The organism is Streptomyces sp. NPDC015127, from assembly GCF_043080095.1.
GTDB lineage: Bacteria > Actinomycetota > Actinomycetes > Streptomycetales > Streptomycetaceae > Streptomyces.
On record NZ_JBIBVE010000004.1, the window covers coordinates 454697 to 503552 of the forward strand.

Sequence of the window (48856 nt, forward strand, 5' to 3'; positions counted from 1 at the left end):
CCTGGCCCTGCTCGACGGGCTGCGAGCCGGCGTTGTCGGTGTCGGTTCCGTCACCGTCGATCACGCCGCCGTTCGGGTCGGTGTCGTTGCCACCGTCGCCGCCGCCGTTCTCGTTGCCGCCGTCGGTGCCACCGTTCTGGTTACCGCCGTCGGCACCGCCGTTCTGGTTACCGCCGTCAGCGCCACCGTCGGCGCCACCGTCAGCGCCGCCGTCAGCACCACCATCAGCACCACCATCGGCGCCACCATCGGCACCGCCGTCAGCGCCACCATCGGCGCCACCATCGGCACCGCCGTCAGCACCACCATCGGCACCGCCGTCAGCACCGCCATCAGCGCCACCGTCCGTGCCGCCGATCAGGCCACCGATGACACCGCCGTCGGCACCGCCGTCAGCGCCACCATCGGCACCGCCGTCAGCACCACCGTCAGCGCCACCGTCGGCACCGCCGTCAGCACCGCCATCGGCGCCACCGTCGGCACCGCCGTCAGCACCGCCATCGGCGCCACCGTCGGCACCGCCGTCAGCGCCACCGTCCCCTCCGCCGCTCTGGCAGAGCGTCGGGTCGATCTCGCACTCGTCGCTAATGCCGGCCTGGACCTCGACACCGCCGACCTCGACCGAGGCGCCCAGGTCGAAGGCCTGTGCCGCACCTGCGGCGGTGAGCGACGCGCCGGCGGCGATCACCGCACCCGCGGCTATGCGCGCGACACGAACCCGCGTCTTGTTCGTCATATGTTTGCTACCCCCAGTAGCTCATCGTCATCAGGACAGCGCCCGGGGCAGCCGGACCAGGGGTTCGTACCGCTCCCCCGTTCAACACGCGCCCCGCGAAACACGCATGCCGCGCGTCAGCTTTCCCAGTTTTTGCAACACCGTCAAGGTCGTTGCGGGCGCGATGTCCGAAATACTGTCAGTTGACTGACCTGCGGGGATGCAACTGTGACATAAAAGGGAACTGCCGCCCCGTGGGCGGCAGTTCCCTTGTCGACAAAGCGAGGATTTACTTCTCCCGCTGCTTGCGCCAGCGAATTCCGGCCTCCAGGAAGCCGTCGATCTCGCCGTCGAGCACCGACTGCGGATTGCCCACCTCGAACTCGGTACGCAGGTCCTTGACCATCTGGTAGGGGTGCAGGACGTACGAACGCATCTGGTTTCCCCAGGAGTTGCCGCCGTCACCCTTGAGGGCGTCCATCTTGGCCTGCTCCTCCTGGCGGCGGCGCTCGAGCAGCTTCGCCTGGAGGACGTTCATCGCGCTCGCCTTGTTCTGGATCTGCGAGCGCTCGTTCTGGCAGGAGACCACGATGCCGGTCGGGATGTGCGTGATGCGCACCGCCGAGTCGGTGGTGTTGACGCCCTGGCCGCCGGGGCCGGACGCGCGGTACACGTCGATGCGCAGCTCGGACTCGTCGATCTCGACGTGGTCGGACTGCTCGACGACCGGCAGCACCTCGACGCCCGCGAAGGACGTCTGGCGGCGGCCCTGGTTGTCGAAGGGCGAGATGCGCACCAGACGGTGGGTGCCCTGCTCGACGGAGAGGGTGCCGTACGCGTACGGAGCCTTGACGACGAAGGTGGTCGACTTGATGCCGGCCTCTTCCGCGAACGACGTCTCGTAGACCTCGGTGCCATAACCGTGCCGCTCGGCCCAGCGCAGGTACATGCGCTGGAGCTGCTCGGCGAAGTCGGCGGCGTCGACGCCTCCGGCCTCGGCGCGGATGTTGACCAGCGCCTCGCGCTCGTCGTACTCGCCGGACAGGAGGGTGCGGACCTCCATCTCGTCCAGCGCCTTGCGCACGGCCTCCAGCTCGACCTCGGCCTCGGCCCGGGTGTCCGGGTCGTCCTCGGCCTCGGCGAGCTCGAAGAGCACCTCGAGGTCGTCGATACGGCCGCGGAGCGCCTCGGTCTTGCGGACCTCCGCCTGGAGGTGCGAAAGCTTGCTCGTGATCTTCTGCGCCGCCTCGGGGTCGTCCCACAGGGACGGTGCCGCCGCCTGCTCCTCGAGCGCGGCGATGTCTGCCCTCATCCTGTCGAGGTCCAGAACGGCCTCGATCGACCCCATGGTCGAGGATAGGGACTTCAGCTCTTCGGAAACATCGACGACTGCCACGGGTCCAGCGTAACGGCTGAGCGGCCGAACCAGCGCTGGCCCCGGTCCGGCCCTCGTGGTACGGCCCCGGGAACGGGGCCGGGCCGGCCGGAATCTACGGCTCCGAGGGGGCCGACTGCTGCGTCTCCCCCGGCGCCGGCCCGGTCTCGTCGCCGCTCGTGGCCAGCCAGCCGCCGACCCCCACGGCCGCCGCCAGCACCACGGCGGCGACACCCAGAGTGATGCGGCGCTTGCGCACCGAGGCCGATCGGTTGCGGGCGGAGCCGGGACGGCGCTGGCCGGGGGCGCGGGGCGCGCGGGCGGTGCCGTGCGCGCCGCCCGCGAGCTCGTCCGGGGCGGGCACCCGCATCGAGGTGTGGGTGTCGCGATTGGAGTCGGCAGGGGCCGAGCCGGGGACGAGCGGGACCGCGCCACGGCGGCGGTGCTCGCCCCGGCCAGGAGGCGCGACGTCCTCGTACGGCTCGGGGGCGGGTTCCGCGTCGGGCTCGTCGACGTCCAGCGGCGGCATGCCGGCGAGCATCGGCAGCAGGTCGTGCAGCCGGTGCGCCAGCTCGGAGGCGCGCAGCCGGGAGGCGGGTGCCTTGGCCAGGCACTGGACGATCAGCTGCCACAGCTCGTCGGGGATACCGGGCAGCGGGACCACTGTCTCGGTGACGTGGCGGCGCAGGACGGCGCCCGGGTGGCCGCCGCCGAAGGGCGTGAAACCGGCCAGGAGCTCGTACAGCACGGTGGCCAGCGCGTAGATGTCGACGGCCGCGCGGGGCGGCAGGCCCTCGACGATCTCGGGCGCGATGTAGTCCGGGGTACCGATGATCCCCGAGGGGTTGGGGGTGCCGCCGCCCGTGGCGCGCAGGGCCTTGGTGCGGCGCGGGGTGTCGATCAGCTTGGCGACGCCGAAGTCGGTCAGCAGCGCCGGGTGCGACCCGGCGGGGCCGAGCGGGCCCTCCATGTCGAGCAGGATGTTCTCCGGCTTGACGTCCCGGTGCACGACCCCGGCCGCGTGGGCGGCGGCGAGGCCGTCGGCGACGTCCGCGATGATCGCGACCGCGGCCTCGGGCGCGAGCCGGCGCTCGCGGTCGAGCCGGGTGCGCAGATCGGTGCCGCGTACGAGGTCCATGACCAGCGCGAGGTCGTTGCCGTCGACGACGAGGTCGCGGACGCCGACGACCCGGGGATGGTCGAGTCCGAGGAGGGCCGTGCGCTCCTGGACGAAGCGGCCGACCAGTTCCTGGTCGCAGGCCAGGTCCTCGCGCAACAGCTTGACGGCGACGGGCCCTTCGGGTCCCTCGCCGAGCCACACCGTGCCGGCGCTTCCCCGCCCCAGGATCTGATGGGCCGTGTACCGGCTGCCGATATTCCGTGCCAAGACTGCTCCCTCAGCGGCTGGCGTTGCCCCATAACGTACGCGGGCGTCGGGGACCTGTGTGCCCCGGATGACACCAACCTCCACTTCTGCGGGACAAATCAGCCCGCAGAAGTCGACAAAACGACAGAGTTACCGCTGTTACTGCTGGTTCTGGATCTGATCGGCGGTGTCCTTCGCCTCGCCGATCGTCGAGATCCAGTCGGTGACGGTGGAGATCGCGTCACCGATCGCGGTCCAGTAGCTCTTGCCCTCCGCGATCCAGCCCTGGAGCGGCGTGAGTTCCCAGATCAACCAGCCGCCGATGAAGAACAGCACGACCATGACCAGGCAGCCCTTGAGACAGCCCAGCCCGGGGATGCGGACCGGGTTGGCGCTGCGCCGACGCGGCTCGCGCGGCGGCCGCGGCTGCTGGGGCGGCGCCTGCCGGGGCGCGTACGGCTGTTGCTGCGGCGCGTACGGCTGGGGCTGGGGGCGCTGGGGCTGCGGCGGGTACGGCTGCGGCTGGGGCCGCTGCTGACGCTGCGGCGGCTGCGGCTGCGGTGCCTGCCGCTGGGGGCGGCGGCGCAGGGGGTCCTGGCTCGGGTCCAGGTACTGCACCTGCGTCTGCTCGTTGCGGTCGCGGGCCGCGCGCAGCTGCGACTGCCAGGGGTGCGGCTCCTCGGGACGCGGAGCGTCGCCCGGCGGGACGGGAGGCATCACGGAGGTCGGGTCGGCCCCGCCGCCCGGCCGCCCGGTCTGCGGCATGACGCTCGTCGCTGCCGACGGGTCGTACGCGGCGCCGCCGCCGGTGTTCGGCAGGACCTGCGTCGGGTCCGCGGCGCCGGGCGCCTCGGGGACGGGCGCCGGGGCCGGGTCGGGCGCGAGCAGCGCGGCAACACCGAGGGCGGCGTCGACCTGGGCGGCGTTGGAGTGCACACCGATGCCGGCCGCGACCGTGCGCAGGCCGCGGGCGAGGTTCTCGGCGCTGGGCCGCTCGCCGGGCTCCTTGCGCAGGCAGCGCTCTATGACCGTCCACAGCGGCTCGGGGACGGTGGTGGGGCGGCGGGGCTCCTCGCTGAGGTGCCGGTGCAGCACTTCGAGTGCCGTACCGCCCGCGAACGGGGGCCGGCCGGTGACCAGCTCGTACAGCAGGATGCCCGCGCCGTAGATGTCGACGGCGGAGGTCTGCGGGCGGCCCTCGGCGGACTCGGGTGCGACATACGCCGGGGTGCCGACGAACTCGTGCGTGCGCGTCAGGCCCGGAGAGTCGGCGAGACGCGCGATGCCGAAGTCCGTCAGCATCGGGTGCATCTGGCCGTCGGCGTCGGTCTTCAGCAGGACGTTCGCCGGCTTGAGGTCGCGGTGGACGACGCCGTCGGCGTGGCTGGCCGCGAGCGCGTCGGCGATCTGGGCCGTCATCAGGGAGGCGGCGACCGGGGACAGCGGGCCGTTGTCGCGCAGGTAGTGGTGGAGGTCGGGGCCGTCGACCAGGTCCATGACGAGGGCGAGGAGGTCGCCCTCGACCACCAGGTCGCGGGTGCGCACGATGTTCGGATGGGTGAGCCGCAGGAGGACGGAGCGCTCCCGCAGGAAGCGCATCACCACGTCCGCGTCGTTCGCGAGCTCCTCCTTGAGGACCTTGATCGCGACGGTCTCGCCGGGCTGTCCCGCCACGGCGGCCTCGGCGCCCGCGGTCTCCCTCTGACGGGCTCGCCAGACGGTGCCCGTGGCGCCGCGCCCGAGCGGCTCCTCGAGCAGGTACTTGCTGCCTACCGGCCGCACGTCATGCGCTCCCTGCTGGTCGGTCCTCTGGAACCCGGGCTGCCGTTGATCCTTTGATCCTGCGGGCCGCCGGGTGTCCGACCCACTGTAATGGTGCCGAACGGATCACCGGCGGCGCTCGGCCCGGTGCCCCTGTTCGAAGAACAGACGCGGGCATCGTACGGATGGTTGCCGCGCGGGCGTGCAGCGAACCTCACGATCGGCGGGTGCGGGCCTTCCGGTTCCTTTCCAACCAGGCACTTTTGCGCCCAGAGCCGATCATTCAAGATCACTTACGGGTGGGGCCCGGGCGTGTTGTCGGCGGCAGGTGCGAGGATGCCCTCAGCACATGGCCGTGGGAGGGAGCCCATGGCTCGTGCCGACCTGCCGGGCGGGGGGCGATCAGGGCGGCTCCCCTGCCGGGTACCCCGCGCAGAAGGGATTGCTGACGGCGATGCAGATCCGGCTGACTGTGCTCGCGCCGCGCGGGGGGTCGTCCGCGACCGCGGGGCGCCCTTGCGACGTGCTGGTCACCGCGCCCACCGGGACCGCGCTGGCCGCGGTGGCCTCCGGTCTGGCCGCCGCCGTCTCCGGCCCCGAGGCCTCGGGCACCGTCGTGCTCTACGCGGGACAGGAGCGTCTCGACCCCCAGCGGCGCACGCTCGGCGAGCCGCCGCTGGTGGACGGCGCCGTCCTCTCCCTCCAGTCCCCCGTCGACGACGACTCGCACGCCGCGGACGCTGCGGCGCAGCTCCATGTCGTGGCCGGTCCGGACGCGGGCGGGGTCCATCTGCTGCACGGCGGACGGATCAGCGTCGGCCGCTCGGCCGACGCCGATGTGCCGCTGGACGATCCTGACGTCTCCCGGCTGCACTGCGCGGTGACGGTCGCGGACGACGGCCGGGTGACGGTCGCGGACCTGGGCTCGACGAACGGCACGACGGTCGACGGCGCGTCCGTCGACACCCGCCCGGTCCGCCTCCCGGCGGGCGCGCTGCTGCGCCTTGGCGAGTCGACGCTGCGCCTGACGGCCACGCCGCCGCCGGAGCCGCTGCGAACGGCCCCGGACGGCGAGGGCCACCTGCGGGTGCCCCCCGCGCCGCAGGCCCACCCGTCCGGTGCCGAAGCACCCGGCGGCACGGACGGCCGCAGGCCCCGGTGGGCGGGGCAGCCGGACGCGTACGGACAGCCCGGCGCAGGCGCGTGGGCCGAGTCGGCGGAGTCGTACGGGCGGGGCAGCACGCCGCAGGACCCGGGCGCGGGCGGGCGTCGTGGGCAGTGGTCCGGGACGACGGACGCGTACCGGCACGGCGGCGAAGGCGGCGACGGGCCGTCCCTCGGGGCACGCGGCTCGCAGACCTACCGGACCGACTCCGCGAGCCCGCGCGTGCCCGCGCAGTACGACCCCGCCGGCGGCGAAACGCACGGGCGGGCGCTCGACGTGTCCGGCGAGGAGCCGGCCCGCAGCCGTGCCCCCGAGGGGGCCACCGCCCGGCGCCGCGGCATCGGAGCCTGGGCGCGGCGGCTCGCCGGCGGCCGTGACGCGCGCGTGCCCGAGTCGTACGAGGCCGCCGGGCCCGAGGCCGCCTCGGGGCCGCCCGCCGTCCAGGCGTGGCCCGACCCCGCCGCCGTGCTGCTCACCGCGCTCGGTCCCGGCCCCCGGCTGTGGGAGCGCGGCCCCGACCACCCCGAGTCCCTCGTGATCCGGCTCGGTACGACCGACCGGGCCGAGCTGCCCTCCGTGCCGGTGACCGTCGCGCTGCGCGAGGCGGGCTCGCTCGGGCTGGCCGGTCCCCGGGCGCGCCTGGCCGGACTCGCCCGCTCCGCCGTGGCCCAGCTCGCCGCGCTGCACGCGCCCTCCGACCTGGAGATCGTGCTGATCAGCACCGACCGCTCCCGGAGTCTGGAGGAGCGCCGGAGCGAATGGGCATGGCTGGGCTGGCTGCCGCATCTGCGCCCCGCGCACGGCCAGGACTGCCGGCTTCTCCTCGCCTACGACCGCGACCAGGCCACCGCCCGCGCCGCCGAGCTGACGCGCAGACTCGACGAGGGGCCGCTCGGCCAGGGCTGGCCGAGCGCGGACCGCAGGGCCGTCTCGGACGCGGCCGACCGGCACACAGGCCCGCGTACTGTCGTGATCCTCGACGGCGACCCCGGGTCCGCCGCACTGCGCGAGAGCACCGCGCGGCTCGCGGGCGCGGGCCCGGCCGCCGGGATCCACCTGATCTGCCTGGCCGAGACCGCGGCCGCCTCCCCTCTCTCCCCCGTTGCGGCGACCTACGAGTCCGCGTGCGCGGCGTCGCTGCCTTTCCGTGAGTGCGGTGCGGTCGCGATGCTCAGCGGTGACGTGGCGACGGCGCTGCGGCTGCTGCGGGTCGCCGGAGGGCGGCCCGCGGGTCATGGCACGGTCGGCGCGGTGGACGCGGTGTCACCGGCGTGGGCGGAGCGTTTCGGGCGCGCGCTCGCGCCCCTGCGCGCCGAGGGCGCTCCTACACACCCGGGCCGGGTCGCGGCGCTGCCGCAGTCGGCCCGGCTGCTGGACGAGCTGGAGCTCGCCCGGGCCACGCCCGCCTCGCTGATGGCCCGCTGGGCATCGGCGGCCGACGGCACGGTGGTCCTCGGCTCCGGGCCACGCGGCCCGCTCGTCGTCGACCTCGCCCAAGAGGGCCCGCACCTGCTGATCGAGGGCCCCGCGGGCAGCGGCCGCACCGAGCTGCTGCGCGCGGTCGCCGCCTCCCTGGCCGCCGCCGGCCGCCCCGACCGGCTCGGCCTGCTGCTGGTGGACGGCGCGGGCGGCGAGCGCGGTGAGGGCCTGGCGGCGTGCACGGAGCTGCCACACGTCACCGAGCACCTGGTGGCGAGCGACCCGGTCCGGATGCGGGTGTTCGCGCAGGCCCTGGGCGCCGAGCTCACGCGCCGCGCGGAGCTGCTCGACGGAGCCGCCTTCGCCGAGTGGCAGGCGCGGCGCGAGGTCACGGGCCGCATGGTCGGCCAGCGCGGGCCGAGTCCCGCCGAGCAGCGCGGCGATCTGGACTCGCCCGCGTCGGGGACGCTGCGGCTGCGCCCCGGCGGGCGTACGCAGAGCCAGGAGCCGGACCCGCTGCCGCGTCTGGTGGTGCTGGTCGACGACTTCGACGCGCTGGTGGCCCCGGCGCTCGGCAGTCCGGGCCGCCCGGCGGCCGGCTCGGTCGTACGGGCTCTGGAGGCGGTCGCCAGGGATGGCGAGCGGCTGGGTGTGCATCTGGTGGCGACGTCGTCACGTCCGGACCGGACCGCCGACACGCGGCTGGCGGAGGGAGCCCGGCTGCGCGTGGTGCTGGAGGCGCCGCCCGTGGCCCCCGGTCCTGACGACCCGGCGCCCGGCCGGGGCCGGTTGGGGCATCCGGACGGCCGGGTGACACCGTTCCAGAGCGGCCGCGTCACGGGCCGCATACCGAGGACGGCCACGCTGCGTCCCACGGTCGTGCCGCTGGAGTGGGAGCGCATGGGCGATCCGCCGGCCCGCCGCCCCGTCCGGGAGCTGGGCAACGGGCCGACGGACCTGGCGCTGCTCGCGAGCGCGCTCCAGCGGGCCGCGCAGTCGGTCAACGCCGGTCCGGTTCCGCCCCTCATTCCGGCGCACCCCTGACCCGGGTCCGCCGGGCCGCGGGCGCGGCGGACCGTCACCGTGGCGGACCGTCAACGCGGCGAGAGAATGAGCGCGGCGGACCGTGAGCCATACGCCTGACATAGCGTCACAAGCCCATCACGAAAGGCCGATAGACGCCGGGGGCGGTATTGCGACACCCGCAGCTCGGGCGTAGACCTGGCTGTCACGGGACAGCAGCGCACAGGAGAGACGGGGCAGCAATGCGCACAACTCTTCGTACGAGCAGGGCCGCGGTGGCGTTCGCCGCCATCGGCGCGCTCGCCATCACCGGTTGTGGTGGCGACAGCGGCGCCGACAAGCCGAAGGAAGCCCAGACCACCAAGCCGACGACGACCGTTCAGCTGCCCAAGCTGGACGGCGAGACCGTCCAGGTCGCGGCCGTCTGGAGCGGCCCGGAGCAGGAGAACTTCACCAAGGTCCTGGACGAGTTCGAGAAACGCACAGGCGCGAACGTCACCTTCGTCCCCGCCCAGGACCCGATCGTCAACTTCCTCGGCACGAAGATCGCGGGTGGCAGCCCGCCGGACGTGGCGATGCTGCCGCAGGTCGGCGCCATCCAGCAGGCCGTGCAGCGCAAGTGGGCCAAGCCGGTCGGCCCCGAGGCCAAGGCACAGCTGGCGAAGAACTACTCGCAGGGCTGGCAGGACCTCGGCGCGGTGGACGGCACCCAGTACGGCGTCTACTACAAGGCCGCCAACAAGTCCCTGATCTGGTACAACAACGCGGTCTTCGAGAACGCGGGCGCGACCGCGCCGAAGACGTGGAAGGACTTCCTGTCGACGGCGGAGACGATCTCCGCGTCCGGTGTCACGCCGGTGTCGGTCGCGGGCGCGGACGGCTGGACACTCACCGACTGGTTCGAGAACGTGTATCTCTCGCAGGCGGGCCCGGAGAAGTACGACCAGCTCGCCAAGCACGAGATCCCGTGGACCGACCCGTCGGTGAAGGATGCGCTCACCACGCTCGCCGAGCTGTGGGGCAAACCGTCGCTGATCGCGGGAGGCGCGGACGGCGCGCTGCAGACCGAGTTCCCGGCCTCCGTCACGCAGACGTTCAGCGGCGGTGACCAGCCCAAGGCCGCGATGGTGTTCGAGGGCGACTTCGTGACGGTCAACATCGCCCAGACGGACGCCGGGATCGGCACGGACGCCAAGGTGTTCCCGTTCCCCGCGGTCGGCGCGGAGGCCCCCGTGGTGACCGGTGGCGACGCGGCCGTGGCGCTGAAGGACAGCAAGGGCGCGCAGGCGCTGCTGACGTTCCTCGCCTCGCCCGACGCGGCGGCGATCTCGGCGGCGGCGGGCGGCTTCATCTCGCCCAACAAGTCCCTCGACGTGGCCGCGTACCCGAACGATGTGCAGCGCGGCATCGCCAAGGCGCTGATCGCCGCCGGCGACAACTTCCGCTTCGACATGTCGGACCAGATGCCGCAGTCGTTCGGCGGCACGCCGGGCAAGGGCGAGTGGAAGGCGCTCCAGGACTTCCTCAAGAACCCGAAGGACGTCGCGGGCATCCAGCAGCGGCTGGAGGCCGACGCGGCCAAGGCGTACAAGAGCTGAAGCCGTGGCGGCCGCGACCGCGGGGGGGCCGGCCCGTCCGGTGCCCCCCGCCGACAAACGCAAGAGCGTGACAGGCACACGTAAAGTCGTGGCGGCGGGGTTCCTGCTGCCCGCTCTCGTGCTGCTGGGCGCGCTCGTGGTCTACCCGATCGGGTACTCGCTCTACCGGTCCTTCTTCGACCAGCCCGGCACCGGTTTCGCCGGGCTGGACAACTATGTCGAGATCTTCACCGACGACACCATCCTGACCGCGGTCAAGAACAACGCGATCTGGGTGGTCGTCGCACCGACGGTCTCCACCGCGCTGGGGCTGATCTTCGCGGTGCTGACGGAACGGGTCCGCTGGGGCACGGCGTTCAAGCTGATCGTCTTCATGCCGATGGCGATCTCGATGCTCGCCGCGGGCATCATCTTCCGGCTGGTGTACGAACAGGACCCGGAGCGCGGGGTCGCCAACGCGGTCTGGGTCGGCGTGCACGACACGTTCAGCGAGTCCGCCGGTTTCCCCAAGGCGCATCCGCTGCCGGTGCATCCGCTGAGGGCGGGCGGCGGCGGTTCGTTCGTCACGAAGGAGCCGGTCTCGGCCGGGACTCCCGTCCATTTGCCGCTGGTCGGGGTGGCGCCGGCGAAGATGCCGTCGGACGCGGAGCCCGCGAAGGCGCCGGAGGCCGCCGGCGACGGGATCACCGGCACGGCCTGGCTGGACTTCACCCGGGGCGGCGGCGGGAAGCCGAACGTCGTCGACGCCAAGGAACTCGGGCTCAAGGGCATCAGGGTGGAGGCGGTCAAGGACGGCAAGGTCGTCGCGGAGGCGCGGGCCGGAGCGGACGGGCGGTTCACGCTGCCCGCCTCGGCGGACGGTGCGCTGCTGCGGCTGCCCGCGGAGAACTTCCGCGAGCCGTACAACGGCGTGAACTGGCTCGGCCCGAACCTCGTCACACCCGCCATCATCGGCAGCTACGTGTGGATGTGGGCCGGTTTCGCGATGGTGCTGATCGCGGCGGGGCTCGCGAGCGTGCCGCGCGAACTGCTGGAGGCGGCACGCGTGGACGGCGCGAACGAGTGGCAGGTCTTCCGCAGGGTGACCGTGCCGCTGCTGGCGCCCGTGCTCGCGGTGGTGCTGGTGACGCTGATGATCAACGTGCTGAAGATCTTCGACCTGGTGTTCATCATCGCGCCGGGCTCGTCCCAGGACGACGCGAACGTACTGGCGCTCCAGCTGTACCGCTCGTCGTTCGGCACCGACGCGCACCTCGGACTCGGCAGCGCGATCGCGGTGCTGCTGCTTCTGCTGGTGCTGCCGGTGATGTTCTTCAACATCAGGCGCATGCGGAAGGAGGCGGGGCGATGAGAGCTCGCCGCACCGCGCCCGCCCCCTGCCGGGGGTCCGGGGGTCGCCCCCCGGGCAGACACAGCAACATCAGGCGCATGCGGAAGGAGGCGGGGCGATGACCACCATAAGCAGCACGGCGGGCACCGGCGATGCGCCCGTCAAGGCGAAGCAGTCGCTCGCCACCCGCGTCGCCGCCCGCACCGGCGGCGGCGCGTTGCGCGTCTTTCTCGTCCTCGCCGCCCTGTTCTGGCTGATGCCGACCATCGGTCTGCTGCTCTCCTCCCTCCGCAGCCCCGGCGACATCGCCGCGAGCGGCTGGTGGGAGGTCCTGACCGCGCCCGCCCAGCTCACCACCGAGAACTACGCCGACCTCCTGAAGAACGAGGCGATCACCGACTCCCTCGTCTCCACCGTCCTGATCACCGTCCCGGCGACCGTGCTCGTCGTGGTGATCGGCGCGCTCGCCGGATACGCCTTCGCGTGGATGGAGTTCCCGGGGCGCGACTGGTGGTTCATGGTGGTCGTCGGCCTGCTCGTCGTGCCCGTGCAGGTCGCGCTCGTGCCGGTGTCCGAGCTGTTCGGTGTGATCGGCATCTTCGAGACGACGATCGGCGTGATCCTCTTCCACGTCGCCTTCGGCCTGCCCTTCGCGATCTTCCTGCTGCGCAACTTCTTCGCGGAGATCCCCAGAGAGCTGCTGGAGGCGGCCCGGCTCGACGGCGCGGGCGAGATCCGCCTGTTCACCCGGGTCGTGATGCCGCTGGGCGGACCGGCGATCGCTTCGCTGGGCATCTTCCAGTTCCTGTGGGTGTGGAACGACATGCTGGTCGCGCTGATCTTCGCGGACTCCGAGTCCGCGCCCATCACGGTCGCGCTCCAGCGCCAGGTACGGCAGTTCGGCAACAACATCGACGTGCTCGCGCCCGGCGCGTTCGTGTCGATGATCATTCCGCTGATCGTGTTCTTCGCCTTCCAGCGGCAGTTCGTCTCCGGCGTCATGGCAGGCGCCGTCAAGTGACGGTACGTGCGCGGGGGCGGCCCGGTTCTCCGGAACCGGGCCGCCTCAGCGTCCGGAGGAACCGCTGCCGGGTCGGAGCCGAGAGGCGCGGCCGCCCCTCAGCTCTGCTGGCCCGCCATCACCGTGACCAGCCCGGCCACCACCATCAGCGATCCGCCCCAGGTCCACAGGGACGTCCGCTCGTCCAGCACCGTGGAGCTCGCGAGCACGATCAGCAGGTACCCCAGGGCGTTGAAGGGGTACGCGAAGTTCAGCGGCAGGCGCGCCAGGGTCGACATCCACGCCACGGCGGAGACCGCGAAGACGAGCAGCCCGATGACGACCCACGGGGTCGTCGCGGCCCGCATCACGAGCGAGCCGCCGCCGTGCTGGACGGCCGCGGCGGCGGACCGCATGCCGTGCTTGAGCATGATCTGGCCGCCCGCCGACGAGAACACCGCGAAGAGCAGCAGCAACAGGCTGGACAGCGTCACGATCTTCCTCCTGCGCGGGGGCCGGGGCTCCGGCTCAGGTCGAGGCACCCACGCGGTCGGCCGGCTCGGCGGGGACATACTGGCGGTTGAGAATGTCTTGGACATCGACGTGCTCCCCGGCGATGATCGTCTGCGCCGCATGCGGGGTGAGCACTGCGACGTACTGGTAGCCGAAGAGTGTCGGCCGCACACGGGTCAGCAGCCGGGAGGCTCCGCCCAGGACCTTGGCCGTGAGCCCGCCGCCGAGCACGGACCAGAACGGCGCACCGGTGGAGGTGAGCCGCAGTTCGTCGTAGCCGGCCGCCCGTACCGTGCGGCGCAGGCTGGCGCGGGTGAAGAAGCGCAGGTGCGTCTCGTCGAGGATGCCGCGCCGGTCGTACCCGAAGACCCCGAGGGCGACGCGCAGCCGTGCGTACCAGTGGCTGAAGTTCGGTACGGACAGCAGCAGTTGGCCGCCGGGGCGCAGGACCTCCCGCAGCTCGCACAGCACGCGTTCGGGCCGGGAGAGGTGCTCGATGACGTCGCCGGCGATCACGTAGTCGTAGCCGGTGGCGATGTCCGGGGGCAGGCCCTCCTCCAGGTCGGCGAGGACGAAGTCGGTGCAGCGCTCCCGCACGCCCGGCACCTCGACGAAGTCCAGGCCGGTGACGGTGTGGCCGAGGGCTTCGAGGCGCTCGGCGAACAGGCCGCCGGAGCAGCCGACGTCGAGGACACGGCCGGGCGGCATGGTGCGCATGAGGCGCAGGATCGCCGCGTGCGAGGAGCCGTCGCCCTCCTTGAAGGCGTACTCGACGGGCTTGGGGATCCAGGGGCAGGTGCCGAAGCCCTTGAGCGCGAGCCGGTATTCGAGGACGTCCTTGACGACGTCCTTGGCGTAGCGCATGCCGTTGACGTAGCAGATCTCGTCGCCGTAGTACGTGGGGACGGGGATCTCGTGGATCCGCATGCCCGCGTCGATCATCTGGACGATGATCTGGGTGTCGAAGTCGAAGGCGTCGGTGTTGCGGTCGATGGGGAGCCGGCGCAGCGCGGCGACGCTGTAGGCGCGGTAGCCGGAGTGGAACTCGCTGAGCCGGGAGCCGAGCAGCCCGTTCTCGAAGCGGGTGAGGACGCGGTTGCCGAGCCATTTGTAGAACGGCATGCCGCCTCGCAGGGCGCTGCCCGGGTTCATCATCCGGGAGCCGAACACCGCCTCGCACTCGCCGCGTTCGATGGGGGCGACCATCTCGGGCAGCAGCTCGGGGGCGTACTGGCCGTCGCCGTGCAGCAGGACGACGATGTCGAGGCCGCGTTCGGCGGCCAGCGCATAGCCCGCTTTCTGGTTGCCCCCGTAGCCGAGGTTCTTGGTGTGCCGCATCACGACGGTCGGCGGCATGCCCGCCAGTTGGGACCAGCGACAGCCCGCCGTGAACGTCTCGTCGCTGCTCGCGTCGTCGAGGATGAGGATCTCGGCGATGCGGGACCGGAAGTCCTTCGGGATGCGGTCGAGCGTCTTCTCCAGTGTGGCCTCGGCGTTGTACGCCACCACGAGGATGCCGATCCGCGGCCCCGGGCCGGCCGGCGGGCCGTCCGCGGGGACGGCCTGCGGGCTCTCCAGCGTGCTCTCCATCACCAGCGCTTCTACTCTTTCGTCGGTTCGCTTCAGTTGACAGGGGATGCGGGGGTGGCCCGGCTCCTCGCCCTTGGGCCCACGACGGGCAGCGTCCGGTCCGGGGGCATCAGGGGCGGCTCGGCGAGCACGCGGCGCAGGCCGGTCACGATCCCGGCGGCGAGCAGCAGCCAGCCGACGACGGCGAGGTGGAGGACCCACTCGTACCAGCGGACGGCGCTGGCGCCGGAGTAGACGCATACGGCGACCGTGCCGACGACCACGCCGTACGCGGCGCCCTCCCAGAGGCCGAACAGGCACAGGCCGACCACGGGCCAGGCGAGGTACTGGACGGCCGAGCCGGTGCTGAGCAGGAGCAGCAGGGTGAGCGACAGGGCGACCGCGTAGGCGGGGGCGGTGGGCCGTACCCAGGCGAGCCAGGCGCCGGCCGCCATGCACAGGAGCACGAAGACGATGTGGAAGTCGTTGTGGAGGGCGGCGATGAACTCGTCGGAGGCGCCCGCCCAGTCGGCGAACCGCACGAAGCCCCACAGCCTGGCCCGCCCGCCCTTGTATTCCAGGACCTTTTCACGCAGGGGCTCCGGCACGGTCGCGAGCACCGGGCCCCACAGCGCCAGCAGGACGGCGGCGAGGCCGGCTCCGAAGCGTACGAAGGCGGGGCGCCCGGCACGGAAGGCGGCCACGATCAGGGCGGGGATCGCGACGATCGGGATGAGCTTGATGCTCACGGCGACGGCAGCGGAGATCCCGGCGGCGAGCGGAGCGCCTCGGTCGACGAGGAGGTAGGCGGCGAGGACGGCGAACATGACGGCGACTGAATCGGTGTTGCCGTGATATCCGGACGTGGCGAACAGCACGGGGCTCAGGGCGCAGACGAGGGCGCACGCCACGGCCGTTGCGGTGGACCTGCGGCGGCGCAGAATCTCGAATACGAGAACGGCGGAGACGAAATCGGCGAGGCAGGCGGGGGTGCGGATCAAAGCACCGAACGGAATTCCTCGCTCGTCCAGTTCGTCGAACCCGAGAAGCATCCAGCTCGCGAGCGGCGGATGGTTGTAGACGGGCAGGCCCGGCATCGGGTGTTCGTAGATGCGAACGGGTCCGACCTGGGCGATCGCCCGGGCGAACGCGTCGAAGATCCGGACGTCGGCGGGTCCGCGCGACAGAGCGGCCAGAACCATTTTCGCGACGAAGGCGAGTGCCGACACGGCGATGACGACGGCTCGCGCCCGGCGCACGTCGAGCGTTCCCGTTTTCGTTCGCATTCGCAGGTCCATGGCCGCCGAACGTAGCAATCGTCAACGTCAACAGCTCGCACCGATAAACACACTTAAATGCTGGACAGTTGACTGCGCTGCGATCTTTGGCAATGTTCCGGCACGCGAATCACCCGGAAGGTCCATTCGGTGGGGCGCGGCCCTCTTCAGGGCGGCCCCTGACCCGGCATTCTCCGGAGGACGCAACCGGGCCACCGTCAGCGGGGCACCGCATCCTCAGCCGAACGGGTGACACCGGGGGGCGCGCACCGGGTACACGCGCCGAGGACAGCCCCCGCAATGCGCCCGGCGCGGGGGCAAACCGTGAGCGCCGCCACCACCCCCGCACTCCGGCCGCGGGGGCGTCACGCCTTCAGCGCCGCCACCGCTGCCTTCGCCAGGCCGTCCAGGTATCCCTTCGGCAGCCCGCCCCGCACCACCACCAGCCGCCAGTACAGCGGCCCGACGATCAGGTCCAGTGCCCTGTCCGCGTCCGCGCCCTCGGGGAGTTCCCCCCGGGCGACGGCCTCGCGGACGACCACCGCCGCCACGCCCTGCTGGCTGTCCAGCAGCGCGGCCTTGATCGCGTCCGAGATCTCGGGGTTGCGCGCCGACTCCACCAGCAGGTCGGGGATGACCTGCGACGCCAAGGGGTGACGCAGCGCGTGCGCCGCGACCTCCAGCAGTGCCCGTACGTCCCCGTACAGCGATCCCGTCGACGGCGCGGGCAGGCCCTGGACGGCGACGGCCGAGACCAGGTCCAGCACCAGCGACAGCTTCGACTTCCAGCGGCGGTAGACGGCCGTCTTGCCGACACCCGCCCGCCGCGCGATCCCTTCGATCGACATACGTGCGAACCCGACCGCCGCCAGTTCCTCGAAGACGGCTGTGCGGATCGCGTCGGTCACGTCCTCGCGGAGCACGGCGGCTCCGGCGGGGGCGCGGGGGGCGCGGCGCGGGGTTCCGGAGTCCGTAGGCATGGCCGGAATCATACTCGTGACGACGAAACGGTTGCGTTCCGACGCGGGGCCGTCCTACCCTCGCCGTAGCGACGATACGGTCCCGTTCCGTCGAAGACTGCTTTCCGCCGTCACACGAAAGCGACCCCGCGTGACCACAGCCACCCCTGCCCGGCCTTCCGCGGCCGCCCCCGCGCCGCCCACCGACCTCGCCGCGCTCGCGGCCCGCCACGGCCTCACCGTCAGCGGCGCCCGACCGTCCCTCGGCGCGTACGTCCGCCGGCTCTGGTCGCGGCGGCACTTCATCACCGCGTTCGCCACCGCCAAGCTCACCGCCCAGTACAGCCAGGCTCGGCTCGGACAGGTCTGGCAGCTCGCGACCCCGCTGCTCAACGCCGCCGTCTACTACCTGATCTTCGGCAAGCTGCTCGGCACCGGCGACGACGTCCCCGACTTCGTGCCGTTCCTCGTCACGGGCGTCTTCATCTGGACGTTCACGGCGAACTCGATCATGGCCGGCACTCGCGCGATCTCCGGCAACATCGGGCTGGTGCGCGCACTGCACTTCCCGCGCGCCTCCCTGCCGATCGCGCTCGCCCTCCAGCAGCTGCAACAACTGCTCTTCTCGCTCGGCGCGCTCGTCGCCATCCTGTTCTGCTTCGGCGAGTTCCCGAGGGCCTCCTGGCTGCTCGCCGTCCCCGCGCTCGTCCTCCAGGCCCTGTTCAACACCGGCCTGTCGATGGTCATGGCCCGCGTCGCCGCCCGCGCCCCGGACGTCTCCCAGCTGATGCCGTTCGTCCTGCGCACCTGGATGTACGCGTCCGGTGTGATGTGGTCCATCGACAAGGTCCTCGGCAGCGACCGGGTGCCCCACCTCGTGGCCGCCCTGATCCGGTACAACCCGGCCGCGCTCTACATCGACCTGGTGCGCTTCGCGTTCATCGAGTCCTTCACCGCCGACCGGCTGCCCCCGCACGTGTGGGCCGCCGCCCTGATGTGGGCCGTACTCTTCGGCGCCGGCGGTTTCGTGTACTTCTGGAAGGCAGAGGAGCAGTACGGCCGTGGCTGACCCCGCAGAGCCCGTCCCCACCGTCGTCGTCGACGGCGTCCACATCACCTACAAGGTCAACGGCGCGCGCACCGGCCGGGGCAGCGCCACCTCCGCCCTCAGCCGGATCGTCTCCCGGCGCGGCACCCCGGGCGTGCGCGAGGTGCACGCGGTCAAGGGCGTCAGCTTCGCCGCGTACAAGGGCGAGGCGATCGGCCTCATCGGCTCCAACGGGTCGGGAAAATCCACCCTGCTGAAGGCCATCGCGGGTCTGCTGCCCACCGCCAGGGGCAAGGTCTGGACCCACGGACAGCCGTCGCTCCTCGGTGTCAACGCGGCCCTGATGTCCGATCTCACCGGCGAACGCAACGTCGTCCTCGGCGGCCTCGCGATGGGCATGACCCGCGAGCAGATCCGCGAACGGTACGACGACATCGTCGACTTCTCCGGCATCAACGAGAAGGGCGACTTCATCTCGCTGCCGATGCGCACGTACTCGTCCGGCATGGGCGCCCGGCTGCGTTTCTCCATCGCCGCCGCCAAGAGCCACGACGTCCTGCTCATCGACGAGGCCCTGTCGACGGGGGACGCCCGCTTCCGCCGCCGCAGCCAACAGCGCATCGACGAGTTGCGCAAGGAGGCGGGCACGGTCTTCCTGGTCAGCCACAGCAACTCCACGATCACCGAGACCTGCGACCGCGCGATCTGGCTGGAGGCGGGGGTCCTGCGGATGGACGGGCCCGCGAAAGACGTCGTGGCGGCGTACGAGGAGTTCACCGGCGGGAAGAAGTGACGCCGGCGGGGTAGGCTCCCCTGCCGTCGGCGAGGGGGGTCGGGATGAGGGGCACGCGGGGGCCGGAACCGTTGCGGGACGAGGACCCGCGGGAGATCGCGGGGTACGTCCTCAGGGCGCGGATCGGCGAAGGCGGCATGGGGACGGTCTTCCTCACGCGCGGCCGCCAAGACGGCCTGCCCGTCGCGCTGAAGCTGATCCGCCGCGAGCACGCCGAGAACGACAAGTTCCGGCGCCGTTTCGCCCGCGAGGTGGAGGCAGCTCGTAGGGTCCAGGGCCGCCATCTGGTGCCCGTCGTGGACCACGACGCGGAGGCGGAACGGCCCTGGCTCGCCACGCGCTACGTGCCGGGGCTGCCGCTCGACGAGGCCCTCGGCCAGTTCGGCCCGCTGCCGCTCGACTGCGTCCTGCGCCTCGCCGCCTGCGCGGCGCGGGCGCTGAGCGCAGTGCACGCGGCCGGGCTGATCCACCGGGACGTGAAGCCCGCCAACCTGCTGCTGACGGCGCAGGGGCCGTGGCTGCTCGACTTCGGCATCGCGCGCGCGGCCGACAGCACGTCCGCGCTGACCACGGTGGGGCGGATGGTCGGCACACCGAAGTACATGTCCCCGGAGCATGCGCTCGGCCGTGCGCTGACGCCGGCGTCGGACATGTTCACGCTCGGCCTCGTCGCCGCGGAGGCGGCGACGGGACGCCACCCGTACGGCGAGGGCGGCGGCCTGGTCGTCGCGACCCGCATCGCGGGCACGTCCCACGAACCCCCGGACCTGAGCGCCCACCCCGAACCCCTGCGCCGGCTCCTGACGGCGACGCTCTCCTCCCGCCCGGAGGACCGCCCGTCGGCGAGCGACGTGGCATCCCTGTGCATGGCGCCCCACGACGCCCAGGACTGGCTCCCCCCGGCCGTCTCAACGGCGATCACTTCACTCCACCACACCACCCTCCCCCCGGACCCCCGCACGTCCCGTTGGTCCTGACCGCCCCTGGGCGCGCCCCCGAGGAGCCGGCCCTCCACACAAAGCCTGCGGCGCGAAGCTGCCGCTCCTGAAGGCGGTGGTGCGTGCCCCGACACGCCCCCAGGTGCGCCGGCCCTACGGGTGAAAGCCCACCAGCGCCCCGGGCTCCGAAAGCCGAGGCGCGCGGGACCGCGAAGAACTTCGACGGCACGCCGGCGGGTCCCCAGCACACGGGAGCGTCCCAGCGCGGGCGGCGCGAAGCCGCCGCTCCTGGAGGCATGGGGGCGTGCCCGGGCGAGCCGGCCCTCCAGCCCAAGCCCCCCTCGCGGCCCGCAGGGCAAGCCGGCACTCCAGCGGGGCGACGCCACCCACAGGGCTGTGGGAACGCCAGCCCCACCGGCCCACACCAGGGCACGCGGCGCGAAGCTGCCGCTCGCGTGCCCCGGCGAGCCGGGCGCGCGAAGCTGCCGCTCGCGTGCCCCGGCGAGCCGGCCGTCCGCACAAAGCCACCAGCGGCACGAGCCCGAGCCCCGCCTCGCGGCCCGCAGGGCAAGCCGGCACTCCAGCGAGGCGGCGTCGCTCACAGGGGTGCGGGAACACCAGCCCCACCGGCCCACACCAGGGCACGCGGCGCGAAGCTGCCGCTTGAGGGGGCGTGGGGGCGTCAGCCCCCACGCCCACGTCCTCGTCAGAGGGTCTGGGGCGCAGCCCCAGTTACGGGAAGGGGCAGGGTGGGGGAAAGTCCCCACCCCGCCCCAAAACGCACCGCACCCGTCAGCTATGCGCCCGCAGCAGCTGCCGCATCGTCCGCATCGCCACCGACAGGTTCGCCAGGTCGAACGTGTCCGAGCTCTGGATCTCGTCCAGCGTCGACCGCGCCCGTCCCAGCAGCGCCGCGTTCTTCTGCTCCCAGGCCTTGAACCGCTCCTCCGGCGTCGCGCTGCCGTTGCCCACCGACAGGACGTCCGCCGTCAGCGACGCGTGCGCCGCGTACAGGTCCTCGCGGATCGAGGCGCGGGCCATCGACTGCCAGCGGTCCGCCCGCGGCAGCTCGATGATCCGGTCCATCAGCTGCGTGATCGAGAGCCGGTCCGCGAGGTCGTAGTACACCTCGGCCACCGCCAGCGGCTCCTGCGCCGTACGGTCCGCGATCGCGACGATGTCCAGCGTCGGGAACGCCGACGAGAACCCGGCCACCCGCAGCGCGAGGCCCTCCGGAACGCCCGCCCCGGTGAGCTCGTCCAGGATGCCCTGGTACCACTCGAGGTCCGCGCCGCGCAGCATCTTCGGCAGCGAGGCCCACACCTCCTCCACGCGCGAGGCGAAGAACTCGATCGTCTCCGCGAGCTCCAGCGGCTGCGGCCGGTTGCCCAGCAGCCAGCGGGTGCCGCGCTCGACGAGCCGGCGCGAGTGCAGCCGGACACGCGTCTGGACATCGGCCGCGACCGTGTTGTCCAGCGCCTCCACCGCGTCCCACACCCCGCCGAGTCCGAAGATCTCGCGGGCCGCGGTCTGCGCCCGCACGATCTCCTCGATCGACGCGCCGGTCTCCTCCCGCAGGCGGTGCAGGAAGGTCGAACCACCGGTGTTCACCGTGTCGTTGACCAGCACGGTCGTGACGATCTCGCGGCGCAGCGCGTGCGCGTCGATCGCGTCGGCGTACTGCTCGCGCAGCGGCTTCGGGAAGTACGCGTGCAGCAGCCGGCGCAGGTACGGGTCGTCCGGCAGCGACGTACGGATCAGCTCGTCTGCCACCGTGATCTTGGTGTAGGCGAGCAGCACGGCGAGATCGGGCTGGCTGAGCCCCTTGCCGGCGTTCAGCAGCTCACGGATCTGGCGGTCGTTGGGCAGGAACTCCAGCGCCCGGTCCAGGTGCCCGTCCCGCCCGAGGCGCCGCATGAAGCGCTGGTGGGCGTGGAGCAGGGACGGCGACTGGGCGACCGCGTTGGCGAGGGCGGTGTTCTGCGCGTAGTTGTTGCGCAGGACGAGCGCGCCGACCTCGTCGGTCATCTTCGCCAGCAGCTGGTTGCGCTGCTTGACGGTCAGGTCGCCGTCCGAGACGAGCCCGTTGAGCAGGATCTTGATGTTCACCTCGTGGTCGGAGGTGTCCACACCGGCGCTGTTGTCGATCGCGTCCGTGTTGACCTTGCCGCCGTGGCGGTCGAACTCGATACGGCCCAGCTGGGTCAGACCCAGGTTGCCGCCCTCGCCGACGACGCGGACGCGCAGGTCCTCGCCATTGACGCGGATCGCGTCGTTGGCCTTGTCGCCGACATCGGCGTGCGACTCGGTCGACGCCTTGACGTATGTGCCGATGCCGCCGTTCCACAGCAGATCGACCGGCGCCTTGAGGATCGCCTGCATCAGGTCGGCCGGCGTCAACTTGGCGACACCCGGCTCGATGCCGAGCGCCTCGCGCATCGCCGCGTTGACCGGGATCGACTTGGCGCTGCGCGGGTGGATGCCGCCGCCCGGGGACAGCAGGTGCTTGTCGTAGTCGGCCCACGACGAGCGCGGCAGCTCGAAGAGCCGGCGCCGCTCGGCGTACGACACGGCCGCGTCCGGCGTCGGGTCGATGAAGATGTGCCGGTGGTCGAAGGCCGCGACGAGCCGGATGTGCTCGCTCAGCAGCATGCCGTTGCCGAACACGTCGCCGGACATGTCGCCGACGCCGACGACCGTGAAGTCCTGGGTCTGCGTGTCGTGACCCAGCTCGCGGAAGTGCCGCTTGACCGACTCCCAGGCGCCGCGGGCCGTGATGCCCATGCCCTTGTGGTCGTATCCGGCCGAGCCGCCGGAGGCGAAGGCGTCGCCGAGCCAGAAGTTGTAGGCGACGGCGACCTCGTTGGCGATGTCGGAGAACGACGCGGTGCCCTTGTCGGCGGCGACGACGAGGTAGGTGTCGTCCTCGTCGTGCCGGACGACCTGCGCCGGCGGAACGACCTCGCCCGCGACCAGGTTGTCGGTGATGTCGAGCAGCGCCGAGATGAAGGTCCGGTAGCAGGCGATGCCCTCGGCGAGCCAGGCGTCGCGGTCCACGGACGGGTCCGGGAGCTGCTTGGCGACGAAGCCGCCCTTGGCGCCGACCGGCACGATCACGGTGTTCTTGACCATCTGTGCCTTGACCAGGCCGAGGATCTCCGTACGGAAGTCCTCGCGCCGGTCGGACCAGCGCAGACCGCCTCGCGCGACCTTGCCGAAGCGCAGGTGCACGCCCTCGACGCGCGGCGAGTAGACCCAGATCTCGAACGCGGGACGCGGGGCCGGCAGGTCCGGGATGGCCTGCGGGTCGAACTTCATCGACACGTAGCCGTGCGGGCCGCCGTCTTCCGCCTTCTGGAAGAAGTTGGTGCGCAGCGTCGCCTTGATGACGGTGAGGAACGAGCGCAGGATGCGGTCCTCGTCGAGCGAGGCGACCTGGTCGAGCGCGCCGTCCAGCTCCTCCAGCAGACCGTCGATCAGCTCGGTGCCCGCACGCTGGCGCTCCGGCGCCATCCGGGCCTCGAAGAGGGAGACCAGCAGCCGGGTGGTGTGGACGTTGTTGCGGAGGGTGTCCTCCATGTAGTCCTGGCTGAAGGTCGAGCCGGCCTGGCGCATGTACTTCGCGTACGCGCGCAGCACCATCGCCTGGCGCCAGCTCAGCCCGGCGCCCAGCACCAGGGAGTTGAAGCCGTCGTTCTCGGCCAGGCCGGTCCACACCGCGGCGAACGCGTCCTGGAACCGCTCGCGGGCGTCGTCGGCAAGGTAGTCGCCGTTGCTGCCGGAGCGCGGCATGCGCAGGCCGAAGTCGTAGACCCACGCGTGCGCACGGTCGGCGCAGCGCAGCTCGTACGGACGCTCGTCGATCACCTCGACGCCGAGCCGGTTGAGGACCGGCAGCACGGCGGAGAGGGAGACCTGCTCGCCGATCCGGTAGATCTTGAAGCGGCGCTCGCCCGGCGCGGCACCCACGGGCTCGTAGAGCGAGAGCGCGAAGTCGCGGCCGGAGCTCGTGAGCTGCTCCAGATTGACCAGGTCGGCGACGGCGGCGCGCGGCGAGTGGTCGGCCTTGTACCCCTCGGGGAAGGCGCCCGCGTAGCTGCGCAGCAGCTCGGCGGCACGCTCCTCGCCCGTCTCCGCGTTGAGCGCCTCGGCGAAGCCGTCGGCCCAGGAGCGGGCGGCCTCGACGAGCCGGGCCTCGATGCGCTCGGTGTCGGCGTCGGTGAGGTGGCCCAGCTCGTTGCCGGGCGCGATGCGGATGACGAAGTGGAGCCGGGTGAGCACGGACTCGGTGCTCATGAGGGTGAAGTCGGCGCTGATGCCGCCGAGCTCCTCCTTGAGGATGTTGGTCAGACGCTCGCGGACGGTGGTGTTGAAGCGGTCACGCGGCAGGTAGACCAGGGCCGAGTAGTAGCGGCCGTACTCCTCCTGGCGCAGGTACAGCCGCAGTCGGCGGCGCTCCTGGAGGTAGAGCACGCTGGTGACGATCGAACGGAGCTCGTCGACGGGCGTCTGGAAAAGCTCGTCGCGCGGGTACGTCTCCAGGATCTGCAGCAGGTCGCGGCCGTCGTGGCTGTTGGGCGAGAAGCCGGCCCCCTCCAGGACCTCTTCGACCTTGCGGCGGATGACGGGGACGCGGCGCACGGACTCGGTGTACGCGGCGGAGGAGAACAGGCCGAGGAAGCGGCGCTCGCCGACGACGTTGCCCTCGGTGTCGAACTTCTTGACGCCGATGTAGTCCAGGTACGAGGGCCGGTGCACGGTGGCGCGGCTGTTGGCCTTCGTCAGGACGAGCAGCTTGTGCTCGCGGGCCTTGGCGCGCGCGTCGGCGGGCAGCCTGCTGAAGGAGGGGCTGACCGGGTGCGCCTCGTCCTCGCTGTGGTGCGGGTCGGAGCGCAGTATGCCGAGGCCGGTGCCGGGGACGGCGGTGAGCGCGTCGGAGTCGGTGAGCTCGTACTCGCGGAAGCCGAGGAAGGTGAAGTGGTCGGCGGAGAGCCAGCGCAGCAGCTCGCGGGCCTCCTCGACCTCCTGCTCGCGCAGGTCGTCGGCGGTCGGCTCGTTCGGCAGCTCGTCGGCGATGCGCAGCGCGCTGTCGCGCATCTTCTCCCAGTCCTCGACGGCCTCGCGGACGTCGGACAGGACGCGCAGCAGGTCGGCGGTGATCTGCTTGAGGTCGGCGCGGTCGGTCTCGCGGTCGATCTCGACGTGGATCCAGGACTCGAGGAGCGCGTCGTGCGGCTGGCCCTTGGGGCTCGGCTCGGCGGGGAGGACCTCGATGAGCTTGCCGGTCACGTCGCGGCGGACGACGACCTGCGGGTGGATCACGACGTGGATGCCGCGGCCCTGCCGGGAGAGCTCATTGGTCACCGAGTCGACGAGGAAGGGCATGTCGTCGGTGACGACCTCGACGACGGAGTGGCTGCAGGTCCACCCGTTCTCTTCCACGGTGGGGGTGTGGACCCGGACGTTCGCCGTGCCCTGCGGGCGGTTTTCGGCGAGCCGGTAGTGGGAAAGTGCCGCACCGAAGACATCGACCGGGTCACGGTCGGTGAGGTCCTCCGGAGCAGTGTGCAGGTAGTAGCGCTGGAGGAACGTGAGCACGGTGTCCCGGTCGGGACGCTTCCCCTGCTCGGCCCCAGTCGGAAGGTGCCCCCCGACCGGGCTGTTCTCAGCTACCCGGGCGGCCCGTGCGAGCAGCTCGGCCTTGGCTTCGTCCAGCTTGGTCTGCATGTCCTCTGGCTCCTGTCGCGCGCCGTTGCGTGACGTAGGTGAAAGATGCTGCGACGCAACGCCACGACGCGGGGTGTCCGGTCACAGTCGACGTTATGCCGCGATGAGAGATGTCCGGTCCGTTTTCAGCCGATTCAGGCGGGAAGGCCGGACAGAGAAGATCAGGTATCGCCCGGGCGCGGTGGCGCTCCGGGCGCAGGCCGGGGGCTTCGCTGCCCCCACGGCGTATCGCGCTGATCACGCCCCCAGGCTATCGCCCTTGCCCCCCGAACCGTCATGAGCCGTATGTGTACAAAAGAGTGCCGCGAAGTTTGACACTCTGGACAGCGACACAGGCCCTTCTGGCAACCACTCACCGGGAGCAGCCATGACCACGAAGATCCTCATCGTCACCGGGGACGCCGCCGAATCGCTGGAAGTCCTCTACCCCTACCAGCGGCTGCTGGAGGAGGGGTACGAGGTGCACATCGCGGCACCCACCCGCAAGAAGCTCCAGTTCGTCGTGCACGACTTCGAGCCGGGCTTCGACACCTACACCGAGAAGCCGGGCTACACCTGGCCCGCCGATCTGGCCTTCTCCGAGGTCGACACCGGGGCGTACGCCGCCGTCGTCATCCCCGGCGGGCGCGCCCCGGAGTATCTGCGCAACGACGCCGAGCTGCGCAAGATCCTCAAGGCCTTCTTCGACGCGGACAAGCCCGTGGCACAGATCTGCCACGGTCCCCTGCTCACAGCGGCGATCGGCGGCGTGGAGGGCCGCCGGGTGACCGCATACCCCGCTCTGGAGCTCGACATGCAGGCGGCCGGAGCGTCGTTCAAGGACTCGGCGGCCGTCGTCGACGGCACCCTCGTCTCGTCGCGGGCATGGCCGGACCACCCGGCCTGGATGCGCGCGTTCCTCGAGGTACTGCGCGAGAAGGCGCCCGTGACCCGGGACTGACGGGCGGACGCCGCCGCCCGGCCCTGATCCCGGCCGGGCGGCTAGCCCGCGGTCACCAGCTCCTCCGCCACGGTCACGGCCTCCTCCAGCGTGTCCACCACCGGCACCCCCGCCTTCGCCAGACTCCCCCTGCTGTGCGATCCGCCCGTGTAGAGCACGGCCTTCGCCCCGACGTGGTCCGCCGCCACGGCGTCGTCCACCGCGTCACCGATGATCACGATCCGGTCCGGCGTCACGCCCTCCAGCGCGGACAGATGGCGCACCATGTGCTCCGCCTTGCCCGTGGTCGACGCACCGACCCGCCCGTCCACCCGGACGAACCGCTCCTCGATGCCGTGCCGGCGCACGATCGGTATCAGATGCTCGTGCGGGGCCAGGGACAGCAACGACTGGGTCAGTCCGGCCTCCTGCCGACGCACGAGCAGCTCGGCCGCGCCCGCCGCCAGACCGCACGCGTCGGCCCTCGCCCAGTAGTGCTTGTGGAAGGCGGCGTCCATGACGAGCCACTCCGCGTCGGTGGGCAGCCGGCCCATCAGCCGCTCGTAGAAGCGGGGAACGGGCACGCAGTACAGCTCGCGGTAGCGCTCGAGCGTGATCTGCTCGAGCCCTATCTCCGCGAAGGCGGCATTGGTCGCCTCGATGACCGCGCCGATGTCGTCGAGCAGTGTGCCGTTCCAGTCCCACACCAGGTGGGCGCTGTGGTGCCCTGAAATCCCCATGCCGAGAAACGGTACCGGCCGGCTACGACAACGGGCCCCGTGGCCTCCTCGGCCCCAGCGGTCCTCAGCCCACGATGTTGGGGATCTCCTGCACGCCGTACCAGAGCAGCTCGTGGTCCTCGGCGCCGTCGACCGTGAACCGGGCGTCGTCGTCCCCGTGGTCGGCCGCGCCGAGCGCGTCCACCGCCGCGGTGACATCGGCCACGGCGTCGTCCGCGTCGACGTGGACGGCCGCGGCCTTGGACAGGGGCACGGCGGCCGCGATACGGACCTCACCGAGCGCGCTCGCGTCGAGCACCTGGTCGGGGTCGGCGACCGCGTCCTGGTCGCGTACGTCGACGGCGACGACGACACGGCGGCGGGCCGCGTCGGGAGCGCCGGCCAGCAGGCGCAGGGAGGCGGCGGCGGCGCGGCTGAGCGCGGCGTACTCCAGCTCCTCGATGTCGTCGGAGACGTACCACTCGCGCAGCCCCGGCGTGACGGCGTACGCGGAGAGCGGGCCCGGGCCGAGCTCGCCCGTCTTGTGCGCCTCTGCGAGACCGGGAAGGGTCAGGGGGACGTAGACGCGCATGGCTGGCCGCCTTCGTAGTCGGAAATGCGCCCTCAGGATACGTGCGGTGCACCCCCTTCGGGGGTGCACCTGCCCCCTCCCGCACCGTCCACTTCACTCCCCGACGACACCGTGTGCACCCAGTCCCGGCCGGGGTGCGGTCATCCGGATAGGTGATTCCCACCAGGGCCTTTGCGAACGACCGGGGCCTGTTGCAGCCGGTGGACCCGCGCCGTAGAAGTTCCCCGTCGAAGCTACTTCCCGGTACTGATCCGGGACAGGCACATCGGGGGCGATCCGCATGGACAGGACCAGGCCCGCAGGTCGACACGACCAGCGAAGGCCCGCCACGGCGGCGGCCGCGGCGCTGGCACGCGCACGGGGCAGGCAGCACAAACCGCACTACTGGTTCGCCGACCGCCTCCTGGCGGTGCTGAGCGGCCAGCGCCCGGTGCACTGGATGCTCGGGCACACGATCGGCGAGGCGTACGAGCAACTGATCCACCTGGCCCCGGGGGCGCCCCTGCGCCCGGCGGACCGGGTGATGCCGGTCGTCCGCCACTGCGGGGAGTTCCACCCGGGCCCGGGCGTGATCGAGGCGTTCGCCCGCATCGGCTCGGGCGACCGGGTCAGCGCGATGGCGTTCCGCCTCGAACAGGGCCCGGACCGCCGCTGGCGCTGCGCAGCGGTGGAACTGGGCGGCGAACGCAACGCGGCGGACAGGGGCGCGTGACGGGGGCGGCGGGGCCGGCGTGAGCCAACCTGGCCCCGCCCGGCCTCGGCGGGCCGAGGGTGGCTGCGGAGACCGGCCGAGGTGCGGGGCCCACCGGGCCGGTTGACGGCGCGGCCGCGCGCAGCACGGCGCCGCCGGACCGCGGCGAGGTGCATGGCAGCGGACGCCACCGCCACCCCAAGGCGCGTCCTGGGCACGACGGGCTGCGGGCGCGGTGCCTGCGGAGACCGGCCGAGGTGCAGGTCGCGATTGCCAGGGCGAGCGGGCCGCGGTGCCCGCGGGCACGGGCTTGCGGCGCGGAGCGCGTCGGACACCGGGGCGCCGGCCGTCTCCGCGCGGTCCAGCGACGCGGAGGTTCGGCCGACGTGCGGAGCGCGCGTGAGATGAGCCGGCACGGGCCCACGTCGGCGGACGCGATCCCCCGGCGACGGGGCACCCTGCGCGCCTGGCATCGCGATCCGCCGGGACGAACGGGCCGACGGGATGCGGGGCCGACGGGATGCGGAGCCGACGGTCAGGCCGTACGGCATCAAGGCTGGCGGGTCCTCCCGGTCATGCCACGAGCCACAGGCGCCGCCTGCCGGGGCGCGGCAAGCGCCGGCCATGGCGCCGTCCGCCGTGAGCTCGCACTCCGGGTCGGACATTGCCCGACGGGCTGGGGTCGCGCGCCCAGAGGCCGTAGCGGCCCAGGCACGGCACCACAGAGCCCCCAAGGACCAGCGCGCCCCTCCACGTGGCCACAGGGCTCACAGGGCCGCATCGGCCGCGCACAGGCGCCGCGAGACCAGCGCGGGGCCGCCAGGCGCCCTCCACACCCCTGTGGCCCCGCCCTAGGACACCACCCGGCCACCGGACGGAAACCGGCCCCCGGGGCGGGGCCACACGCCCCGCAACGCAGTCGGGGCCGGACACCCTCGGTGTCCGGCCCCGATCCACTACCGCAGCGTTACTTCTTGCGGCGGCGGCCGCCGCCCTTCGCCGCCTTGCGGCGCTCCGCGCGGGTCATGCCGTCCGTGTCCGACCGCGACTGACCGCCGTCGTTCTCGAAGTCGCCTTCGACGATGCCGCCCTCGCCGTCCACCGTGGGCGCCGAGAAGTGCAGCCGGTCCGGACGCTGCGGGGCCTCCAGGCCCTTCGCGCGGATCTCCGGGCGCGCGGCACCCGCCGGCACCGCGTCCTCCTTGGTCAGCGACATCTTCTCCGCGGCGTCCTGCACCGGGACCTCCTCGACCTGCTGCTCGACCTGGACCTCCAGGTTGAACAGGTAGCCGACGGACTCCTCCTTGATGCCCTCCATCATCGCGGTGAACATGTCGAAGCCCTCGCGCTGGTACTCGACCAGCGGGTCCTTCTGCGCCATCGCGCGCAGGCCGATGCCCTCCTGGAGGTAGTCCATCTCGTAGAGGTGCTCGCGCCACTTGCGGTCCAGCACGGACAGCACCACGCGCCGCTCCAGCTCACGCATGATCTCCGAGCCGAGCTGCTTCTCGCGCTCGTCGTACTGCGCGTGGATGTCTTCCTTGATCGACTCGGCGATGAACTCGGCGGTGATGCCGGCCCGGTCCCCCGCCGCGTCCTCCAGGTCCTCGATCGTGATCTTCAACGGGTAGAGCTGCTTGAACGCGTTCCACAGGCGGTCGAGGTCCCACTCCTCCGCGAAGCCCTCGGCGGTCTCCTGGCGGATGTAGTCGTCGATGGTGTCGTCCATGAAGTGGCGCACCTGCTCGTGCAGGTCCTCGCCCTCCAGGACGCGCCGGCGCTCGCCGTAGATGACCTCGCGCTGGCGGTTGAGCACCTCGTCGTACTTGAGGACGTTCTTGCGCGTCTCGAAGTTCTGCTGCTCGACCTGCGACTGCGCGGAGGCGATCGCCCGCGTCACCATCTTGTTCTCGATCGGGACGTCGTCGGGAACGTTCGCCATCGCCATGACGCGCTCGACCATCTGCGCCTTGAACAGACGCATCAGGTCGTCGCCGAGCGACAGGTAGAAGCGGGACTCGCCCGGGTCGCCCTGACGGCCGGAACGACCGCGCAGCTGGTTGTCGATACGGCGCGACTCGTGCCGCTCGGTGCCCAGCACGTACAGCCCGCCGAGCTCCGTGACCTCGTCGTGCTCCGCCTTCACGGCCGCCTCGGCGCGCTCCAGCGCGGCGGGCAGGGCCGCGGCCCACTCCTCGACGTGCTCGACCGGGTCCAGGCCGCGCTGGCGCAGCTCCGCCTCAGCGAGGTCGTCCGGGTTGCCGCCGAGCTTGATGTCGGTACCACGGCCGGCCATGTTCGTGGCGACAGTGACGGCGCCGCGGCGGCCGGCCTGGGCGACGATCGTGGCCTCACGGTCGTGCTGCTTGGCGTTGAGCACCTCGTGCTGGATGCCGCGCTTGTTCAGCTGCTGCGAGAGGTACTCGGACTTCTCGACCGAGGTGGTGCCGACGAGGATCGGCTGACCCTTCTCGTGCTTCTCCGCGATGTCGTCCACGACGGCCGCGAACTTGGCGACCTCGGTCCGGTAGATCAGGTCCGACTGGTCCTTGCGGATCATCGGCCTGTTCGTCGGGATCGGCACGACGCCGAGCTTGTAGATCTGGTGGAACTCGGCGGCCTCGGTCATGGCCGTACCGGTCATGCCGGAGAGCTTGTCGTAGAGGCGGAAGAAGTTCTGCAGGGTGATCGTGGCGAGCGTCTGGTTCTCGTCCTTGATGTCCACCCCTTCCTTCGCCTCGATCGCCTGGTGCATGCCCTCGTTGTAGCGGCGACCGGCGAGGATACGGCCGGTGTGCTCGTCGACGATCATGACTTCGCCGTCCAGGACGACGTAGTCCTTGTCCTTCTTGAACAGCTCCTTGGCCTTGATGGCGTTGTTCAGGTAGCCGACGAGCGGGGTGTTGACCGACTCGTAGAGGTTGTCGATGCCCAGCCAGTCCTCGACCTTGGCGACGCCCGCCTCGTGGATGGCGACGGTGCGCTTCTTCTCGTCGACCTCGTAGTCGCCGGTCTCCTCGATGCCCTTGAGCGGGTTGCCCGCCTCACCCTTGGTGAGACGCGTCACGAGCTTGGCGAAGTCGCCGTACCACTTGGTGGCCTGGTCGGCGGGGCCGGAGATGATCAGCGGCGTACGCGCCTCGTCGACGAGGATCGAGTCGACCTCGTCGACACAGGCGAAGTTGTGGCCGCGCTGGACCAGTTCGTCCTTGGACCACGCCATGTTGTCGCGCAGGTAGTCGAAGCCGAACTCGTTGTTCGTTCCGTACGTGATGTCGCAGTTGTACTGTTCGCGGCGCTGCGTCGGCGTCATGTTCGCCAGGATGCAGCCGACGGTCAGGCCGAGGAACTTGTGCACCCGGCCCATCAGCTCCGAGTCGCGCTCGGCGAGGTAGTCGTTGACCGTGATCAGGTGGACGCCCTTGCCCGACAGAGCGTTCAGGTACGCGGGGAGCGTGCCGACGAGGGTCTTGCCCTCACCGGTCTTCATCTCCGCGACGTACCCGAGGTGCAGGGCGGCGCCGCCCATCAGCTGCACGTCGTAGTGGCGCTGGCCGAGAACGCGCTTGGCGGCCTCGCGGACGGTCGCGAACGCCTCGGGCATCAGGTCGTCCAGGCTCTCGCCGTCGGCGTGGCGCTGCTTGTACTCCTCGGTGAGCGCCCGCAACTCGGCGTCGGAGAGGTTGACGAAGTCCTCTTCGATGGAGTTGACCTGGTCCGCGATGCGGTGCAGTTTGCGCAGGATCTTGCCTTCGCCTGCACGCATGAGCTTGTTGAAGACGGACACTGAGGCTGGTCTCCTTGCCGGTCGGGCCTGGCACTGGGTCGTGTGACGGACACTGGCGCGGGCACGGCAGGTGGGCCCCACCGCATCGGCCATCGTAAGCGAGGACACCGCCGCGCCGGGAGGTCCATCCTTACGCGGGCCCTGCCGTCCGCCATACAGGAGAACGCACGGGATGCGCCGAAGGTGCCGGGGAGCCGCCAAAAGTGCTCGCATCGGGCGGCCGAGGTGTCCACAATCCCGGCATGGAGCCGATCACACTCACCACCGAGCGCCTGCTGCTGCGTACGTTCACGGCCGAGGACACCGACGCCGTCTACCAGTCCTGCCAGGACCCGGACATCCAACGGTGGACGACGGTTCCGTCGCCGTACGAACGGCAGCACGCCGTCGAGTTCACCGAGCACATGGTCCCGGACGGCTGGCGCAACAGCACCATGTGCACCTTCGCCGTGCTGCCGCGCGAGGGCGGGCCGCTGATGGCCTCGGTGGCGGTCACTCTGCGTACCTTCTCGGGCACGTGGGAGATCGGCTTCTGGACCGGCAAGGAGTACCGGGGGCGCGGAGTGATGGCCGAGGCCGTCGCCGCCGTCTCGCACTGGGCGTTCATGCGGCTCGGCGCCACCCGGATGGAATGGCGGGCCGAGGTGGGGAACAGGGGCTCCCGCGCGGTTGCCGAGAAGGCCGGATTCCGCATGGAGGGCGAGCTGCGCGCCGCCCTGCTCAACAAGGGCACGCTCCGTGACGTATGGGTCGGCTCCCTCCTGCCCTCCGATCTGGGGCTGACGAGCGCCCATCCCTACCTGCCCAGCCGGTCCTGACCGCGGCCCGGCCGGTTGTCAGTGGCGGCCTCTAGGGTGCCCACCATGACCATGCTGCCATCGCCCGTCATCGATCTGTCCGCCGACGAGGCGCGCCGCATCGCGCTGCGCGCCCAGGGGCTCCTCGGCGCACCGGACCGGCGCGGCGGCGTCCGGGGCGTGCTGCGCCACCTCGGCGCGGTGCAGCTGGACACGATCTCGGTGCTGGCCCGCTCGCACGAGCTCATTCCGTACGCGCGCCTGGGCGCCGTCGGCCGCAGGGCGGTCGAGGACGCGTACTGGACGGAGAGCCACAGCTTCGAGTACTGGTCGCACGCCGCGTGCATCCTGCCCGTCGAGGAGTGGCCGCACTTCGCCTTCCGCCGCCGCGCCTACCGCTCCCGTCCGCACTGGTACCACGACCTGCCGGACGGCGCGTACGACGCGGTGATCAAGCAGCTGCGCGCCGAAGGTCCGCTCACCGCGACCGAGTTGGGCGGCGCGAAGAACGGCGGCGAGTGGTGGGACTGGTCCGCCTCCAAGGTTGCCGTCGAGCGTGCGCTGATGTACGGGGAGGTGGTGTGCACCGAGCGGCGCGGCTGGAAGCGGGTGTACGACCTGGCCGAGCGGGCGATCCCGGACGCCGTCCTGCACGACGACCTGGACGACACGGAGTGCCTGCGCCGCCTCGTCCGGCTGGCCGGCCAGGCGCTCGGGGTGGGCACCCGCGCGGACATCGCGGACTACCACCGGCTCAAGGGCGAACAGTTCGACGCGGTCGTCGCGGACTCCGGTCTGGTGCCGGTCACGGTCGAGGGATGGGGCAAGGCCGCCTGGGCCGATCCCGCGGCGCTCGCGGCGCCACCGCGCGGTCGGCACCGGACGACGCTGCTCTCCCCGTTCGACTCGCTCATCTGGGAGCGGGCGCGCACCGAGCGCATCTTCGGCTTCACCCACCGACTGGAGGCGTACGTCCCCAAGCAGAAGCGGGTCCACGGGTACTTCGCGATGCCGCTGCTCGCGGGCGGGCGGCTCCTCGGCCGGGTCGACCCGGCGCGCGAGGGCCGGACGCTGGTGGCCCGGCAGGTGTCCCTGGCCGGCCCCAGGGCGGTGGCCCCGATGGCGCAGGCGCTGCGCGAGGCGGCCGAATGGGTGGGGTGCGACGCGGTCCGCGTCGAGAAGGCGGACCGTCCCGAGCTCGCGGCGGACCTGGTCCGGGCTCTGGCCTGACGCGCCCCTTCGCCCGTCCGCCCGGTCTCAGCGGATGATCTCAGCGGATCTCGAGGATCTTCTCCCGCATCGCGTAGACCACGGCTTCCATCCGGGAGTGGAGCTGGAGCTTCTCGAGGATGTTGCGGACGTGGTTCTTCACGGTGTTCTCGGAGATGAACAATTCCTTGGCGATGTCGCGGTTGTTCATCCCCGTGGCGACGAGCTTGAGCACCTCCAGCTCCCGGTCCGTCAGCCGGGGCGCGGGCACGAGCCTGCGCTCGTCGGTGCGCTGGATCATCGACTTGAACTCGGTGAGCAGCTTGGAGGCCATCGAGGGGCTGATCTGCGACTGGCCGTCGGCGACGGCGCGGATCGCGGTCGCGACCTCGTCCGTGGAGATCTCCTTGAGGAGATAGCCCGTGGCGCCGGCCTTGATCGCGTCGTAGAGGTCGGCCTCCTCGTCACTGATCGTCAGCATGATGATCTTGGCGCTGGGGGCCACCTCCTTGATGGAGGTGCATGCCTCGATGCCACCGCGCTTGGGCATCCGCACGTCCATCAGCACGATGTCGGGCAGCAGGTCGGCTGCCTTGTCCACCGCCTCGGCCCCGTCGCCGGCCTCGCCCACGACCTGGATGTCCTCCTCCTGCTTGAGGACGATCTCCAGCCCTCGCCGGAAGAGCGCATGGTCGTCCACCACGAGGACCCGGATCGGCTCGGCCGTACGGGAGCCGCCCGCCTCCTCCGCCTCGGTGTCGACGACTGCGGGGTGGCCGCCCGCTTCGCTGTGCATTGGCCCGAAGCTGTCCGCCATCGTTCCTCCCCCTGAAGGCCGTGGCCCGAAGATCATGACTGGTCTGCCAACATCAGTGCGCCGCACATCGGTTGGCTTGCCACGTCATGCTTTCATGCCCGGACGACAGAGCGGTGATCCTGTGGTGGCACGGTGGTGCCCCTGGGGGCGCACGGGGCGCTCCAGGGGCACCGCTTCCTTGCTGACGGGGCTCAGTCCGCGCCGGGGTCAGCCGCCCAGCGCGCCCCCGGCTCCACCTGCCTCGGAACCGGCCAGCGGGTCCGTCTCCAGGCGGATGACGCCGTAGTCATAGGCGTGCCGCCGGTAGACGACACTGGGCTGCTTCGTCTCGGAGTCGACGAAGAGATAGAAGTCGTGGCCGACCAGCTCCATCTCGTAGAGAGCCTGGTCGAGTGTCATCGGCGCTGCCGTGTGCAGCTTCTCGCGGACCACCAGCGGTCCCTCGCCCTGTACTTCGAGCGAACCGATCCTGGTGGTGGGAATGGATTCCGTCGCCTCTTCGGCGAGAGGCTTGCCATTGGCGTTCAACTCGGCGACGCCGGGCACCACGTCGGCGACCTCTGCTGCAGACAGCCGACCGGTGCCGCGCCGCGTGTGGCGCTTGTCGTGCTGCTTGCGGAGCCGTGCCTCCAGCTTTCCGGTGGCGAGATCGAGCGCTGCATAGGGGTCCGCGGCGGCTGCCTCCGCCCGGATCACCGGTCCGCGGGAGCGGAGTGTGATCTCCACGCGGTCGGAACGGTCTGCCTGCCGCGGGTTGTGCTCCTTGGACACCTCGACGTCGAGGCTGATCACCTTGCCGTCGAGCTTCTGGATCTTCTCCAGCTTCAGCTTCTCGGCCACGTGCTTGCGGAACCGCTCGGGCACCTCGGTCTTGCGGCCCTTGACGACGATGTCCACGCAGAACTCCGTTCCCGGATCGCTCCGCCGGCTCACCGGCCGCGGAGCATCTCCCTCTTGCACCAGGCTCCGGTGGTCACCGGGGCCTCGGACTTGGCGACTTTCACCTCCTCCTCCCCAGTCGACAAGATCCCCACCCCACCCTTTTTCGAGGGTGTCCCTGTCCCGAATCCCCGGCCGAGAAAACGGCAGCACATTCGGTGAGGTTCGGGGTTCGCCATTCCTCACAACCGAACATAGCTCGCTCGGACGGATGTCGGCACCCGATACCTGAAGGTACCTCCGATCAGGCGTTTTTGCCCTCTCACCACCTGCAACGATGCAAGTTCCCCATCAGTTCCGGTTTATTTCGAATGACAGTGCCGGCACCGCGACGACCGCCGCGGTCGGCCGCACGAATCCCCGATCGCCCGCCTCCTGCGCGGCACTCAGTGCCCGCGCCGCCTCCACCAAGGAAGCACCGGTCGTCATGAGGTCGTCCACCAGCACTGCTGTACCGCCCTTCAGGAGCCGCGCCGACCCCTGCCGCAGCCGCAGTGCCCCCGAGAGGTTGACGAGCCTCTCGCGGGCGGTGAGACCCGCCTGGTCCGCCACCTGCCGGTGCTGCCGCAGCACGGGCAGGACCTGTACGGGCCATCCGCCACGCCGCAGCTCGGCGGCGGCCGCCAGCGCGATACGGCGTGCCGGATCGTGTCCCCGTGCCCGGACCGCCCTGCCCGCCGACGGCACCGGCACCAGCAGCAGCGGCCCACGGCCCGTGACACCGGCCGGCAGGGACGCCCGCACGGCCCCGGCCAGAGCCCGGCCTAGCGGCCGGGCCAGCCCCATCGCCCCGCGCTCCTTGTGTGCGAGCAGCACAGCTCGTACGGCGTCGGTGTACGCGGCGGCGGCATGCACCACGGGCAGGCCCTCCGGCTCCGGCACCGGTCTCGCGCGCCGCGCCGCCCTGCCGTAGAGCACGGTCGCGCAGCGCTCGCACAGCTCGATGCGCGGCCTGCCGCAGCCGCCGCACGCGACCGGCAGCACCAGACCGGAGATCTCCCGCCACCATCCGCGCACGCCACCAACTGTGCCGACGGCCGGCGCCCGGCGGCCACCCCTGTGGACAACGCGCCGGGCACCGGACGGAGGGCGGAGACGGGAAACCGACGAAGGCCGCCCGTCACCCGGGATAGACGGGCGACGACCCCTTCTCGACCAGCGTCTGCCAGTTCGCGCCGGCCGGCAGACGCACGATGCCGTCCTCCTCCGAGAACGCCACGAGCGGCCTGTTCTCGTCGTCCGACGCGGCGACGGCCTTGACCTGGTTCAGGCCGGGCAGGATCGCATTCGGCGAGGTGGAGCCGTCGGTCTGGATGAAGCGCACCTGCTGGACCCCGCCGGATTCCTTGCCGACCACGACCAGCCGGCTGGGACCCGCCCAGGACACCGCCGTCACCGTCTCCAACTGAGGAGCAGCCGGACGCAGTTCGGTCACGGTCACAGCGAGGTCGTCGCTCGGGCCGCGCCGCTCCACACGCCCGATCTTGAGCGTCGTCCGGCCGTCCTTCGTCAGCAGCAGCGCCACACGGACACCGTCCGCCGACACCTTCACCGCCTCGATCCGGGCCCCGTCCAGATCCGGCACGATCTTGACGTCCTGAGGGGTCTCCTCACCGCCGGGCACCCGCATCAGCGCCGGATCGGCGGGATTGCGGTCCGCGACCCAAAGGTCTCCCCTGCCGTCCCAGCTGGGTGCCGACAGACGGTTCTCGCGGCTCTTGCCCCGGCTGGTCACCAGCGGGCCGTCCAGCTCTGTCGCGGAGGCGATGGATGCCACGTACAGCTTGCTCCCGTCGGTCGAGACGGCGGCCGCCGTGCGCTCGTCGCGGGAGACCGCCACGGAGCCCATCGGCATGCTGCCGTCGCCGAACGGCCCCGGCACGTTCTGCGGCGCGCCGATCTCCTTCGTACCGGCCGCGAGCAGCGCCAGCCGGTGCTTCTCGTCGACGAAGTACTGGTTGTCGTGCGTGCCGGAGCCGTGGTCCGGCGCGTACTCCTCGGCCTGGCCGGCGGTGAGCACGCACAGCTGGCTGCCGTCCGACCGCAGCAGCTCCACCTGCTCGGCCCGCGCCGACGACAGGTCCTTGAGCGTGAAGAGGATCTGGGCGGCCATCCTCGTGCACTGCTGCCTGCCCACACCGGACGCCCGGTCGTTCAGCGGGACCCTCAGCCCGTTGCGGTCGTCGAACGACAGCGACCTGGTGCCCTTCTTGAGGGCCGTGCCCGTCGGAAAGCGCGACTCCACCACCGGCTTCAACCAGTTCGTCGGGCCCTCCAGCAGCGCCGAAACGGCCTGCGTGACGGGATCCTGCCGGGTCACCGGGTCCTGCCGCTGCCTGATGTAGACAGGGTCGGCCACCATCACACTCCGCCCCGAGGCGAAGTAGTACTTGTTGACGGAGACGTAGTTGCGCTCGAAGTCGGACGCACCGAGCAGCAGCCCGGGCGGCAGGCTGTCGATCCGCCACTCCTTGCCGTCGGGACCGCTCTGCCTCGACAGATGGATGGTCCTGCGGTAGTTCGCCGGCGTCACCGGCTGATAGGCGCGCTGGGAGTCCACCGTGGCTATCTGCCGGCCGAACAGCGGATAGTTCATGCCCGGGTTGTCCCGGCCGCCGAGAATCGGCATGCCGGGGACGGGCGCGGCCTCCAGGACCGTCGTGCTCGCCTCGGGACGCCACTTCTGCGACGTCTCCGGGGTGAGGTACGAGCGGGCCGTGGCGAAGTTCGAGTCGTCACTGGTCATCGCCTCGAGGAAGCCCGTGACGATCTCGTCGGGCGTGGCGCCCTTGCGCGGCTGCACCGCGTACACCCGCACCTGCGAGTCGCCGCGCTGCGACGCCTTCACCGCGTGCACGTCGCCGCTGTCCGGCATCGACGCGCACCCGGCGAGCAGTACACCGCTCGCACCGAGCAGCGCCGTCGCACGTGCCCCACCCGCGCGCCCCTGACGACGGGGATCAGCGCCCACGACTCGTGTCCTCCCGCTCGGTTGAATCCTGGCCCACGGCCTCGTCGCCCCGCTCCCCGGCCGGCCGCGCCACGACGCGGGCACCACTGCCCGGCAGTGCCGCCGGGTCGACGCCCCGCGGCGCCGCGCCACGCACCTGCCCGGGCAGCGGCGAGAATTCCGCCCCCGGCTGCTTCGGCACGGACGTCAGCCGGTGCCCGTTGGCCGGGGCCCCGTCGGAGGACCGCGCACGCTCACGGTTCTGCCGCGAGTCCTCGGGCTCCAGCGGGATGGGCGAACCGCGCAGCGGCTCGTCCGCCGTGCGCGGCAGGGTCAGCCTGAACTGCGAACCGCCTCCCGGCTCGCCCCACGCCTGCAGCCAGCCGCCGTGCAGACGGGCGTCCTCGACGGCGATGGACAGTCCGAGGCCGGTCCCGCCTGTCGTGCGGGCGCGCGCAGGATCGGCGCGCCAGAACCGGTTGAAGACCCGGGTCGCCTCACCCGGCTTGAGTCCCACCCCGTAGTCCCGTACGGCCACGGCCACGGCCCCTCCGGCGGCGGCCATGCGCACCACGACGTCCCTGCCCTCACCGTGCTCCACGGCGTTGACCACGAGATTGCGCAGCACACGCTCCACCCGGCGGGCGTCGGCCTCGGCCACCACCGGCTGCTCGTCGCCGACCACCCGTATCCGGGAGCCCTTGCGCTCGGCCAGCGGCTCGGCACCGCCGATCACCCGCCGTACCACCTCGCGCAGGTCTATCGGCTCCGCCTCCAGCGCCGCGGCACCGGCGTCGAACCGGCTGATCTCCAACAGGTCGGACAGCAGCGACTCGAAACGGTCCAGCTGGTCCCCGAGAAGCTCCGCGGAACGCGCCGTCACCGGATCGAAGTCGCTGCGCGCCTCGTGGATGACGTCGGCCGCCATGCGCACGGTCGTCAGCGGCGTCCGCAGCTCGTGCGACACGTCCGACACGAAACGGCGCTGCATCCGGGACAGCTCCTCGAGCTGCTGGATCTTCAGCTGGAGGTTCTGCGCCATCTTGTTGAAGGCCTCGCCGAGCCGGGCGATGTCGTCCTCGCCGGTGACCTTCATGCGCTCCTGGAGCCGCCCCGCGGCGAGCCGCTCGGCGATCCCGGCGGCCATCCGCACGGGCGTGACGATCTGGCGCACGACGAGCCAGGCGATCGCGCCCAGCAGGACCACGACGAACAGCCCAGCCGTGGCGAGCGTCCCCCGGACGAGGTTGAGCGACTGCTCCTCCTGCGCCAGCGGGAACAGGTAGTACAGCTCGTACGGCTGCCCCTCGATGTCATTCAGCCGGGTGCCCACGACCAGCCCGGGCTCCGGATCGAACGCGTTGTTCCAGTACCGGATGCTGACGTATGTCTCGTACGTCCCGGTGCCCTGCCCCACGGCGTCCCGCAGCGCCTGCGGAATCGTCGCCGGATCCACCAGTCCCGACGTCCGCGGCGCGCGCCCCGAGCCGTCCTGTTCGGAGTCGGCGCTGAGAGCGACCACGTTGTACGAGCCCTGACCGCCGCTGGCGAGCTGCACAACAAGATCGGACCGCCACGAGTTGGCGTTCCTGCCGCCCGACGCGGCACCGTCCGGGCCCGCGGGGCCGACGGGCGCGCTGGCCTGTTCCCGTGCGACGGCGAATCCGCCGGCCGCCTGGCTCTGCGCCGCCTTGCTCTTCGCGTCGAGCAGGCCGTTGCGCACCTGCCCGACCACGACGAAACCGAGAAGCAGGACCACGCCGAGCGACATCAGCAGCGTGGTCACCACGACGCGGAGCTGAATGTTCCGCCGCCACAGCCGGACAGCGGGCAGCAGCGGACGGCGCAGCCACCGCATCACGAGCCGAGGCACCGGCCCGCCGGACGCCGCCCCGTCAGGAAGCAGCAGGCCCCCCTGGAACAGACGGCCGAATCGCGCGGGCTTGCGCCCCGGTCCGGCAGCCCGCCCCGTACGGACTCCCGGCGCGCCGGGCTTCGGAGCAACGCTGCCACTGGGCATGTCAGCTCGGCCCGGCCTTGTAACCGACACCCCGCACGGTCACCACGATCTCCGGCCGCTCCGGGTCCTTCTCGACCTTGGAGCGAAGCCGCTGCACATGGACATTGACCAGCCGGGTGTCCGCCGCATGCCGGTAACCCCACACCTGCTCGAGCAGCACCTCGCGGGTGAACACCTGCCACGGCTTACGGGCAAGCGCGACCAGCAGGTCGAACTCCAGCGGCGTCAGCGCTATCGACTGCCCGTCCCGCTTCACGGAGTGCCCGGCCACGTCGATCACCAGGTCACCGATCGCCAGCTGCTCCGGAGCAGGCTCCTCCGACCTCCGCAGCCGCGCCCGGATACGGGCCACCAGCTCCTTCGGCTTGAACGGCTTGACGATGTAGTCGTCGGCCCCGGACTCGAGACCCACCACCACATCGACCGTGTCGCTCTTGGCGGTCAGCATCACGATCGGCACACCGGACTCCGCCCGGATGAGCCGGCACACCTCGATGCCGTCCCTGCCGGGCAGCATCAGGTCCAGCAGCACCAGGTCCGGCTTGGTCTCCCGGAAAGCGGCAAGTGCCTTGTCACCGTCCGCGACGAACGACGGCTCGAAACCTTCTCCACGCAGCACAATCCCGAGCATCTCGGCCAGCGCGTTGTCGTCGTCGACGACAAGGACTCGTCCCTTCATATTCGACATCATCCCATTAGCTAATCGTTACCTGGCGTGACCTGGCACACAGCTCGGCTATTCCGGCCCTCGTGACCGGCGACAACACACCCTCCTCGGTGACCAGGGCAGTGATCAGATCGGGCGGCGTGACGTCGAACGCGGGGTTGTACGCCTGAGTTCCGAGCGGTGCAACAGACACCCCACCACCGGCCCCCGGCCCTGCCACCCCCGCATGCGGAGATGTGATCTCTGTCACTTCACTGCCAGGGCGCTGCTCCACCTCGATCGAGGCACCGTCCGCCGTCCTCGGATCCACCGTCGTGGTCGGCGCCACCACGATGAACGGCACGTGGTGGTACCTCGCCAGCACCGCGAGCGGATAGCTGCCGACCTTGTTGGCCACGGACCCGTCCGCGGCGATCCGGTCCGCGCCGATCACCACCGCATCGACCTCCCCCGCGGTGAACAGCGAGCCGGCGGCATTGTCCGTCAGCAGGCTGTACGGCATCCCGTTGCGCGCCGCCTCGTACGCCGTGAGCCGAGCACCCTGCAGCAGCGGCCTCGTCTCGTCCACCCACAGTCTGCGCAGCTCACCGGCACGGTGGGCGGCCAGAGCGACCGCGAACGCCGTTCCCTCCCCGCCGGACACCAGCGCCCCGCTGTTGCAGTGTGTCAGGAGCCGGTGGCCTCCCCCTGGCAGCAGCTCCCCGAGCAGCGCCAGCCCGTGCGCCGCCATCCGCCGGCTCGCCTCCGCGTCCGCCCGGTGCAGCTCCTTCGCCGACGCGAGTGCCGCTGCCGCCGCCTGCTCCCCGTCCGCACCCGCCTCCACGGCCGCCCGGTACGCAGCGGCCGCCAGGCGCACCCCGTACCCCAGGTTCACCGCGGTGGGCCGCGCATTCTCGAGCAGCTCGGCCGCTTCCTCGACGTCGTAGCCCCGCGCTGCCGCCAGGGCGACACCGTAGGCGCCCGCGATACCGAGCAGCGGCGCCCCACGCACGGCCAGGGTCTGGATCGCCCGGACCAGGGCCGGAACGTCGGTGCAGACCAGCTCCACCTCCTCGACCGGCAGCCGGGTCTGGTCGAGAAGCACCAGTACGGGACCTTCGGGCGGCTCGTCCCAGCGCAGCACAGGAAGCTTCGGCGGCGCCGTTCCCACCGGGTTTTGTACGGACTGATCAGCCATCCGCCCAGTCTGCACGGTGAGGCTCCGACAATGAAGGTGCGACGGTGACCGAGGCCCCCGCCCACCGGGGGCCGCCGCGTGGCACGATGGCTGCCACAGCCGCCCTGCCAGGCGGACGGGCACCGTGAACGTGCCGGCTCGGCGAGCCGGCCCCGCGACCAATCCATGAGGTGGACCACCGTGAACGACACTCCGGGCTGGGCCTCGCCCGGATCGGCTCCTTCCAACGGGCAGAACTCCGGCGCACCGCATCCCGCCGAGCCCGCCGACGGTCCTTCGTCGAAGTGGTCGAAGGAGCAGCCGCCCCCAGGGCAGTGGTCCGCGCCGACCGGTCCCGGCCCTGTCCCCGGGCCGCCGGCCCCCGGCTGGGGCGGCCCGCATCACGGCGGTTGGGGCCGTCCCGCCGCGGCGAAGCCCGGAGTGATCCCCCTCCGGCCCCTCGGCGTCGGTGAGATCCTCGACGGCGCCGTCTCGACGCTACGCGCCCACTGGCGCACGGTCCTTGCCGTGACGGTCAGCGTCTCCGTCTTCACACAGATCGCCAGCATCCTCGTCGAGCGCTATCTGCTGCCCCAGCCACCCGCGGTCGACCCGGACGCGACCCCCGAGGAGGCGCTGCAGCAGTCCGTGGAGTCTCTGCAGGCCAGCCTGATCGCGATGGGCCCGGCGCTGCTCATCATGCTGATCGGCACGCTCCTGACCACCGCACTGCTCACCGTGGTGATCAGCCGCTCTGTACTGGGCCGTTCGGTGACGCTCCCCGAGGCCTGGCGGGAAGCCCGGCCCCGGCTGCCCCACCTGCTGGTCCTGATCCTGATCCTGCCGCTGGGCAGCGCGCTGGTGATGTGCCTGGGCATTCTGCCCGGCGTCCTGATCGGCGGAGCCGGAGTGTTCCTGTCGGTCCTCGGCGGCATCGCCGCCTTGGTGGTCGTCGTCTGGCTGATGATCCGCTTCGCCCTCGCGCCCCCCGCGCTCGTACTCGAACGCCAGGGCGTCATCGCCTCCCTGCGCCGCTCCGCCAAGCTGGTGCAGGGCGCCTGGTGGCGCGTCTTCGGCATCACCCTGCTGACGATCCTGCTGGCCTTCCTGGTGAGCATGGTCATCGCCATCCCGTTCACCATCATCGCCTTCGCTGTGGACGGCGTCGGACTCAGCGACTTCTTCGGCGGCAACGCTCCCGAATTCGGCTGGCCCTTCCTGATCATCACCGGCATCGGCTCCGTGATCGCCTCTTCGATCACGTACCCGATCTCCGCCGGCGTGACCGCGCTTCTCTACGTCGACCAGCGCATCCGCCGCGAAGCACTCGACCTCGAGCTCGCCCGCGCAGCAGGCGTCCCCGGCTACGGAACCGAGCCGCCCAGCCACTCCACCGGGAGCTGATGCGGTGCTGAGTGCGGGGGGCGCGACGGCAGCCGAGACGCTGATCCGAGCGAGCGACGACGTACCGGTGGACATTCCGCGCGTCCCCGCCCGCGAGGCGGCGGAACGCGAACTGTCCGAACCGAGGTACCACGAGAACGACCCGAACCTGCTCGAACGAGCCCTCGACAGCTTCTGGGACTGGGTCGGCGATCTCTTCGAGGGCGCAGGCAGCGGAGGCTTCGGCGGAACGGCCGGACTGGTCGTCATCGTCCTCGTCGTCATCGCCCTTGCGGCAGCACTGTGGTGGCGTCTCGGCACGCCCCAGCGCATCTCCAGCACGGCGGACTCCCTTTTCGAAGCCGGTCCTCGCAGCGCCGGCGAACACCGCAGCGCCGCCGAGGACCACGCCGGCGACGGTCGCTGGAACCAGGCCGTCCAGGAACGGATGCGCGCCATCGTCCGCTCCCTGGAGGAGCGAGCCCTGCTCACCCCGCGCCCCGGCCGCACCGCCGACGAGGCTGCCGCCGAAGCCGGCCGCGCCCTTCCGGTCCATGCCGATGAACTCCGCGCTGCCGCCCGAGCATTCGACGACATCACGTACGGAGGCCGCACCGCGGACCGCCGATCGTACGAACGTCTGCGAGACCTGGACCTCGAACTCGAGCGCGCCAAGCCCCAGCTGACAGACGCCGTCCAAGGAGGCGCCCAATGACCGGGGCCGCCACCACCTCCTTGTCCCCCACCGCCCGCCAGGTGTGGACGCGCGCCCGCGGCGTGCTCGTCGTCATCGCCCTGCTCGTCGCCACCGCCATCGCCATGGCCGCCATGCGCTCCGGAGACCACCACGGCCGTCTCGACCCACGCTCCGCGGACCAGTACGGCAGCCGCGCGGTCGCCGAACTCCTGAAGACCCAGGGCGTATCCGTACGAGTCGTCACCACACTCGATGCGGCAGGCGCAGCCGTCGGCCCCGACACCACACTGCTCGTCACCGAACCCGACCTGTTGACCGGCAATCAGCAGGACGCCCTGCACGCGGCGACCTCGGTCTCCGGCGGACGCACGGTACTGCTCGCCGCAGGCCCGGCCTCCGTCGGCACGCTGGCCCCCGGCGTCCGTACCGATGTCCCGGCACGGGTCGCGGCCCGTACACCGCAATGCACCTACCCGGCCGCCCGCCGAGCGGGCAACGCCGATATCGGCGGGGAGCGTTACCGCACCGAGGCCCCGGGGGCCGACAGCTGTTACCCGAGCGACGAACTGCCGTCCCTGGTCAGGATCGACACCCCGTCCGACGGCGACACCGTTCTTCTCGGCGCCCCGGACATCCTCTACAACGACCGTCTCGACAAGCACGGCAATGCCTCCCTTGCCCTTCAACTCCTCGGGTCCCGGCCCGAGCTGGTCTGGTACATCCCGTCGCTCAGCGACCCCTCCGCCGACGACGCGGGCGGCGATGAGGGCACCGATGGCAGCGGAGAGGGCGACGAGGACCAAAGCGCCTTTCTCGACCTGATTCCGTCCGGCTGGCTCTGGGGCACGCTCCAACTCGCCATCGCAGCCGCCCTCACCGCCGTCTGGCGTGCCCGCCGCCTCGGCCCGCTGGTCACCGAGCGTCTTCCCGTCGCCATTCGCGCCTCCGAGGCCACCGAAGGCCGCGCCCGCCTCTACCGCAGGGCCAACGCCCGTGACCGCGCTGCCGCCTCACTGCGTTCCGCCACCCGGGCCCGCCTCGCCCCGCTCCTCGGCCTGCCGACGGCCGAGGCGCACTCCCCCGACTCCTTGATTCCTGCGGTCTCCGCCCAACTGCCCGACACCGGGCGGGACATCGGTGACCTGCTCTTCGGTCCTGCCCCGGCCGACGACGCCCGTCTTGTTCAACTGGCCGACCAACTCGACGCCCTCGAAAGAGAGGTACGCACCTCATGAGCGCCCCGACCCCCGAGACAGCTGAGAACTCGGACCGCGCCCGCACCTCCCTGGAGGCCCTGCGCACCGAGATCGCCAAGGCGGTGGTCGGTCAGGACCCTGCTGTCACCGGACTCGTCGTGGCCCTGCTCTGCCGTGGCCACGTCCTGCTCGAAGGTGTCCCCGGAGTCGCCAAGACGCTGCTGGTCCGCGCACTTGCCGCCTCGCTCGAACTCGACACGAAGCGCGTCCAGTTCACCCCTGATCTGATGCCCAGCGACGTCACCGGCTCCCTGGTCTACGACACGCACACCTCGGAGTTCTCCTTCCAGCAAGGTCCGGTGTTCACCAACCTCCTTCTGGCCGACGAGATCAACCGCACCCCTCCCAAGACGCAGTCCTCGCTGCTGGAAGCGATGGAGGAGCGCCAGGTCACGGTCGACGGCACACCGCGCCCCCTCCCCGAGCCCTTCCTCGTCGCCGCGACGCAGAACCCCGTCGAGTACGAGGGCACCTACCCGCTCCCCGAGGCGCAGCTCGACCGCTTCCTCCTCAAGCTCACAGTCCCCCTCCCCTCCCGCGAGGACGAGATCAATGTCCTCACGCGTCACGCCGAGGGCTTCAACCCGCGCGATCTCGGCGCCGCCGGGATCCGCCCCGTGGCCGGCCCCGCCGACCTGGCGGCGGCCCGGGCCGCCGTCGCCAAAGTCTCGGTGTCGCCCGAGATCGCGGGCTATGTCGTCGACATCTGCCGTGCAACCCGCGAATCCCCGTCGCTCACTCTGGGGGCCTCACCCCGTGGTGCAACGGCCCTGCTCTCCACTGCACGTGCCTGGGCGTGGCTCACGGGCCGGGACTACGTCATCCCGGATGATGTGAAAGCCCTGGCTCTGCCCACTCTGCGTCATCGGATTCAGCTGCGCCCCGAAGCGGAGATGGAAGGAGTCACCGCTGACTCCGTCGTCACCGCGATCCTCGCCCACGTCCCTGTCCCCCGCTGAGGCTCCTCATGGCCCTCACCGGACGGACGGCGCTCTTCGCCGCTCTCGGCTCTCTCCCCGTCGGCATCCTCGCCCCCAGCTGGACGGGGATGCTCGCTGTCAACGCGCCCCTCTCACTCGCAATCTTGTGCGACTACGCACTCGCCGCGCCAGTGCGGACGCTCCGTTTCACTCGAAGCGGTGACACATCCGTTCGGCTCGGTGACGTGGCTCAGGTCGAACTGACCATCACCAACCCGTCCAGCCGACCGCTGCGGGCGCTTCTCCGTGACGCATGGCCGCCGAGCACGTGGGCTCAAGGCACCGAGCAGGCCGCCTCGCGGCACCGCCTGGACGTGCCCGCCGGGGAACGCCGACGGGTCACCGCCGTGCTCACACCCACCCGCCGCGGCGACCGGCACTCCGAGCGCGTCACCGTGCGCTCCTACGGACCGCTGGGCCTCGCCGCCCGCCAGGGCAACCACCATGTGCCCTGGACCGTGCGCGTGCTGCCACCCTTCGCCAGCCGCAAGCATCTGCCGTCGCGGTTGGCCAGGCTCCGCGAGCTCGACGGCCGGACCACGACCCTGATCCGCGGACAAGGCACGGAGTTCGACAGTCTTCGCGACTACGTTCCAGGGGACGACACCCGCTCGATCGACTGGCGGGCCACCGCCCGCCGGACCACTGTCGCCGTCCGCACCTGGCGCCCCGAGCGGGACCGGCACATTCTCGTGGTCCTGGACACGGGCCGGACGTCGGCCGGGCGGGTCGGTGACGTGCCGCGGCTGGACGCCGCCATGGACGCGGCGCTGCTTCTCAGCGCCCTGGCCTCACGCGCCGGCGACCGCGTCGGCCTGCTGGCCTACGACCGACGAGTACGGGCTCAAGTACAAGGCCGCTCGGCCGGTGACATCCTTCCCGCCATGGTCAACGCGTTCGCCCCGCTGGAACCGGAACTCGTCGAAACCGACGCCCGCGGACTCAGCGCCGCCGCGCTGCAGAACGCCCCGCGAGGCTCCCTCGTCGTCCTGCTGACCGGTCTCGATGCCACCCCCATCGAGGAAGGGTTGCTGCCGGTTCTCCCTCAGCTCACCCGTCGGCACACCGTACTGGTCGCATCCGTCGCCGATCCCCATGTCGAGCACATGACCACCAAGCGGGGAAGCGCCGAGGGCGTCTACGAGGCAGCAGCCGGCACACAGGCCCGTATCCAACGTCAGCGCACGGCCGAGCAACTCCAGCGCCACGGCGCCACGGTCGTCGACGCCACCCCGGAGAAGCTGGCGCCCGCCCTGGCGGATGCCTACCTGGCACTGAAGGCTGCCGGCCGTCTGTGACGGCCGAGAACGAGAAGAAGAAATATGTGCTCGGCCGTTCACCCTGTGGCCGGCCGAGCACGTAATGTGTTTAGAGGAAACTGCCCCGGAACGCAGAAAAGCCCCGGAACCAGGTTCCGGGGCTTCCCCACAATGATTGTTCGGCGGCGTCCTACTCTCCCACAGGGTCCCCCCTGCAGTACCATCGGCGCTGAAAGGCTTAGCTTCCGGGTTCGGAATGTAACCGGGCGTTTCCCTAACGCAATGACCACCGAAACACTATGAAGTTGAACTCCAGCCGGCAAGGCGAGTTCGTTACTTCAGAACTAACACAGTGGACGCGAGCAACTGAGGACAAGCCCTCGGCCTATTAGTACCGGTCAACTCCACCAGTTACCTGGCTTCCATATCCGGCCTATCAACC

35 protein-coding genes and 1 rRNA gene (1 of these 36 only partly in view) are annotated in these 48856 nt (G+C 71.3%); 16 read left to right on the top strand and 20 right to left on the bottom strand.

What is annotated here, in order from left to right; all coding sequences use genetic code 11:
• From ACF08N_RS10985 to ACF08N_RS11000, 4 genes are all read right to left on the bottom strand, one after another.
• Positions 1-736 carry the 5' portion of a hypothetical protein gene (locus ACF08N_RS10985; RefSeq protein ID WP_392324283.1) on the bottom strand. 161 nt of this gene lie to the left of the window's left edge, so the window shows 736 of its 897 coding nt (coding positions 1-736); it begins with the start codon at positions 734-736; its stop codon lies off the left edge, out of view.
• Between the two features lie 268 nt (positions 737-1004).
• A complete protein-coding gene (gene prfB, locus ACF08N_RS10990; RefSeq protein ID WP_392324284.1) occupies positions 1005-2111 on the bottom strand; it encodes a peptide chain release factor 2 in 1107 nt (368 codons plus the stop codon).
• Between the two features lie 94 nt (positions 2112-2205).
• Positions 2206-3477, bottom strand: a complete 1272-nt coding sequence (locus ACF08N_RS10995) for a serine/threonine-protein kinase (RefSeq protein ID WP_392324285.1) — start codon at positions 3475-3477, stop codon at positions 2206-2208.
• A gap of 138 nt (positions 3478-3615) precedes the next feature.
• Complete coding sequence (locus ACF08N_RS11000; RefSeq protein WP_392324286.1) at positions 3616-5238, bottom strand: serine/threonine-protein kinase; 1623 nt, start codon at positions 5236-5238, stop codon at positions 3616-3618.
• Between the two features lie 433 nt (positions 5239-5671).
• Between ACF08N_RS11000 and ACF08N_RS11005 the strand changes: the two genes are divergently transcribed.
• The 4 genes from ACF08N_RS11005 (at position 5672) to ACF08N_RS11020 (ending at position 12773) form a co-directional block, all read left to right on the top strand.
• The gene (locus ACF08N_RS11005) at positions 5672-8845 is read left to right on the top strand and encodes an FHA domain-containing protein (RefSeq protein ID WP_392324287.1); all 3174 of its coding nucleotides are present in this window, start codon (positions 5672-5674) and stop codon (positions 8843-8845) included.
• Between the two features lie 221 nt (positions 8846-9066).
• A complete protein-coding gene (locus ACF08N_RS11010; RefSeq protein WP_392324288.1) occupies positions 9067-10422 on the top strand; it encodes an ABC transporter substrate-binding protein in 1356 nt (451 codons plus the stop codon).
• Between the two features lie 4 nt (positions 10423-10426).
• Complete coding sequence (locus ACF08N_RS11015) at positions 10427-11773, top strand: carbohydrate ABC transporter permease (protein WP_392324289.1); 1347 nt, start codon at positions 10427-10429, stop codon at positions 11771-11773.
• 97 nt (positions 11774-11870) lie between these two features.
• Positions 11871-12773 (top strand): carbohydrate ABC transporter permease, encoded by a 903-nt coding sequence (locus tag ACF08N_RS11020; RefSeq protein WP_392324290.1) that lies wholly within the window; start codon positions 11871-11873, stop codon positions 12771-12773.
• A gap of 98 nt (positions 12774-12871) precedes the next feature.
• Here the strand turns inward: ACF08N_RS11020 and ACF08N_RS11025 are convergent, their stop codons facing one another.
• From ACF08N_RS11025 to ACF08N_RS11040, 4 genes are all read right to left on the bottom strand, one after another.
• Positions 12872-13246 carry a hypothetical protein gene (locus ACF08N_RS11025; RefSeq protein ID WP_392324291.1) on the bottom strand — a complete coding sequence of 125 codons (375 nt, stop codon included), beginning with the start codon at positions 13244-13246 and terminating at the stop codon, positions 12872-12874.
• 34 nt (positions 13247-13280) lie between these two features.
• On the bottom strand, positions 13281-14855 hold the full coding sequence (locus ACF08N_RS11030; RefSeq protein ID WP_392324292.1) for a methyltransferase domain-containing protein: 1575 nt from the start codon (positions 14853-14855) through the stop codon (positions 13281-13283).
• A gap of 32 nt (positions 14856-14887) precedes the next feature.
• Complete coding sequence (locus ACF08N_RS11035; RefSeq protein WP_392324293.1) at positions 14888-16120, bottom strand: glycosyltransferase family 39 protein; 1233 nt, start codon at positions 16118-16120, stop codon at positions 14888-14890.
• 356 nt (positions 16121-16476) lie between these two features.
• Complete coding sequence (locus ACF08N_RS11040; RefSeq protein WP_392324294.1) at positions 16477-17103, bottom strand: TetR/AcrR family transcriptional regulator; 627 nt, start codon at positions 17101-17103, stop codon at positions 16477-16479.
• A gap of 118 nt (positions 17104-17221) precedes the next feature.
• On the opposite strand from ACF08N_RS11040, the gene ACF08N_RS11045 reads away from it, so the two are divergent.
• The 3 genes from ACF08N_RS11045 to ACF08N_RS11055 are packed head-to-tail and all read left to right on the top strand — an operon-like array spanning position 17222 to position 19888.
• On the top strand, positions 17222-18139 hold the full coding sequence (locus ACF08N_RS11045; RefSeq protein WP_392324295.1) for an ABC transporter permease: 918 nt from the start codon (positions 17222-17224) through the stop codon (positions 18137-18139).
• Positions 18132-18911, top strand: a complete 780-nt coding sequence (locus ACF08N_RS11050; protein ID WP_392324296.1) for an ABC transporter ATP-binding protein — start codon at positions 18132-18134, stop codon at positions 18909-18911. Before ACF08N_RS11045 ends, ACF08N_RS11050 begins: the two co-directional genes overlap by 8 nt.
• Positions 18912-18955: 44 nt before the next feature.
• Positions 18956-19888, top strand: coding sequence for a serine/threonine-protein kinase (locus tag ACF08N_RS11055; protein WP_392324297.1), 933 nt, complete (start codon positions 18956-18958; stop codon positions 19886-19888).
• Positions 19889-20641: 753 nt separating this feature from the next.
• Here ACF08N_RS11055 and ACF08N_RS11060 read toward each other — a convergent pair.
• Positions 20642-25576: an NAD-glutamate dehydrogenase gene (locus ACF08N_RS11060; protein ID WP_392324298.1), complete on the bottom strand. Its 4935-nt coding sequence runs from the start codon at positions 25574-25576 to the stop codon at positions 20642-20644.
• A gap of 367 nt (positions 25577-25943) precedes the next feature.
• Here ACF08N_RS11060 and ACF08N_RS11065 point away from each other — a divergent pair, with 367 nt between their 5' ends.
• Positions 25944-26516, top strand: a complete 573-nt coding sequence (locus tag ACF08N_RS11065; protein WP_392324299.1) for a DJ-1/PfpI family protein — start codon at positions 25944-25946, stop codon at positions 26514-26516.
• Positions 26517-26557: 41 nt separating this feature from the next.
• Here the strand turns inward: ACF08N_RS11065 and ACF08N_RS11070 are convergent, their stop codons facing one another.
• Complete coding sequence (locus ACF08N_RS11070; RefSeq protein ID WP_392324300.1) at positions 26558-27235, bottom strand: HAD family hydrolase; 678 nt, start codon at positions 27233-27235, stop codon at positions 26558-26560.
• Positions 27236-27299: 64 nt separating this feature from the next.
• The gene (locus tag ACF08N_RS11075) at positions 27300-27806 is read right to left on the bottom strand and encodes a DUF6912 family protein (RefSeq protein ID WP_392324301.1); all 507 of its coding nucleotides are present in this window, start codon (positions 27804-27806) and stop codon (positions 27300-27302) included.
• Positions 27807-28086: 280 nt separating this feature from the next.
• On the opposite strand from ACF08N_RS11075, the gene ACF08N_RS11080 reads away from it, so the two are divergent.
• Positions 28087-28518 (top strand): Rv3235 family protein, encoded by a 432-nt coding sequence (locus tag ACF08N_RS11080; RefSeq protein WP_392324302.1) that lies wholly within the window; start codon positions 28087-28089, stop codon positions 28516-28518.
• Between the two features lie 946 nt (positions 28519-29464).
• On the opposite strand, the gene secA is transcribed toward ACF08N_RS11080, so the two are convergent.
• Positions 29465-32284, bottom strand: coding sequence for a preprotein translocase subunit SecA (gene secA / locus ACF08N_RS11085; protein WP_392324303.1), 2820 nt, complete (start codon positions 32282-32284; stop codon positions 29465-29467).
• Positions 32285-32526: 242 nt separating this feature from the next.
• On the opposite strand from secA, the gene ACF08N_RS11090 reads away from it, so the two are divergent.
• Together ACF08N_RS11090 and ACF08N_RS11095 are read left to right on the top strand one after the other, a co-directional pair.
• Positions 32527-33102, top strand: coding sequence for a GNAT family N-acetyltransferase (locus ACF08N_RS11090; RefSeq protein ID WP_392324304.1), 576 nt, complete (start codon positions 32527-32529; stop codon positions 33100-33102).
• Positions 33103-33147: 45 nt separating this feature from the next.
• Positions 33148-34311, top strand: coding sequence for a winged helix-turn-helix domain-containing protein (locus tag ACF08N_RS11095; RefSeq protein WP_392324305.1), 1164 nt, complete (start codon positions 33148-33150; stop codon positions 34309-34311).
• Between the two features lie 40 nt (positions 34312-34351).
• On the opposite strand, the gene ACF08N_RS11100 is transcribed toward ACF08N_RS11095, so the two are convergent.
• From ACF08N_RS11100 to mtnA, 7 genes are all read right to left on the bottom strand, one after another.
• Positions 34352-35107, bottom strand: coding sequence for a response regulator (locus ACF08N_RS11100; RefSeq protein WP_392324306.1), 756 nt, complete (start codon positions 35105-35107; stop codon positions 34352-34354).
• Positions 35108-35314: 207 nt separating this feature from the next.
• On the bottom strand, positions 35315-36004 hold the full coding sequence (hpf, locus tag ACF08N_RS11105; protein WP_392324307.1) for a ribosome hibernation-promoting factor, HPF/YfiA family: 690 nt from the start codon (positions 36002-36004) through the stop codon (positions 35315-35317).
• A gap of 333 nt (positions 36005-36337) precedes the next feature.
• Positions 36338-37063 carry a ComF family protein gene (locus ACF08N_RS11110; protein WP_392324308.1) on the bottom strand — a complete coding sequence of 242 codons (726 nt, stop codon included), beginning with the start codon at positions 37061-37063 and terminating at the stop codon, positions 36338-36340.
• Positions 37064-37166: 103 nt separating this feature from the next.
• Positions 37167-39017 (bottom strand): LpqB family beta-propeller domain-containing protein, encoded by a 1851-nt coding sequence (locus ACF08N_RS11115; protein ID WP_392324309.1) that lies wholly within the window; start codon positions 39015-39017, stop codon positions 37167-37169.
• Positions 39007-41016, bottom strand: coding sequence for an MtrAB system histidine kinase MtrB (gene mtrB / locus ACF08N_RS11120; RefSeq protein ID WP_392324310.1), 2010 nt, complete (start codon positions 41014-41016; stop codon positions 39007-39009). The genes ACF08N_RS11115 and mtrB overlap by 11 nt, the downstream gene beginning before the upstream one ends.
• A 1-nt stretch (position 41017) precedes the next feature.
• A complete protein-coding gene (mtrA, locus tag ACF08N_RS11125; RefSeq protein WP_392324311.1) occupies positions 41018-41707 on the bottom strand; it encodes a two-component system response regulator MtrA in 690 nt (229 codons plus the stop codon).
• Between the two features lie 4 nt (positions 41708-41711).
• Positions 41712-42860, bottom strand: coding sequence for an S-methyl-5-thioribose-1-phosphate isomerase (gene mtnA / locus ACF08N_RS11130; protein ID WP_392324312.1), 1149 nt, complete (start codon positions 42858-42860; stop codon positions 41712-41714).
• 180 nt (positions 42861-43040) lie between these two features.
• On the opposite strand from mtnA, the gene ACF08N_RS11135 reads away from it, so the two are divergent.
• From ACF08N_RS11135 to ACF08N_RS11155, 5 genes are read left to right on the top strand one after another with little or no spacing between them, the layout of a single operon-like run.
• On the top strand, positions 43041-44243 hold the full coding sequence (locus tag ACF08N_RS11135; protein WP_392324313.1) for a glycerophosphoryl diester phosphodiesterase membrane domain-containing protein: 1203 nt from the start codon (positions 43041-43043) through the stop codon (positions 44241-44243).
• 4 nt (positions 44244-44247) lie between these two features.
• The gene (locus ACF08N_RS11140) at positions 44248-44937 is read left to right on the top strand and encodes a DUF4129 domain-containing protein (protein WP_392324314.1); all 690 of its coding nucleotides are present in this window, start codon (positions 44248-44250) and stop codon (positions 44935-44937) included.
• Positions 44934-46154: a DUF4350 domain-containing protein gene (locus ACF08N_RS11145; RefSeq protein ID WP_392324315.1), complete on the top strand. Its 1221-nt coding sequence runs from the start codon at positions 44934-44936 to the stop codon at positions 46152-46154. Before ACF08N_RS11140 ends, ACF08N_RS11145 begins: the two co-directional genes overlap by 4 nt.
• Positions 46151-47134 (top strand): AAA family ATPase, encoded by a 984-nt coding sequence (locus ACF08N_RS11150; RefSeq protein ID WP_392324316.1) that lies wholly within the window; start codon positions 46151-46153, stop codon positions 47132-47134. Before ACF08N_RS11145 ends, ACF08N_RS11150 begins: the two co-directional genes overlap by 4 nt.
• An 8-nt stretch (positions 47135-47142) precedes the next feature.
• Positions 47143-48453, top strand: a complete 1311-nt coding sequence (locus ACF08N_RS11155; RefSeq protein WP_392324317.1) for a DUF58 domain-containing protein — start codon at positions 47143-47145, stop codon at positions 48451-48453.
• 138 nt (positions 48454-48591) lie between these two features.
• Here the strand turns inward: ACF08N_RS11155 and rrf are convergent.
• A 5S ribosomal RNA gene (rrf, locus tag ACF08N_RS11160) occupies positions 48592-48708 on the bottom strand.
• Between the last annotated feature and the right edge of the window lie 148 nt (positions 48709-48856).

What these genes read in the sequence shown, in the direction of transcription:
- ACF08N_RS11040 (WP_392324294.1), bottom strand. Translation starts at nt 17,103, where the DNA reads ATGATTCCGGCCATGCCTACGGACTCCGGAACCCCGCGCCGCGCCCCC.
- ACF08N_RS11090 (WP_392324304.1), top strand. Translation starts at nt 32,527, where the DNA reads ATGGAGCCGATCACACTCACCACCGAGCGCCTGCTGCTGCGTACGTTC.
- ACF08N_RS11155 (WP_392324317.1), top strand. Translation starts at nt 47,143, where the DNA reads ATGGCCCTCACCGGACGGACGGCGCTCTTCGCCGCTCTCGGCTCTCTC.
- ACF08N_RS11035 (WP_392324293.1), bottom strand. Translation starts at nt 16,120, where the DNA reads ATGCGAACGAAAACGGGAACGCTCGACGTGCGCCGGGCGCGAGCCGTC.
- mtrB (WP_392324310.1), bottom strand. Translation starts at nt 41,016, where the DNA reads ATGCCCAGTGGCAGCGTTGCTCCGAAGCCCGGCGCGCCGGGAGTCCGT.
- mtnA (WP_392324312.1), bottom strand. Translation starts at nt 42,860, where the DNA reads ATGGCTGATCAGTCCGTACAAAACCCGGTGGGAACGGCGCCGCCGAAG.
- ACF08N_RS11080 (WP_392324302.1), top strand. Translation starts at nt 28,087, where the DNA reads ATGGACAGGACCAGGCCCGCAGGTCGACACGACCAGCGAAGGCCCGCC.
- mtrA (WP_392324311.1), bottom strand. Translation starts at nt 41,707, where the DNA reads ATGATGTCGAATATGAAGGGACGAGTCCTTGTCGTCGACGACGACAAC.
- ACF08N_RS11100 (WP_392324306.1), bottom strand. Translation starts at nt 35,107, where the DNA reads ATGGCGGACAGCTTCGGGCCAATGCACAGCGAAGCGGGCGGCCACCCC.
- ACF08N_RS11055 (WP_392324297.1), top strand. Translation starts at nt 18,956, where the DNA reads ATGAGGGGCACGCGGGGGCCGGAACCGTTGCGGGACGAGGACCCGCGG.
- ACF08N_RS11010 (WP_392324288.1), top strand. Translation starts at nt 9,067, where the DNA reads ATGCGCACAACTCTTCGTACGAGCAGGGCCGCGGTGGCGTTCGCCGCC.
- ACF08N_RS11150 (WP_392324316.1), top strand. Translation starts at nt 46,151, where the DNA reads ATGAGCGCCCCGACCCCCGAGACAGCTGAGAACTCGGACCGCGCCCGC.
- ACF08N_RS11020 (WP_392324290.1), top strand. Translation starts at nt 11,871, where the DNA reads ATGACCACCATAAGCAGCACGGCGGGCACCGGCGATGCGCCCGTCAAG.
- ACF08N_RS11095 (WP_392324305.1), top strand. Translation starts at nt 33,148, where the DNA reads ATGACCATGCTGCCATCGCCCGTCATCGATCTGTCCGCCGACGAGGCG.
- ACF08N_RS11145 (WP_392324315.1), top strand. Translation starts at nt 44,934, where the DNA reads ATGACCGGGGCCGCCACCACCTCCTTGTCCCCCACCGCCCGCCAGGTG.
- ACF08N_RS11030 (WP_392324292.1), bottom strand. Translation starts at nt 14,855, where the DNA reads ATGGAGAGCACGCTGGAGAGCCCGCAGGCCGTCCCCGCGGACGGCCCG.
- ACF08N_RS11005 (WP_392324287.1), top strand. Translation starts at nt 5,672, where the DNA reads ATGCAGATCCGGCTGACTGTGCTCGCGCCGCGCGGGGGGTCGTCCGCG.
- ACF08N_RS11060 (WP_392324298.1), bottom strand. Translation starts at nt 25,576, where the DNA reads ATGCAGACCAAGCTGGACGAAGCCAAGGCCGAGCTGCTCGCACGGGCC.
- ACF08N_RS11070 (WP_392324300.1), bottom strand. Translation starts at nt 27,235, where the DNA reads ATGGGGATTTCAGGGCACCACAGCGCCCACCTGGTGTGGGACTGGAAC.
- ACF08N_RS11065 (WP_392324299.1), top strand. Translation starts at nt 25,944, where the DNA reads ATGACCACGAAGATCCTCATCGTCACCGGGGACGCCGCCGAATCGCTG.
- ACF08N_RS11075 (WP_392324301.1), bottom strand. Translation starts at nt 27,806, where the DNA reads ATGCGCGTCTACGTCCCCCTGACCCTTCCCGGTCTCGCAGAGGCGCAC.